This window comes from Ensifer sp. EB106-05-01-XG146 (assembly GCF_058791875.1).
Genome location: NZ_JBYTDX010000001.1, coordinates 3,037,936 through 3,095,019 on the forward strand (window position 1 = coordinate 3,037,936; position 57,084 = coordinate 3,095,019).

Genomic DNA, 57,084 nt, shown 5'->3' on the forward strand with positions numbered 1-57,084 from the left:
TCTCGGACCAGTTTGCCGACCACGGCCGCACCGGCCCGCTCGAGCGCGCCTACCGGGCGGTCGTCTGGGGGCGGCCACGGCAACTGAAGGGTACGATCGACGCGCCGCTCGGCCGCGCCGGCGACCGGACGAAGCGCGCGGTCAAGCGCGAGGGCAGCGACGACGCCCGCGAGGCGATTACCCATTACGAGGTGGTCGAGCGCTATCTCGAAAAGCCCGACGGCACCTCGCTCGCCTCGACCATCGAATGCCACCTGGAAACGGGCCGGACCCACCAGATCCGCGTGCACATGGCTCATATCGGCCACCCGCTGATCGGCGATCCCGAATACGGCGCCGCCTTCAGAACCAAGGCGAACCTTCTGCCGGAGGCCGCCAAGACCGTGGTCAATCAGTTTCACCGCCAGGCGCTGCATGCCTTCATGCTGCAGTTCGAACATCCCTCGACCGGCGAGACCATGCATTTCGAAGCACCGATGCCGGCCGACATGGCAGCGCTGATCGACGCGCTGCGCAGCGGGGAGTGACCGCCCCTTGAAATCCGGCGAAAGAATTCCGATCTAAGGCGAGCCTCTATTCGTGACATTTCCGTCGCTCCGGCGTCACATGCTTGTGAACCGGACTCCTTGAATCATGCTTTCGCCGTACTTATTTTCTACGTTCGTGGGGTCTTGACGAAGACCCACATGCCCGGCTTGCCGACCGGAGGCCGGAGACTAAAAAGGGGGGTGCTTCATATGGCCCGAAACAATTTGCCGTCCATTGCCGCTGGAGAAGGCGGCCTCAATCGTTACCTCGACGAAATTCGCAAGTTCCCGATGCTGGAGCCGCAGGAAGAGTACATGCTCGCCAAGCGGTACCAGGAACATGACGACCGCAAAGCGGCACACAAGCTCGTCACAAGCCACCTTCGCCTCGTCGCCAAGATCGCGATGGGTTATCGCGGCTACGGCCTGCCGATCGGCGAAGTCGTGTCGGAGGGCAACGTCGGCCTGATGCAGGCCGTGAAGAAGTTCGAACCCGATCGCGGCTTCCGTCTCGCCACCTACGCAATGTGGTGGATCAAGGCGGCGATCCAGGAGTACATCCTGCGCTCGTGGTCGCTGGTCAAGATGGGCACGACCGCCAACCAGAAGCGGCTGTTCTTCAACCTGCGCCGCCTCAAGGGCAAGATCCAGGCACTCGATGAGGGTGACCTGAAGCCGGAGCAGGTCAAGGAAATCGCCACCACGCTCAAGGTGAGCGAGGACGAAGTCGTGTCGATGAACCGCCGCCTGTCCGGCGACGCCTCGCTCAATGCGCCGATCAAGGCGAGCGAAGGCGATTCCGGCCAATGGCAGGACTGGCTCGTCGACGATCACGACAACCAGGAAGAAATCCTGATCGAGCAGGACGAGCTCGAAAGCCGCAGGGCGCTGCTGGCGAACGCGATGAAGGTGCTCAACGACCGTGAGCGTCGCATCTTCGAAGCACGCCGTCTGACCGAAGATCCGCTGACGCTTGAGGATCTTTCGGCCGAGTTCGACATCAGCCGCGAGCGCGTCCGACAGATCGAGGTTCGCGCCTTCGAAAAGGTTCAGGATGCCGTGCGCAAGGCAGCGCTGGAGCGCGCCAATTCCTTGCGCGTCGTCGAAGGCGCCTGAGGCGACTGCAGCACTTCAACAAAGGTTCTGCTTCAAGAGCGCGAAAACCAACAAAAAACCCGGCGGTTGCTTCCGCCGGGTTTTCTGTATCTACCGCTCTTATCGAGCTTACTGGCTGTTGCTTTCGGCAGCCGTTCCCGTCGTCGACCAGGCGCGCATCGCCTGGTTGAAGGCATCCGTACCGCTCTGCCCCTTTTCAAGCGTCAGCAGCGCGCGGCGGCCGTTGCGATAGGTGAGCGGAATATCGATCCAGCTGCGGCTACGCAGCAGTTCGGTGTTGTTGCCGATGGCGTCCGTCGCATCGTTCAGCGCGATCATGTGGAAATCGTCGGTGATCTTGGCCGGAACCGCGATCAAGGCGTCTCCCCGGTCCTGCTCGGTCCGCTTCATCGATACGCGCTGGACGCTGTCGATAGCGCCGCCTTCGAAGTTCGACGGCAGCGAGAACACGAATTCGATGACGTGACTTGCCGGCAGCGACGGATCCGCATTCCGCTTGATCGTCATCAGCGCGGTGAGGCCACGGTCGGGAACGGTGATCTGGGCCTGGATTGCCGGTTCGGGCTTGGCGTCGCCGCCAGGCGACTCCTCCTTCACCGTCCATGCCACGGTCCCCGGAACGGCCGTGGGCGAAGACTGGCCAAGGCGCTCCTCGTAGAGGAACATCTTCTCGCCGGTCGCAAGCGCGACTTCAGGCTGGTTCGGCTGGCCCGACGGCTGTCCTGTCGCCGGCGCTCCGGCCTGGCCGGTCGTGCCGCCCTGCCCGGCGGCCGCTTCGACAGGCTTGCCTGCCTCGGTCTGCGGCGCCACGGACTTGCCTTCCTGCGCCGCGCTCTCGCCGGTTGGGTTGGCCGGGCCGTCGTCGGTCTCCGATCCGTCCGCCATCAGGCGCTGCGTGAACTTGGTCGAGCTGTTGTCCGGAGCGACGGTATCGTCGTGCGCAGCCGGTTCCTGCGTGGCGGTTTCGCCAGCGGGCTGCGGCGGCGTGCTTTGTTCTGCCGGCGCTCCGCCGATGTTTGACACCACCGAGGTTATCGACGCCACCATGCCGGAGATCCAGGCATTGCCGGCTTCGCGGTTCTGCCAGTAGGCAAACCCGCCGCCGCCAAGCGCCAGCAGGGCGACGCCCGCAATTGCGAGACGCTTAATGCTGAAGCGCGACGGCTTCGGCGTGGCCCGGTAAGATGTCGGCCTCGGCGCCGCCGGGGTTGCTTCGCCAGCCCGTTCCGGCTCGCGTGCTGCGGCCGCAGCTCCGGCTCCCGCCGCAGCAGCATTGGCCGCGTCCTCGAAACCGAGCAGGTCGTCGATATGATCCCAAGCGGTACCAGCGCGTTCCTGCTGGTTCTGTGCCGCCGGTGCGGCAGTAGCCTGAACAGGCTTTTCGACCGGCCATGACCAGTCGCTGATCTCCGGTTCGGAAGTCTTCTCGGCCCGCCGCTCTTCGATCGCCGCGAAGGGGTCATTGTCGTCGAACGACCAGCCGCGCACCGGGTCCGCCTTGGGCGTCGCCTCAGGCGCATGTTGGTCCGGCTCGGCGACCGGATGCATCCCCAGGAGCTCGGGCGCGTTATCCGGTTCGTGGGCCTCGGCGGCACGCTCGTCGCTGAGGTGTTCGGCAACCGGAGCGACGGTCGAAGTCGGACCAACGGTCTCCCACTCGGGCAGGTCCCACTCCGAGAGTGCCGGCTTCTGCTCGGCGTTTGCCGCCGGCGCTTCCTCCCAGGCCGGCTCATGCGCGGCATGGTGCAGCGCCTCGACCGACGGGGAAGGCTCCGATGTGTCCTGCGTTTCTGCCACCGGCTCCGAATACTCGGGCGCTTCGTAGGCTGGCGCGTCTTCTTGCGGCTGAGCCACGACGGGACTTTCGTCCAGCGGCGCCGCAACGGCTTCGGCAGGCTCAACGACCGGTTCGTATTCTACCGGCTCGACCGGAGTTTCCTCGGCCAGTTCAGCATGAGGCTCGACGACATGCGTCGGTTCCTCATAAGCCTCGACATGGTGGTAGGGCTCGGCGGCGCTTTCCGGTTCCGCGGCCGGCTGTTCGACCTGCTCGGCAACAGCCACCGGTTCGCTTTCGGCAACCGGCGCAGACTGAGCTTCCGGTTCCGGTTCCGGTTCCGGTTCCGGTTCCGGTTCCGGTTCCGGTTCCGGTTCCGGAACGGGCTCGTCTACGGCAGCGTCCGAGGCAACCGGTTCGACGGTCTCCGCCTCGGCTACCTCCGGCTCATCGAGCGCCGGCAGGGCCTCGGCATGTTCGCTGTCGACCTCGGCGATCGCATTTTCGAGCTTCGCCAGCTGGCGATTGATCATGTCGTCCGACGGACGCGGGTTCATGTTTTCGAGTTGGCGGCGCACGGCCGCGCGCGCCTTCTCGTATACCCTGTCCCGCATTTCAGGTGTGTTTTCCGACAGGCCGTCAACGGTCCTGCGAATAACTGCAACAAAGTCCGCCATTAGTACTTTCTCATACGCCCAGGTATGTCTTTGCGATCACGACGCAATGTCAGTTCGCCGACACTAGTCCTCAAAGGGGTCCGTCACAAGTATTGTGTCGTCCCGCTCCGGGCTGGTCGAAAGAAGAGCAACCGGTGCACCGATCAGTTCTTCCACCTGGCGGACATACTTGATCGCTTGCGCCGGAAGATCTGCCCAGCTGCGCGCGCCAACCGTCGATTCTTTCCATCCTTCAAGCGTAACATACACTGGCTTTGCCGAAGCTTGCTGCGCCTGGCTTGCCGGCAGATGGTCGATCTGCTGCCCATCCAGAGTATAGCCGATGCAGATCTTCAGTTCGTCGAGACCATCGAGAACGTCGAGCTTGGTAAGCGCGATGCCGGTGATGCCGTTGGCGGCGACCGACTGGCGCACCAGAGCCGCATCGAACCAGCCGCAGCGACGCTTGCGACCCGTGACCGTGCCGAACTCATGACCTTTTTCACCGAGGAACTGGCCGATTTCATCGGTAAGCTCAGTCGGGAACGGACCTTCGCCGACGCGCGTCGTATAGGCCTTGGTGATGCCGAGGATATAGCCGAGCGAACCCGGGCCCATGCCCGAGCCGGCGGCAGCCTGGCCGGCGACCGTGTTCGACGAGGTGACGAACGGATAGGTGCCGTGGTCGATGTCGAGCAGCGTGCCCTGCGCGCCTTCGAACAGGATGCGGGCGCCCTTGCGGCGAGCCTTGTCGAGCAGCACCCAGACGGTGTCCATGAACGGCAGCACCTTGGCGGCGACCGACGAAAGCTCCTGCATGATCGCGTCATGGCTGATCTCGGCTTCGCCGAGGCCGCGGCGCAGCGCGTTGTGGTGCGTCAGCAGGCGATCGACCTTGGCCGGCAGCGTGTCAAGGTCGGCAAGATCCATGACGCGAATGGCGCGACGGCCGACCTTGTCTTCGTAAGCCGGACCGATGCCGCGGCGCGTGGTGCCGATCTTCGTACCGCTGTTGGAGGCGGCGTCCTCGCGGATGCCGTCGAGCTCGCGGTGCAGCGACAGGATCAGGGTGGCATTGTCGGCGATGCGCAGATTGTCCGGCGTGATCGCAATGCCCTGCTTGCCGAGCTTGTCGATTTCGGCGATCAGCGCGTGCGGATCGATCACGACGCCGTTGCCGATGACGGCAAGCTTGCCGGGACGCACGACGCCGGAGGGCAGGAGCGACAGCTTGTAGCTGACGCCGTCGATCACCAGGGTATGGCCGGCATTGTGACCGCCCTGAAAGCGCACGACGATATCCGCGCGCTCGGAGAGCCAATCCACAATCTTGCCTTTGCCTTCGTCACCCCATTGGGAGCCGACCACTACGACATTCGTCATAATTCTCTTCCTGTTCAGGCGCGCAACCGAGGCTGCGCTGTTCTCAAACCCGCGCATCTATACTGTGTTGTCATCTGGAAAGCGACCCCGTTATGTCGGGCGTTCCGCCCTTTTTGCATGACAAGGCCGGGATATAGAGCCTATATCTTCCGCTCTCCCGCCATCGCGACAGCCGGTCGCCATCCCCATGCAGGTCTGACCATCGTGAATTCCAGGGCCTACTTCTATCTGTGCATCACCGCTCTCTTCTGGGGCGGCAACTCCGTCGCCGGAAAGATGGCCGTTGGCCATGTGAGCCCAATGATGCTGACGACCCTGCGCTGGGTCTTCGCGCTCATCGTCATCCTGGTGCTGATGACGCCGCAGATCCGCCGCGACTGGGACAAGATCCGCAAGCACTGGCTGCAACTTCTTGCCTATGGCGCGATCGGCTTCACCACCTTCAATGCCCTGCTCTACTCGGCGCTCAAATATACGAGCGCCATCAATGCCGTCATTCTGCAGGCCGGCATCCCGATGCTGATCTTTCTCTTCAACTTCGTGCTCTTCCGCACCAAGGCGTCGATCGCCCAAGTGATCGGCTTTACCGTCACCCTCGTCGGCGTGCTGGTGACGGCGGCCCATGGCGACGTCACCAGCCTGCTGTCGCTCGAATTCAACTTCGGCGATGCGCTGATGATCGCGGCCTGCATCGTTTATGCCGGCTACACCGTGGCGCTGCGCTACAAGCCGACCATGCACTGGCAGAGCTTCATCGCCGCCCCCGCCTTCGGCGCGCTGTTGAGCGCCATCCCGCTGTTGTTCTGGGAGATCGGCACAGGCACGGCGATAGTCCCAGATACCACGGGCTGGGTCATCGTTCTCTATGCCGCGATCTTCCCGTCGCTGATGTCGCAGGTGCTTTATGTGCGCGGTGTCGAGATGATCGGCGCCAACCGCGCCGGCCTGTTCATCAACGCCATTCCCGTTTTCGGCACGCTGCTGTCGGTGATGCTGATCGGCGAGACCTTCCACCTCTTCCACCTCGTCGCCCTGCTCTTGGTGCTCGGCGGGATCGCGATCGCCGAAAAAGGTCGCCCGCGCTAGAGAAGTCTCGCGCCTGCCGGGCAAGTTTCGGGCGATGCAATCGCTAGAACTCGGGAGGCGACTTAAGGCTTGATTAGCAGATGGGTGTTTCTGTCGCCGCCAGGATTTTCCTTGGGGCTAAGGCAGTGAAAAATATTAGAATTTCGACACGTATCTACTTATTGACGGCGATGGCGCTGGTCTTCATGGCAGCCGCCATGGCCTACAAGACTCAAGTCGCCAACTCGGAAGTCAGCGACGAGCGCCGGCAGATGCTGCGCAACGTCACCGAAGCGGCGATCTCGACGATCGCAAGCTTCGAGGAGCAGGAGCGCAATGGCACGCTCTCGCATGAGGAAGCCCAGAGCCGCGCTATTTCCGCCGTTATGGCCATGCGCTTCGGCCAGGACGGCTACTTCTTCATCAACGGCTTCGACGGCATGATGATCGCCCACCCGCTCGCCAAGAAGCTCGTCGGCACCGACGTGCGCGGCCTCAAGGATACCAACGGCAAAGCCTTTAACGTCGAGCTCATCGCGTTGGCGCAGAACCCGGGCAGCGGTATCGTCAACTACTATTGGGACAAGCCCGGCCATGAGGAGCCGGTCGAGAAGTACTCCTACATTCAGGGCTTCAAGCCCTGGGGTTGGGGCGTCGGCACCGGTGTCTATGCCGACGATCTCGCCGCCAAGTACAATGCGTCTCTGCTGATGACGATCATCACCACGGCGATCGCCGCGATCGCGACGCTGGCTGCCGCCATGGCGATCGGCCGCTCGATCAGCCGGCCGATCAACCGGCTGAAAGACGTGATGCTCGAAGTATCGAACAACGACACCCGTTCGGAAGTTCCGGATACCGACCGCCGCGACGAGATCGGCCACATGGCCGATGCCCTCGTCGTGCTGCGCGCCTCGGTGATCGAGCGCAACGCGCTCGAAGTTCGCCAGCGCGAACAGCAGATGGCGCTCGACGGCGAGCGCAGCGCCAACGAGGAAATGCAGCAGGCGACCGCCCGCGTGCAAGCCCATGTCGTCAGCACGATCGGCGGTGCGCTCGAGCGGCTCGCGAGCGGCGACCTGACGACCCATGTCCCCGATCTCGGCGCCGACTACGAAAAGCTGCGCCAGGACTTCAACACCGCCGTCGCCGCACTTCGCTCGACGGTGAGCGCGATCGCCGATTCCACCTCAGTTGTCACCGGCAATGCCAATGAGATCAGCAGGGCAGCCAACGACCTGTCGCAGCGCACCGAGCAGCAGGCAGCGTCGCTCGAAGAAACCGCAGCCGCCCTCGACGAGATCACCTCAGCGGTTCAGAACTCCACCAACCGCGCCGAGGAGGCGACCCGCATGGTCGCCGAGGCCCGCAAGGGTGCGGCCACCTCGAGCGAGGTCGTTCGCGACGCAATCACCGCCATGGGCCGCATCGAAAACTCGTCTTCGAAGATCGGCGAGATCATCGGCGTCATCGACGACATCGCCTTCCAGACGAACCTCCTGGCGCTGAACGCCGGTGTCGAGGCGGCACGCGCCGGTGATGCCGGCAAGGGCTTTGCCGTCGTCGCGCAGGAGGTGCGGGAACTGGCGCAGCGTTCGGCAACGGCGGCCAAGGAGATCAAGGGGCTCATTACCGCGTCGGGCGTCGAGGTTTCGGCCGGCGTGCGTCTGGTCGAGGCGACCGGCTCGGCGCTCGGCGACATCGAGCGCCGGGTCAACGAGATCAACGACCGCATCGTCGCCATTGCGACGGCCGCCCGCGAACAGTCGGTCGGGCTGCGGGAGATCAACACTGCCGTCAACCAGATGGACCAGATGACCCAGCAGAACGCCGCCATGGTCGAGCAGACCTCGGCCGCAAGCCAGGCGCTCGCCGGCGAAAGCAACGTGCTATCCGGCCGGCTTGCCCAGTTCACGGTCGAGGAGAAAGCGTGGCGGCCCTCGACGCAGCGGGCGGCCTGATCCAGCACAAAACGAAAATGGCGCCAATCGGCGCCATTTTCATTCAGACGAGATGCCGCTCCATATAGAGCGCATCATCGCCATAACTTGAAAGCTTCTGCACCAGCCGTTCGTCCATGCGAACCTCGAAGCCCTGTCGCTCCCAGAAGCGGCGGGATCCGTTGACGGAAACGAGCGACATCGACCGGAACCCTTCCGTCCGTGCAACATCGGCAAGCATCGGCAACACGCCGCCCCCTGCCCCGGAGCCACGCATTTCGGGCAGAAGGGCGAGGTCATGGATGTACCAGGTATCGGCAGCCTCAGGGATTTCGCCAAGCATGCTGTTCAGCGACGGCGGCGCACCGCGAAGCCAGGGGTGGCTCAACACATAGCCGCGCGACAGGCCCTTTGAGTCCAGCATGAAACAACCGGCAGGGCTGAGCGCGATGCGGTCGGCGAGCACGGCGTCATCCTCGGGAAAGGCCTGGTGAACCACGAGCTGGATCTCCGATACGGATGCGAGGTCGGGCAGGCTTGCCTCACGCCAGCGGAATGTCATTTCGGTCATTTCTCGTCACATGCGTTCGAAACAGGAAAACGCACCGGCGGTCGGCCGGTGCGTCCTCGATATGTCCCGTGAGTGGGTCGGCAAAGTGGCAGACCGTGCTGCCACTTGCTGGGCTGGCATCAATCGATGTTGAAGACCAGCGGCTTTGCCTGGCGAATTGCCGGATTGGCACGCAGCTTGTCAAGCACGGCCTCGGAAACAGCGCCATCGACGTAGAGCAGCGCGATCGCGTCACCGGCTTCCTTCTCGCGGCCGAGCTGGAAGTTCGCGATGTTGACGCCCGCATCGCCGAGCGTCATGCCGATGAAGCCGATCATGCCGGGAACGTCGGTGTTGGTGATGTAGACCATATGGTTGCCGACATCCGCATCGAGGTTGATGCCCTTGATCTGGATGAAACGCGGCTTGCCGTCCGAGAACACCGTGCCGGCGACCGAACGTGTCTGGTTCGCCGTCTTCACCGTCAGCTTGATGTAGCCGTCGAAGACGCCGGTCTTGTCACGCTTGACCTCGGACAGGATGATGCCCTTTTCCTTGATCATGACCGGCGCCGAAACCATGTTGACGTCGGCGACCTGCGGCCGGATCAGACCGGCAAGCACGGCACTCGTCAGCGCCTTGGTGTTCATGCCGGCGGTCGAGCCGTCATAGAGGATCTCGATTTCCTTGATCGCGCTTTCGGTCACCTGACCGACGAAGGCGCCGAGAACATCGGCAAGCCGGATGAACGGCTTCAGGATCGGTGCTTCCTCAGCGGTGATCGACGGCATGTTGATGGCGTTGGAGACCGCACCCTTGACCAGATAGTCCGACATCTGTTCGGCCACCTGCAGCGCGACGTTCTCCTGAGCTTCCGTGGTCGAAGCGCCGAGATGCGGCGTGCAGACGACGTTCGGCAGGCCGAAGAGTGGGCTTTCGGTTGCGGGTTCGACCTCGAAAACGTCGAAACCGGCGCCGGCGACATGGCCCGACTTGATCGCTTCGGCAAGCGCCTTCTCGTCGACCAGACCACCACGGGCGCAGTTGACGATGCGCACGCCCGGCTTGGCCTTGGCAAGCGCTTCGGCGCTCAGGATGTTGCGGGTCTTGTCGGTCAGGGGCACGTGCAGGGTGATGAAGTCAGCCTGGGCGAGCAGTTCGTCGAGTTCGACCTTGGTGACGCCCATTTCTTCGGCACGCTCCTTGGAGAGGAACGGGTCGTAGGCAAGCACATGCATCTTCAGGCCGATGGCGCGCGAGCAGACGATCGAGCCGATGTTGCCGGCGCCGATGACGCCGAGCGTCTTGCCGGTGATTTCGACACCCATGAAGCGGGACTTCTCCCACTTGCCGGCCTGCGTCGAGGTGTCGGCGGCCGGAAGCTGGCGGGCAACGGCAAAGAGCAGCGCAATCGCATGTTCGGCGGTCGTGATCGAGTTGCCGAAGGGCGTGTTCATCACGATGATACCGCGGCGCGAAGCGGCCGGGATGTCGACATTGTCGACGCCGATGCCGGCGCGGCCGATGACCTTGAGGTTGGTCGCAGCGGCGATCAGCTTTTCCGTCGCCTTGGTGGCGGAACGGATGGCAAGACCGTCATAGTTACCGATGATTTCGGCGAGCTTGTCCTTGTGCTTGCCGAGCTTCGGCTGGAAATCGACTTCGACGCCGCGGTCGCGGAAGATCTGGACGGCGGTTTCCGACAGTTCGTCGGATACGAGAACACGAGGTGCCATGGGAGGCCTCCTTAAAGATCAGGTCTGAATGGGAATGCGGGTAGCCAGGCCTCGCTCCCATCGGGAGCGAAGCGGATCACTCAAATCAGTGTGAGATGCGGGCGAAGTTCATTGTCCTCACCCATTGTCCGATCAGGCCGCGGCCTGTGCCAGCGTTGCCTTCTGGCTCTCGAAAGCCCAGGTCAGCCATGGCATCAGCGCCTTCATGTCGGCGGCCTCGATCGTGGCGCCGGCCCAGATGCGAAGACCGGACGGGGCATCGCGGTAATGGCCGATGTCGAAGGCGACGCCTTCCTTTTCGAGGAGCGCAACCACGCCCTTGGCAAAGGCCGCCTGTCCGTCGGCGTCGAGCGCGAGCACGTCCTTGTCGACGATCTTCAAGCAGACCGAAGTGTTGGAGCGGGTCTCGTCCTTGACCGCCAGGTTTGCGATCCAATCGTTGGCGGCGACGAAATCGAAGATTGCCTGCGCATTGGCATCAGCCCGGGCCATCAGGCCCTTGAGCCCGCCGACCTGCTGCGCCCAAAGCAGCGCATCGATGTAATCTTCGACGCAAAGCATCGACGGCGTGTTGATGGTTTCGCCGGTAAAGATGCCTTCAATCAGCTTTCCGCCCGAGGTCATGCGGAAGATCTTCGGCAGCGGCCAGGCCGGCACGTAGGTCAGCAGCCGTTCGACGGCGCGCGGCGACAGGATGATGACGCCATGGGCGCCCTCGCCGCCAAGAACCTTCTGCCAGGAGAAAGTGACGACGTCGAGCTTGGCGAAATCGAGGTTCTGCGCAAACGCGGCAGAGGTCGCATCGCAGATCGTCAGGCCCTTGCGGTCAGCCGGGATGAAGTCGCCGTTGGGCACACGCACGCCCGAGGTCGTGCCGTTCCAGGTGAAGACCACGTCGCGGTCGAAATCGACCTTCGAAAGGTCGGGAAGTTCGCCGTAACCGGCTTCGAACTTGCGTACGTCGGCGAGCTTCAGCTGCTTGACCACGTCGGTCACCCAGCCGGCGCCAAAGCTTTCCCAGGCGACCATGTCGACGCCGCGCGGACCGAGCAGCGACCAGAGCGCCATTTCGACGGCGCCGGTGTCGGAAGCGGGCACGATACCGATACGGTAGTCGGCCGGCACTTCAAGAATGTCACGGGTAAGATCGATGGCCTGCTTCAGCTTCGTCTTGCCGATCTTGGCGCGGTGCGAACGACCGAGCGGAGCATCGGAGAGAGCGTCGAGCGTCCAACCGGGGCGCTTCGAGCAAGGGCCAGAAGAGAAATGGGTATTGTTCGGACGGAGGTCCGGCTGTGCAGGCTTTGCCATGTGCTATCCTTCCAGATAGATAGCCCTTCGTTGGGGAAGGGTGTCCCGCCGTCGTCGATATTGGCGGCGGGATCGGAAGTCAAGCGCTTTGTCGCAATCGACAAAATTAATGGCGTCGCGGGCAACATATGAAAAGACAGGCGGCCACCGCCGAACGATTGTTGCCAGACAACGCCTTCATGTGAGCAACAGGTTGAATCACTTGGGGAAAGAACGCAGCGAACCTGCTCGACTTTCCCGCGGCCGATGGCGCTAGAACGAGAAGCGCAGGCCCGCTCGGATTTCGTGACGGGAAAGACCATCGTCAAAGCCGTTGCCGCCACGTGCGCCCGCAAGCGCCTCAGTGCCGAAGCCGAACATCTCGCCGTCGGCGATATGGGAGTAGCGGTAGCCGACATCGAGCTTCAGCTGATCGCTGAGGTCGTAGGAAACGCCGGCCATCAGCGCATAGGTGAACCGCCAACTGTCGCGCCCCTCGTAAGAGGTGGAGCCGGCCGCTCCGGCGCAGGCGCCGCCACCGGCAACGCAGGTCGCCTTTTCAACCGCCGTATCCCAATTGAGACGCGTCGCGCCGAGACCGGCGCCAACGTAGGGGGTAAAGCCGGCGAGCGTGCCGAAGTCGACATAGGCGTTCGCCATCAGGCCGAGAGCGGAATAGTCGGCCCCGGTCGAAAACGCGCAGGATGTTCCCGCCCCTTGCCCCGCGCACGGGCTTGCCGATGAGGATGAACCGTTGAACCGGCCCTCGAAATACTCCGCCGTCAGGTCAGCGCGGAACGTGTCGGTAAACTGGTAGCCGACGCCAAGCGACCCGGAAAACGGCTTGTCGAAACGGGCGTTGTCGAAGGTGGTGCTGTCGTAGGTCGACGTGCCCGCATCGAAGGTCCGGTAATAGGGATCGCCTTCGCTACGCCAAGGCGCATAGCCGATATCGCCGCGCAGATAGATCGCACTCGCGCCAGCCGATTCTTTTTCGATGGTGATCTCCGGCGCATTCAGGAGATCCTCATCGGCAGCGAATGCCGCGCCGGAAAGGAGCAGGCCGGCACCAAAAGCGGCCCCGCAGAACCCGTTTCGCCAATCCATGCCCATGCCCTTTCACCACTGCTATCGGTGCGGGATGGCGCACTGCCGTCACCGCTTCGTTCAGCGTTAACTATTGGCAGCGACTGGTTAACCCCCGGTTAACCATGCCTGTTAGGAAACAAGCAAAGAATGGCGGCAACGAAAAAGGCCACCCGAAGGTGGCCTTTTGTATCATCTGGTCTGGCCGATCACTTGTAGACGATCGGCTCCGGCTCGTAGGGCACTTCGCAGACACTGCCGAACGAGTAGCGCAGACCAGCGCGCGCCTCGTGGATGTAGAAGCCCTCGTCGGAGCCCGGACCGCCACCGTTGGCGTAGCCGAACATGTCGCCATCGTCGACCTGGCGGAAGCGGTAGCCGACGTCGGCCTTGAGATTGCAGGTGAGGTCGATGGCAGTACCGGCCATCAGCGCGTAGGTAAAGCGCCACTTGCTCTCACCGTCATGGCTCGTCGTCGGGTCGCAATTGCCGGGGTTGCCGATTTCGCAACTGGTGTTGCGCAGCTTGTCCCACTTGACGTGCGTCGCACCGATACCGGCACCGACGTAAGGCGTGAAGGCGCCGTAGGTGCCGATATCGACATAGGCGTTGGCCATCAGGCTCCAGGCGGAAACCGATGTGACGTCGCGCGACCGGCACGGGCCCGGGAAGTTGCCGCAGCCACCCACGGTCGAGCCGTTGAAATCGGCGCTGCCCCAATAGTCGGCCGTGACGTCGGCACGGAAGTAGTTGTTGAACTGATAACCGACACCGACGCCGGCGACCCAGGAGTCATCGATATCGGCGGTTTCGAAATTGGCGATGGAGCCGCCCGGCCCACCCTGGTAGAAATTCGCGCCGCGCAGGTTGTTCCAGGCGTAACCGACATCGCCGCGCAGGTACCAGCCGCTGGTCTGGATGACTTCGACCGGCTGTTCCGGCACCGGCTCGATAGGCGGTTGATAGACATCCGCAGCAAGAGCTGCCGTGCCGCTGAGCAAGATCGCAACAACGCCACTCAAAATTCTCTTCATGGCCCACTCCAATAGATTCCGTTGCTTGGATCACCGTGAAAGCGGTGCCCAAATCCCGTTGTTGTTGTGGATAATGAGGAGCAAAGGTTAAGTTCCGATTAACTACAAACGTTTACCGCGTTTGTTAAGGAATCGGCATATTCTTGTAGTTGTCGTGCAGTTTACTGCCTGCTGCCCGAGATCACATAAGGTAGAGCTAAATAGAACGGCAGAACAACACTCTCTTTTGTCGTGATGGTTGCAGGTTCTGTTCCCCAGCGGAGTTCTAACGGGAAAATGGCCCGGACCGCGGCGACACTACCGGGCAAAAGCAACAGGCAACGGGAAAAAAAGAGGCCGGCGCTTCGCACCGGCCCTGGAGGGAAGTCGATTGGTACCGGCTTAGGCGGCGTTGCGCACGCTGCCGATGACATTGACCAGTTCGTCGACGATGCGCTCGACCTGGCCGCGATCGTCGCCTTCCGCCATCACGCGGATAAGCGGCTCCGTGCCGGACGGGCGGATCAGCAGACGACCGGATTTCGCAAGCTCCGCTTCCGCGTCCGCAATCGCCTGGCGCACGGTCGCGTCTTCAAGCGGCTTGCCGGCCGAAATGCGCACGTTCTTCAGCACCTGCGGCACTGGCTCGAAGCGGTGGCAGACCTCGCTCACCGTCTTGCCCTGACGCTTGATCACCGCAAGGATCTGCAAGGCCGCAACAAGACCGTCGCCGGTGGTGCCGAAATCGGAAAGCACGATATGGCCCGACTGTTCGCCGCCGACGTTCAGCCCGTCCTGGCGCATCTGCTCGACGACATAGCGGTCGCCGACCTTGGTGCGGCGCAGGTCGATGCCGCGCCCTTTAAGGTAACGCTCGAGACCGAGATTGGACATCACGGTCGCCGCAACGGCACCGCCGCGCAGCATGCCGTCCTCGGCCCAGCTGTCGGCAATGACGGCCATCAGTTGATCGCCATCGATGACGGTACCGTTCTCGTCGACGATCAGCACGCGGTCGGCGTCGCCGTCGAGCGCGATGCCGATATCGGCGCGCACTTCATGGACCTTCTTGGACAGAGCAGCCGGATGCGTCGAGCCGCAGTCGAGGTTGATGTTGAGGCCGTTCGGCTCCGTACCGATGGTAACGACTTCGGCACCCAGTTCCCAAAGGGCGGTCGGCGCCACCTTGTAGGCCGCGCCATTGGCGCAATCGACGGCGATCCTCAGGCCCTGCAGCGTGACATCGCGCGGCAGCGTGCGCTTGGCATGTTCGAGATAGCGATAGATGTCGCCATCGACGCGCTTCGCGCGGCCGATGTCTTCCGACTTCGCCAGCTGGCCCGAGAGATCCTGGTCGAGCAACGCCTCGATCTTCTGTTCGATGTCGTCGGAGAGCTTGTAGCCATCGGGGCCGAACAGCTTGATGCCGTTGTCCTGGAAGGGATTGTGGGACGCCGAAATCATCACGCCGATATCGGCGCGCAGCGAGCGGGTGAGCATGGCCACACCCGGCGTCGGGATCGGCCCGAGCAGGAAGACGTCGAGACCGGCCGCGGTGAAGCCTGCCACCATCGCGTTTTCGAGCATGTAGCCGGAAAGACGCGTGTCCTTGCCGATCACCACCCGGTGGCGATGGGCGCCATTGCGAAAGATCGTACCGACGGCGATGCCGACCCGCATCGCCAGATCCGGTGTCATCGGAAACATATTGGACTGGCCGCGAATACCGTCGGTGCCGAAATACTTGCGCTTCATAAGAGCTCCATCGTTCTGCCGGGTCAGCGCTGGCTTTGCCAGTTTCGCCTGTCTGCGGGGTGCGCGACTGGGTTTCATTGACCGGACCTCATTTCATATCGGCGGTTGCCGTACGCCTCCGATCGTCGTGCCCACCAATGGCCATGCGATCGCGACACATGAGTCTTCTTTGACACAAAAGTGCAGCAAACGGCAGCGAGCCTAGCATCAGAAATCATTACATCCCGTTACCAAATGCCAGGTGCAAAATCGCCAACGAAAAACCGCCGCTCCACTCAAGGAACGGCGGCTTCAATACATGGCCGACAGGTGTCGGTTATTGCGGCTGCGGCTCGAACCCGCCTTCGGACTCTTCGCCCTTGCCCGCCGAGCCTTCCTTCTTGGCACCGGCCGAGGGAACGGCCGAGCCACGATGCGGCGGCGTGTCGTCGCCGAGATCACGTGCCGGCTTCTCCCCGCGGATCAGCGCCTTGATTTCTTCGCCAGTCAGCGTTTCGTATTCGAGCAACCCTTCGGCAAGCGCCACGAACTCGTGGTTCTTCTCCGTCAGGATTTTGCGGGCGGTCTCGTAGGCCTCATCGATCAGACGACGGATTTCGTTGTCGATCTTCTGGGCGGTCGCTTCCGACACGTTCTTCTGCTGAGCAACGGAGTGGCCGAGGAAGACTTCCTGCTGGTTCTCGCCATAGGAAACCTGGCCGAGCTGGTCGGAGAAGCCCCATTGCGTCACCATCGCACGGGCAAGCTTGGTGGCCTGCTCGATATCCGAGGATGCGCCCGAAGTGATGTTCTCTTTGCCGAAGGTCAGTTCTTCGGCGACGCGTCCACCCATCATGATGGCAAGACGCGAGACCATCCACTTGTAGCTCATCGAGTAGCGGTCGCCTTCCGGCAGCTGCATGACCATGCCGAGCGCGCGACCGCGCGGGATGATCGTCGCCTTGTGCAGCGGATCGGCCGAGGGAACGTTGAGCGCGAGGATCGCGTGACCGGCTTCGTGATAGGCGGTCAGCTTCTTCTCGGCCTCGGTCATCGCCGACGAACGACGCTCCGCGCCCATCATGATCTTGTCCTTGGCATCCTCGAACTCGAGCATGGTGACAAGACGCTTGTTGCGACGGGCGGCCATCAGGGCGGCCTCGTTGACGAGGTTCATGAGGTCGGCACCGGAGAAGCCGGGCGTACCACGTGCGAGCACCTTGAGGTCGACGTTCGGCGCCAGCGGCACGTTGCGCACATGAACCTTGAGGATGCGTTCGCGGCCGTTGATATCCGGGTTCGGCACGACGACCTGGCGGTCGAAGCGGCCCGGGCGCAGAAGGGCCGGGTCGAGAACGTCAGGACGGTTGGTCGCGGCGATCAGGATGATGCCTTCGTTGGCTTCAAAGCCGTCCATCTCGACCAGCAGCTGGTTGAGCGTCTGTTCGCGCTCGTCGTTGCCGCCGCCGAGACCGGCGCCGCGATGACGACCGACAGCGTCGATTTCGTCGATGAAGATGATGCAGGGCGCATTCTTCTTGGCCTGTTCGAACATGTCGCGCACACGGCTGGCGCCGACGCCGACGAACATTTCAACGAAGTCCGAACCGGAGATCGTGAAGAACGGCACGTTGGCTTCGCCGGCAACCGAGCGGGCTAGCAGCGTCTTACCGGTACCGGGAGGACCGACGAGCAGCACGCCGCGCGGAATGCGACCGCCGAGGCGCTGGAACTTCTGCGGGTCGCGCAGGAATTCGACGATTTCTTCCAGGTCCTGCTTGGCTTCGTCGACGCCGGCGACGTCGTCAAAGGTAACACGGCCATGCGCTTCGGTCAGAAGCTTGGCCTTGGACTTGCCAAAACCCATCGCTCCACGCGAGCCGCCCTGCATCTGGCGCATGAAGAACAGCCAGACGCCGAGGATCAGAAGCATCGGAAGCAGGGTACCGATATAGCTGAGGAACCCGGACGAACCGTCGGTTTCCGGGCGAACCGTGACCGTCACGTCCTTGGCTTCGAGGCGCTCGGTCAGCGCCGTATCGACCGAAGGCGCGTAGGTCTGGAAGGTTGCGCCGCTTTCGGAATAGCTGCCGATCACTTTCGAGCCGGTGATCACGACTTCCTTGACGCGGCTCGCATCCACGTCCTTGAGGAATTGCGAGAACGGAATCTCGCGCGAGCCGGTGCGCTCCGTCGGCTGTTGGAACATGCTGAACAGCGCGATCAGCAGAAGCGCTATGATTGCCCAAAGGGCAAGATTACGAAAATTAGGGTTCATCGAACTCCCCGGAACCTGTCACGACCCGCGCATTTCGCGAGCCGCTGTCTTGCTCCCTAACATAGGGTTCTGGTGACGTATTGCCAAGGCAAACCGCCGGCTACCGTTCCATTTCTGTCAATAGATCGTGAACCGGCGGCGGAGGATAAGGCTCTCGTCCGAACAATCCGGCGATCCGATCGGCCATGATCCGGTCGAAACCCGGCAAAAAGGTGTCGTAGAGCCCGATCCGCGGCTCGATTGTGATGGATGCGACACTTTCGCCGTTCTCAGACCGGACCCTCGGCGCCGTAAGCGTTGCACGACCGGCAACGCCCGGTGGCAAGCCTGCGGCAATAAGTCTCTGCTGTTGTGGCCCGCCTCGGCCCTCTGCCGCGACGGAGATGGGCGCGCTTCCGCCATTTCGCACATGGAAGCGGCCATCCCATGTTGCGGTCTCGCCGCCTGCAAGCGTCAAAGTCGTCAGGCCCCGCGCCTCGCGATAGAGGTAAAGCCCGCTTGCGCGGCGGTCGAACACGCATCTTCCGGCCGTCATCCTACCGAGCGTTGTCTCTCGCAGAAACGCCGCCACCCGCTTCACCGTATCTGCGGCGGGGATATGCGCGCGGCCGCCGACCACGGCCACCAGCGCGAGCAGCGCCCGCTGCCAATCGACGTTGTCCCGATGGTCGCCGAGAGCAAGCGGGATCTCCACCACCAGGCCTGCATGCACGCGCACATGGCGGGTGATGAAGGCGGCAGCCCTTGCCGACGACCGGGCCCTGGCTCCAGCATCCCATACCCCCTCTTCCGCCCGCGGTGATTGCGCCAGTTCGGCCCGGACGCGGACCCGCTCGAAGGTCGGGTTGGCGTTGCTCGGATCATCGAACCAGGTCACGTCGCGCGTCGCGAGATAGGCGCGGATCGACGCTCGGTCTAGGTCGAGGAACGGCCGCAGCACCCAGATCCGGCGGTCGTAAAGGGTGGCACTCGCCATGCCGGAAGCGCCCGGCCCCTGCGCCCTTTGCATCCGCATCAGGATCGTTTCGCGCTGGTCGTCGCTGGTGTGGCCGGTGACGATACAGCCGGCCCCAAGCCGCTCGGCGGCATCCGCCAGTAGCCGATAGCGCGCCTCGCGCGCCGCCGCCTGAATGCCGGTCAGCGGTTTGGGGCCATTCCAACGCTTGATGAGGTGCGGAACGCCGATGCTTGCGCAGAAGGCGGCAACGCCTTTCGCTTCCGCAGCCGATTCCGGCCGCAGGGCGTGATCGACCGTACATGCGGCCAGGGAAAATCTGTTGGGGTCGCTTGCCTCGATCGCCTCGTTCAGGGCGAGAAGCAAACCCTTGGAATCGCTCCCGCCGGAGACGGCAACGAGGATACGCATCGGGCGAAGAAAGGAGGCGAGAAATCGTTTTGCCGTTTCGACAACGGCTGTCGGCGCTGGAGCCTCAGCAGCCAAAGCGGCTCTGCTCGCTCGTCACCTTCGCCTTCACCGCAGGCGAGGCCTTGGGATAGCGCTTGTTGACCTCGCCCAGCGTCGCGCAGGCGGTTTCCTTGTTGTCGAGCGCACCGAGCGACATGCCGAGCTTCAAGAGCATTTCGGGCGCCTTCGGCGATTTGCCGTGGGCCTGATGCGCGTTCAGGAAGGTCTTGGCGGCGTCGCTGTATTTGCCTTGCGAATATTGGGCTTCACCCAGCCAGAAGCTGGCATCGGCTGCCTTGTCGCCCTTCGGAAACGCGGCCAGGTAGTCGCCGAATTCCTGCTCGGCAGTGCTGTAGTCGCCCGAAAGGACATGACCGTAGGCCGACTGGTAGAGGTCGCCGGGATTGTCGAGCGATGCAGTCTGCTGGCTGCCGGGATTGCTGTTCAAGCCGCCGTCGGCCGGTGCGCCGGAATCGACGCCGGGAAGCGTGGCGTTTGCGCCCGGCCGCCCATCCGTCGTCGCTGCGACCGGATTGCCGTTCTCGTCGAACACGATCTGTCCGAGTGTCGACGGCGGGGCCGCGCCGTTGCCGCCCTGGCTTGCTCCGGGCGAAACGCCCGAAGACGCCATGTCGTTGCCGCCGGCTGCGGGCGCCATGGTCTGGCTATCCGTCACCCCCGGGGTGACGGACGCCTGATCGCTGGTTTTCGGCGTCTGCAGAGCGCCGCTCTTCTTGGGGGAGGCCTTGCCGCTTTCCAGATCCTGGAAGCGGAACTCGTTGTCCTCCTGGAACTTCCGGATCTGCTCCTGCATCTGCAAGAGCTGGAAGCTCATTTCCTCGATACGCCCGTTAAGCGAGCGGATCTGTTCTTCGAGCTGGCCAATCCGTGCGGTTTCGGCCGACTGCACCTTTACGACGGGCAGGTTCTGCGCGCCGCTGTTGGTCTCAGTCGTTCGGGCCAGCAGCCCTGAAAGAGGCATGGCGTTCGCCGTCTGGCCGAGACCCGCAAGGGTCGCAAGACCGATCAGGCCCGCCACGACAAATTTCTTCATTTCATTTGTCCTGTTCGAATACCGGTTGTCCCACCCTTGACCAGGGGCCCGCAATACATCTCGCCGAGTCATCTGGGTGATTGCCGCACAGTTTTCCAATTGCCCTGAAAAAGCAACGGAGTTCGGCCAAAGTGTGGTAAAAAAGCAAAGGGCGGCCAAGGGCCGCCCTTTTAATTTAGCGATCTGTGATCTCCGGAACACGCAACGCCTCCTGAGATCAAGTCGTGATTCCGGGCCACGCGATGCGCGCGGCCGCGGCATCATTACATGCCGGCGCCACCGAGAACGGTAACGGCGCGGCGGTTCTGCGACCAGCAGGAAATGTCGTCGCAAACGGCGACCGGCTTTTCCTTGCCGTAGGAGATCGTCTTCATGCGGTTCGACGGAACGCCCTGGCTGATCAGGTAGTCGCGGGTCGAGGCCGCACGGCGGGCGCCGAGCGCCAGGTTGTACTCGCGCGTGCCGCGTTCGTCGGCATGGCCTTCGATGGTGATCGCGTAGTTCGGGTACTTGGCAAGCCACTGGGCCTGACGAGCGAGCGTCTGCTGCGCGTCGGCGCGGATCGAGGTGGAGTCGGTGTCAAAGAAGATGCGGTCGCCGACATTGACGGTGAAGTCCTGCTGCGAGCCCGGCGTTGCCGAACCGGCGCCACCGAGACCGAGTTCGCCAGCGCTGCCCGGCAGGTTCTTCTTCGATGCACAGCCAGCCAGGGCAAGCGTCATGACCAGGGCGATCATGACCGGGTTGCGAGCGATGGTCTGCATGCGGCCTGCGGCCGGGGTGTCAATTCGGCTCATACGCCGGTCTCCTTGAGAAGTGTCTGAATTCACGGTTGCCAGACTGTAACCGGAAGCGGTTAATCGCTATTCAACAGTTATGGTTAACAAATCGATAATTTCGGCTCGGGCCCTGCTAGACCAGCACTTTGCGGCGAGAAAGCGGCATCATTGCCACATTTTCCCGCCGCAAATCGGATCAGCCTGCAGCGGGATCAGGAAAAAAGGAGGCGGCTTTCCGCCGGCCTCCCGCCCTTAAGCGGACGAGAGGGCGATCACGTTACTGGCTTTGGATCGGGCGACCCAAAGCCACGTGAACTACTCGAGCAGCGGCGACCAGGCCGGGTCGGATGCGAAGCCCTGCGTCTGGATCAGTTGCTCGTTGTAACCCGACAGATCGATCGAATAGAGCTGCGGTCCGCCGGAACCGGCACCCTGGCGGAAGAACATCAGGACACGGCCGTTCGGCGCCCAGGTCGGGCCTTCGTTGTGGAAGCCGGTGGTCAGGATACGTTCGCCCGAACCGTCGGTCTTCATCACGCCGATCGAGAACTTGCCGCCCGACTGCTTGGTGAAGGCGATGAGGTCGCCACGCGGAGACCAGACCGGCGTCGAATAGGAGCCGTCGCCGAAGGAGATGCGGCGCTGGCCGGAGCCGTCGGCACCCATGACGTAGATCTGCTGGCGGCCACCGCGGTCGCTTTCAAAGGCGATCTGGCTGCCATCCGGCGAATAGGACGGGGCGGTATCGATCGCGGCGGTGTTGGTCAGGCGCGTCGTGGTCCGCGAGCGCAGGTCCATTGTGTAGATGTTGGCGTTGCCGTCCTGCTGCAGGCTCATGATGACCCGCTGGCCATCCGGCGAGAAGCGCGGCGAGAAGGTCATCCCGGGGAAGTTGCCGACGACCTCGCGCTGTCCGGTTTCCAGCTGCAGCAGGTAGACGCGCGGCTGTTGGTTTTCGAACGACATGTAGGTGACTTCCTGGCGGTTCGGCGAGAAGCGCGGCGTCAGAACGATGTCGTTGGAATTGGTGAGCGCACGGGCGTTGAAGCCGTCCTGGTCCATGATGGCGAGCTGACGCTTGCGTGCCGTCTTCGGGCCGCTTTCGGCGACATAGACGATGCGGGTGTCGAAGTAGCCCTTTTCACCGGTGACGCTCTGATAGATGGCGTCGGCGATGATGTGGGCCACGCGGCGCCAGTTTTCCGGCTGGGTGAAGAACTGCTGGCCGGTCATCTGCTTGTTACCGAACGTATCCCACAGGCGGAACTCGGCCTTCAGCCTGCCGTCGCCTTCCTGCGTCACGCGGCCGGTGACGAGCGCCTGCGCGTTGATGACCTTCCAGTCCTCGAAACGCGGCGTCGCATCCGGATTGCTGATCTTCTCGATGAACGCGCCCTTGTTGATCGGCGCGAACAGGCCCGAACGCTTCAGGTCCGCCGCAACCACGTCCGAAATCTTCTGGCCGAGTTCGCCCTGGAGAAAGTCCGTGACAGCGATCGGCAGCGGTTCGACGTTGCCCTTGTTGATGTTGATTTCAACTTCAGCATTTGCCGGTGTCACCGCCGCCACGACGGCGGCTAACATGCCCGCGGCCACCATCAGGGCGCGGAAAAGAGAGACCTTGATCATAGGGACAAGCCTTTCAGCTTCGTACGAAGGGTTTGCAGGGGTGGTTTGCTATCCGGCATGGGTTCCAATCCCGGCAGCTCTAGAGTGCGAATTCCGAGGGGTCGAAATTCAGCACGAGGGTATTCCATCCTTTTTCGCCCTCATATTTTTCAGGCGGGAGGTTCTGTAGCGGGGCCGAACGGCGGATCGCGCGCAAGGTGCTGCTTTCAACGGCACGGCGCGTACCTTCCGGACCGCCGGTTGCGGTAACCTCGGGTGTGCCGACGATATTGCCGGCGGGATCCAGCTGCACGCGCACCGTGACACGCACTTCCTCGACGCCGGTCAGGCCTGGCGTCAGTGACCAGTTGCCCTGGATCTGGCCCTTGACGCCATCGATCTCGTTGGCGCTCAAGCCCACACCAATGGTTTTCTTGCCGCCGAGCGCCGCTTCCTGTGTCGAGCGCTTGGCACCACCGGCGGAGGGATCCTGCCGGTTGAGAAGGGCGGCGATCTCGTCGGCGTTGAACTTGCTTTCCTCGGTGGAGGCAGCTTTCTTCTGTTCCTTCGGCGTTGCCTCGTTCTTGCGGTCAGGCGTCTTGGCGCTCTGGGCGGGCTTTTCGACCTTCGGCTTTGCCGCCGGCGTCGGCACCTTCTCAGGCAGCGCTTCGGCTTCCGGGTTCTCGGCCGGCTTTTCCTCGGCGGGTGCCGGCTCCGGCTTCGTCTCCGGCTTCACTTCCTGCTTCGGTTCGGGCAGAGCGGCAACTTCGGTCGCAGGTTCGGAGGCGGGCTTGGATTCCTCGACCTTCTTGATCTCTTGCTCGACCGGATCGGGCGTCGGCTCGGGCTTCTCGTTCTTTTCCGGAGAGGCCGTGGCTTCGCTCTTCGACGGCTTGGCGTTCGGCGTCGGCGGCGTCTTCAGGTCGGTATCGTTGTCGCCGATGTTTTCGGCAGGCTGGTTGGTCTCCGGCCGCTTGGTCGGAACCGGCGACGAGGTCTCCTTCTTCGGCGCCTTCTTGTCGCCCTGCTGAACCTGCGTCATCTCCGAATAGGGAACGATGTCGACAGGCAAAGCCTCGACGTCGGCGACCTGGAAGTCAGCCGGGCTGCCAAGCGACACCAGCGCCCAGGTCAAGACCATGGCGTGGAGGACAGCAGATGTAGCGAGACTGCCCTTCATCGTGGACGATCACTTTTCCTGTTCTTGCAGCGTGACAAGGCCGAGGTTCTTGAAACCGGCGGCCGAGATGCGGGCCATGACCTTCATGACCGTGCCGTAGTCGGCATTGGTGTCACCGCGCACATAGATGCGCTCGTTGTAGCCGGTGGTGGCGATCGCCTCGAGCTTCGGCACCACTTCGTCGATGGCGATCGCGGTTTCCTGCAGGTAGATCTCGCCTGCCGGGTTGACCGAGACAGTGATCGGCTGCGTATCGGAATTGAGCGCCTTTGCCTGCGTTTCCGGCAGATCGATCGGCACGCCGACCGTCATCATCGGTGCTGCCACCATGAAGATGATCAGGAGCACGAGCATGACGTCGACGAACGGCGTCACGTTGATCTCGCTCATCATGGCTTTCTTGCCGCCGCGGCGACGACGTCCGCCACCCGAACCCTTGGCTCCGCCAACCGACATACCCATCAGCGTGGTCTCCGTACTCTCTGGCGATTACTGCGCGGCCTGGCGCGGGTTCTGCAGCTTCTCGTCGATCTGCCGCGACAGGATGGCGGAGAATTCGTCGGCGAAAGCTTCCATGCGTGCCGACAGCTTGCCGGCGTCGGCCGAGAACTTGTTGTAGGCGATAACCGCGGGGATAGCGGCGAGCAGGCCGATCGCGGTGGCGAGCAGTGCTTCGGCGATACCGGGCGCCACGACCGCAAGGTTGGTCGACTTCGAACCGGCGATCGCCTGGAACGAGGTCATGATACCGACGACCGTACCGAAAAGGCCGATGAACGGGGCGGCCGAACCGATGGTCGCGAGCGAGCCGAGACGGGCCTCCAGCGATTCCGATTCCCGGGCGAGCGTCACGTCCATAGCGCGGTCGATACGCATCTGCAGGCCGATCGGCGAACGGGCGCCGCGCTCGAAGCTCTTCTTCCATTCGCGCATGGCGGACACGAAGATCGCACCCATGCCGGCCGTCTGGCGGTCGGCGAGCGTGCGGTAGAGTTCTTCCAGCGACTGGCCGGACCAGAACACCTGCTCGAAGCTGTCGAGCTGGCGGCGGACGCGGCCGTAGTTCAGCGTCTTGTCGACGACGATCGCCCAGGTCCAGACGGAGGCTGCGACGAGCCCCAGCATGACCAGCTTCACGACGAAGCCCGCTTGCATGAATAGCGACCAAAGGCTCACATCGTGTGTTGCCGCGGCCAATCCAACCTGTTCCATCGTCTTCAGTCCCCGAATCCAAACACCCGGCAAGAGCGGTTCATGCTCGTGACCGGGTAGCCCAAACGTCCTGTTTGCAAGAGTGCCCGGCACCGCCGCAGATCGCACCATCGCGACCTTAATTAGCTTTAGGTTGCCTTCTTGCCGTCAATTTTGGTCAAAGGATGACGTGCACTGCACAAATCCTGATGCGATGATTAAGACACCATTATGGTTAAGAGACCGTTACCGTCGTGTGTCTTTGCAGTATCACCCGGCAGTCGGAACTTAGCGTTGCCGAGTACGTTCCTAGGGATGGCCCAACGAACGACAGGACAACGAAGCGAAGGAAAGTCCTCACCGGACTTTGATCCCCGGGACCGATTGATCCTCGCCCTTTACGCCGAGCTCAAGGCCGAGCGGGAAACCCGCGCCGCCCTGGAGGACGCACTCGCCCACGGCGTCGTATCGCTGGAAATCCTCCAGGCCATCATCTCCGATCCGGTTCCCGTGGTGACCGAGGAGGACATTGTTCGCATCGAACGGGTCCTCGCCCTCGATGCGGCCCGGTCCGCAATTCTGGCTAAGGACGCGCCGACCCTCCGGGGTCTCCGTGGAGGCGGGTGATGGCGTCCCTTCGCAGCCCGCTTGCCGAATACAACAAACGCCGCAACTTCGGCGAGACGCGCGAACCAAAGGGCAAGCTTGGTCGCGGCCGGTCCGGCCGCATGCGCTTTCTCGTGCAGAAGCATGACGCCACCCGGCTCCACTACGACTTGCGGCTGGAATGGGACGGTGTCTTGAAGAGCTGGGCGGTCACCCGCGGACCAAGCCTCAATCCGGAAGACAGACGACTTGCCGTGAGAACCGAGGATCATCCGCTGGCCTATGGCGATTTCGAAGGCACAATCCCCGAAAAGCAATATGGCGGCGGCACCGTCATGTTATGGGACAGCGGCTGGTGGGAGCCGGAAAACGATCCGGACGAGGGCTTGCGCAACGGCAAGCTGACATTCCATCTTCACGGTCAGCGGATGCAAGGCGGGTGGGCATTGGTGCGGATGCGGTCACGCCCCGGCGAAAAGCGCGAGAACTGGCTGCTGATCAAGGAGGGTGACGAAATTGCCGCCGAGGATGGCGACGTTCTGCTGGAGGACCATCTGACGAGCGTCAGCACCGGCCGCACCATGGCCGAGATTGCCGATGGGAAGGGCGAACGCAAGAAGCATGTCTGGACCTCCAAGGGGGAGGACAAGGAGGCGAAGGCCGTGACAGTCAAAACATCCAAAACCGCAACGAAGCCCAAGGACAAAGCAGCAAAGCCGGCAAAGGCGAAGCAAGCCATATCGGACGAAACCGTGCTTGGGGTGCGCATCACCCATCCGGATCGCGTCCTGTTTGCCGACCAGGGCATCAGCAAGCTCGATCTCGCCCGCTACTACGCCGTCGTCGCCGATCGCATATTGCCCCATGCGGCCGAGCGTCTCCTCTCGCTCGTGCGTGCGCCGCAGGGCGTGAAGGGTCCGCGCTTCTACCAGAAACATGCGAGCGACGGTTTTCCCGACGAGATCAAGGAAGTCCCCGTCGAGGAAAGCTCCGGCGAAACGGAAAACTACATGTATGTGCGCGACGCCAAGGGGCTGGTCGCTGCGGTCCAGATGGGCACGCTGGAGTTCCATATCTGGGGATCGCATGTCGACAAGCTGGAGATCCCCGATCGACTGGTCTTCGACCTTGATCCTGACGAGGGTCTCGACTTCGAGATGGTCAAAGGTGCGGCCGTGGCCTTGCGCGATGCGCTCGACGAGATCGGGCTGAAATCGGCTCCGATGGTCACGGGGGGCAAGGGCGTCCATGTCATCGTGCCGCTGACGGCCCGCGCCAGCTGGCCGGAAGCCAAGGCCTTCGCCAAGACCTTTGCTCAAGGTTTCGCCGATCGCGAACCGGACCGGTTCATCGCCACCATGTCGAAGGAAAAGCGCAAAGGACGCATCTTCATCGACTGGCTGAGGAATGAGCGCGGCGCGACCGCCATTGCCCCCTACTCGACCCGGGCGCGCGCTGACGGACCGGTGGCGACGCCCATCAACTGGGATGAACTGGACGATCTCAAGTCGGCCAACAGCTTCCACATCCCGGACATCCTCGAGCGGATCGAAAATGGCGCAGACCCCTGGCAGGATGTGGCCAAGATCAGGCAATCCCTGACCAAGACGATCCTGGGCAAGATCGGCGTGAACGAGGCGGACTAGGCCGCCGACGCCCCGCGCAATCCCTCGATCCACGAGCGCAATGCCGTCCCGATCGCGTGCGGATGATCCTCCTGCAGGTAGTGCGCGCCCGCGCCGAGTTTCACCAGGCGGCAATTCGCAAGCTCGTCGGCATAAGCTTCCGCCTCCGCCGGCGAGATGAGCGCACCAGGGTCGCCCGAGAACAACAGCTTGGGATATCCTGAGGCGCGAAGCGTGGCGTGATCTGCCGTACTGATAGCGTAGAACTCAGAAGGCGCGCCCTCGATCGGCAGTTCACGCGGCAGGCGCAGCACGGGGCGGCGGGAAGATGGATTCGGAAACGGTGCCCGATAAGCAGTCATTTCCTCGTCGTTCAATTGACGCAGGATCGCGTTCGGTACGACCCGTTCGATGAAGACGTTTTCCTCCAGGATCAGCCGCTCGCCGACGCCTTCAGTTCGGAACGCCCTGAACAGTTCGCGGGCCTGCGGCTTTTGATGAAACGCCTCATAAGTTTCAGCCGGACGGATATATTCCATGAAGGCGAGGCCGAGCACCTTCTCCCGATTGAGTGCGGCAAAGTGGAAGGCAAGCGCTGTTCCCCAATCCTGCGCGACCAGGAAAAGTGGACCGGGGACCACCTTTTCGATGAAGGCTTCGAGATAGCGGAACTGGTCGAGGAAGGTGTAGTCGATGTCGGGCTTGTCGGATTGGCCATAGCCGATCAGATCCGGTGCAACGCAGCGCCCGACCGGTGTCACATGCGGCAAGATGTTCCGCCAGATATAGGACGACGTCGGGTTGCCGTGGAGAAACAGGACCGTCGGTCCCGTGCCTTTTTCGATATAGGCCATCGACGATCCGAAAATGTCGACGAATGACTTGCCCGCTGCGAATGCCTCTTCACGCATGCTTCCCTCCATCAAACACGGTTGAAAAAACGATCGTCCTGAACGTTGCAAGCGGCGCCGGGCTGCGATCGACCTTCATGCGCAGCATGGCCCCCTGCCAGGCGCTGAGCAGGAAGTCGGCAAGCTCGGCCGCCGAGCCGAGCGGAGCGATTTCGCCCTTCTCCAGCCCTTCGGCGATGCAGGCCTCGAAGGGACCGCGCCACGTCGCAAAGAGTTTCGACAGATGCGCCCTGAGCCGTTCATTGTCGAAGGAGGCTTCGAGGCTGAGATTGCCGATCATGCAGCCGCGGCTGTAGTCGGCGTCAGCCAGCTTGCCGGTGATGAGGTCGATGTAGCGACGCAACCGGTCGACGGGGCGCACGCTTCTGTCGCCAAGCGCCTCTTCCACGAGGCCCGAGACATAGGCGAAGTAGCGATCGAGCACCTCGATGACGAAGTCTTCCTTGGACGTGAAGTGATTGGTGAAGGACCCAGGACGGGCGCCCGCAGCCTCGACGATGTCGCGTACGCCGGTCCCGGCGTAGCCTGTGTTCCATACGAGCTGATCGCCCGCCTTCAGAAGATTTTCACGTATCGATTTTCTGGACATGGCGAAATAATACGTACGTACGTATTATTGTCAATGCACTGAATCGAATGCAGTGAAAGCGCGCGTCCACCAACGAAAAACGCCCCTGGAAGGGGCGCCGTGTCTCCGTTCGACCGAAGGAGAGCCCTAGCTCGCGCTCTCCTTCGCATGATGGAATCTGTAGGCGAGCGCCTCGGGCAGCCGCCGTGGCCGACCCTGGCCGTTGATCACGGCGATGATCACCTTGGCGGCGATCAGCAACTGCTCGCCGCGGCGGATCTCCTGCTGCAGCACCATCTTGGCGCCGCCGGCCTTCTCGGTGACGGTGGTAATCGTCAGGATGTCATCCATGCGCGCCGGCAGCTTGAAATCGATCTCCATGCGATGGACGACAAAGACGAGGCCTTCGCTGTCGCCCTCGATCGCCAGCGTTGCCTGCTCGACGCCGAGCAGCCGCAGGAAATCGGTGCGGGCGCGCTCCATGAAATGCAGGTAGCGGGCGTGATAGACGACGCCGGAAAAGTCGGTGTCTTCGTAATAGACGCGCTGGATCAGCTGATGGCCGTTTTCGGTCAGTTCGCCTGCGAGCGAAATCAGGGACATACTTTTCTCCGAAAGAATTTCCCGTTTCCTGTGCAGGAACAAAAAGCCGTTTGCAAGCATTGCAGCCTTGTCACAATCCTATCCTATCACGTGACGGACTTCCTTTGCGATCAGGAGAACGTGCATGAAGATTGCGATTCTCGGCGGCGACGGTTTCGTCGGTTGGCCCACGGCCCTTCATTTGTCCGATGCCGGTCACGACGTTCATATCCTCGACAATCTCTCCCGCCGCTGGATCGACACGGAACTGGGCGTACAATCGCTGACGCCGATGGATTCGATCCAGGAACGCACGCGTATCTGGCATGCCGAAACCGGCCGGCGCATCCATTTCAACCTGATCGATCTCGCCCGCGACTACGAACTCCTGAAGAACTGGCTCGCCGACCATCGCCCTGACGCCATCGTGCATTTTGCCGAACAGCGTGCCGCGCCCTATTCGATGAAGAGCGACCGCCACAAGAACTACACGGTCAACAACAACGTCAACGCCACGCACAATCTTCTGAACGCGCTGGTCGAACTCAGCCTCGACGCCCACCTCGTGCATCTCGGCACCATGGGCGTCTACGGCTACTCCACCATCGGCGCGGCGATCCCCGAGGGCTATCTGCCTGTCGGCATCGAAACGATGGGCGGCGAGACCGTCAGCCAGGAGATCCTCTACCCCTCCAATCCCGGCTCGATCTACCACATGACCAAGTGCCTGGATCAGTTGCTCTTCCAGTTCTATGCCAAGAACGACGGGCTTCGGATCACCGACCTGCACCAGGGCATCGTCTGGGGTACGCATACCGAGCAGACGCGCCGCCACGCCCAGCTCATCAACCGCTTCGACTATGACGGCGACTATGGCACCGTGCTCAATCGTTTCCTCATCCAGGCGGCAATCGGTTATCCGCTGACCGTGCACGGCACCGGCGGCCAGACCCGCGCCTTCATTCACATCCAGGATTCGGTGCGATGCATCGAGCTGGCGCTCACGAACCCACCGGCGCGCGGCAGCCGTGTCGAGATCTTCAACCAGATGACCGAGACCCACCGGGTGCGCGATCTCGCCGAAATGATCGCCTCGATATCGGGGGCTGAGATCGCCCGGTTGCCGAACCCGCGCAAGGAAGCTGCCGAGAACGAACTCGTCGTGCACAACGAGAAATTCCTGAGCCTCGGTCTCAACCCGACGCGGCTGCAGGACGGATTGCTTTCGGAAATCGTCGATGTCGCCAAGAAATTCGCCTATCGTGTCGACAGAACGCGCGTGCCCGCCGTCTCCGCCTGGACCAAGGACATCGCGCCGCTGATCAACCACGACCCAGAGGGCAAGCGGCTGAAATCCGTTTCATGACATCGAACGATCCTTCGGAGGGGCTCCGCCCCTCCTCGCCTCCCCAAGCCGACCATGCCTATGTGACGCTCGTCACCAATGCCGATTATGCGCTTGGCGCCCGCGCACTGGCGCGCTCCATAACACGGACGGGCACGAGGGCCGATATCGTCGTGCTGCACACGGGCGGCGTTTCTGTCGATGTACTGGCGCCGCTTGCCGAATTCGGCTGCCGGCTGGTGGAGACCGACCTTCTGCCGCTTTCCGACGCCTTCAACGCGCGCCACCAGCGCCGGAACGTGCATGATAAGGCGCCCTTCACGAAAGGCCGAAAGCCCGACTTCCACTCGCCGCTCGACAACTTCTGCAAGCTCCGGCTCTGGCAGCTTACCGAATATCGGCGCTGCGTCTTCATCGACGCCGATGCGGTCGTGCTCCGGAACATCGACCGGCTGTTTGCCTATCCGGAATTCTCCGCTGCCCCCAATGTCTACGAAAGCCTTGCGGACTTTCATCGGCTGAATTCCGGCGTCTTCGTCGCCGAACCGTCAATGGCGACCTTCGACAGGATGATCACCCAGCTTGATGCGCCGGACGCCTTCTGGCCGCGCACCGACCAGACCTTCCTGCAAGCCTTCTTCCCGGACTGGCACGGTCTGCCAGTGACGATGAACATGCTGCAATATGTCTGGTTCAACCTGCCCGAACTCTGGGACTGGGGCTCAATCGGCGTGCTGCATTACCAGTATGAAAAGCCCTGGGAGACGGATCATCCGCGCCGGGAGACCCTGCAGCCGCTTATCGATCTCTGGCATGGCTACCTGACAGGAGACGATATTCCGGACATCGCATCGCTCACCAACCCGGTCCGCCGATGACCCGCGCGCTTGTCTCCGGCGGCACGGGCTTCGTCGGCCGCTTCATCGTCGAGCATCTGCTTCTGGCGGGGTACGAGGTTGTGATCGGCGGTCGCACGCGGGCCCCAAACACCTTCTTCAGCGGGCCTGTTGGTTTCGTGCCCCTGTCGCTCGATCCGACGATCGATCACAGCGCGGCCTTCGGCAATGTCCAGTGTTTCGTCCATGCCGCCTTCCAGCACATCCCTGGCCGATATCGAGGCGGCGAAGGCGATGATCCCGAGAGCTTCCGCCGCGCCAATCTCGATGGTTCGGTCCGGCTTTTCGAAACGGCACGCGAACAGGGCGTAGGTCGCTGCATCTTCCTGTCGAGCCGCGCGGTCTACGGAACGCACCCAGCAGGCGCCGTGCTGTCGGAGGGATCGACCTGCCATCCCGAGAGCCTCTATGGCGCGCTCAAGCTTGCGGCGGAGCGGCAATTAGAACTGCTGGGCACGGACGACTTCAGGACAGCAAGCCTACGCGTCACCGGCGTCTACGGAGCACCGGGCAACGGGGCGTCGCACAAATGGCAGGCCCTGTTCGACGACTATCTGCAGGGCCGCCCGGTTGCACCGCGGGCCGGCACGGAAGTGCATGGCGACGATGTCGCAGCCGCCGTGCGCCTCGTGCTCGAAGCGGAAACGCGCCGCTCACCGGTTTCGGTCTTCAACGTCTCCGATATCCTCGTCGACAACAGCATCATTCTGGAAATCGTTCGCCAAATCACCGGTTGTATGAACGACCTGCCCGAACCGGCCGCATTGACCGAATTCAACGCGATGGACTGTGGCCGTCTGCACGCGCTCGGCTGGACGCCGGGCGGGCTCCCGCGGCTGCACGAGACGATCGAAAAGCTGCTCGGCTGAGACGCTGCGTAGAGCCGTTCTGTGTCGATCAAGGACTCCTTTAAGGAGTATTAATTTACAATTTAATACCCAAGGTTGCCGCCGAAATTCCGAGCTATGTTGGCTGCGCGGAACGGTTCCGGTCCGTGCAAAAAGCTCAACCCTCCCGTCGATCGACGGCGCTTCGAAGGAAATCAATCATGCCTATCGAGACGTTGAATCCTGAAGTCTGGAAGCTTGTCGGCACTTTGAACGGTGAATGGAAAACGAATGGCGGCAAGGATTTCGGCTGGGGCACGGTCAAGACCTCATCGCAAACCTTGACTGCAAACGCCTTGCTTTCGGTCTACAAACTGATGCGCGGCAACCAGAATCTGACGCGCGACTACTACCTCGTCGTCGGGGATGTCTATCACGGCATCCAGGGTTCGCCATCCACTCCGTCGTCCAACTGGGTATCGGTCGGCTTTTACGCCAATCACATGAAGCTGCGCCTCGAGACGAACTCGCAGCAGGCGCGGCTCGTAACGTTCGGGCCGAACAGCACCGTCGAGCAAGCGACGATCAGTTTCTCGATCGGCGGCGAGCTCAGCGCCGAATACAGCAAGGAAGGCCCGAAGGGCGGCGCCTCGCTCAGCGCCAATGTCGGTGTCAGCTTCACGGCCTCCGAGGTTTCGTTTGCGGCACGCCCCGCAACGCAATCGATCGAGTGGCAGGCGAGATTGCCCCATGTCGGCTGGGTTTCGGCGGGAGTGCCGGCAAATCCCGGTCGCCCGTCCTATGCCGGTTACATCTGGAATGCGGCCGCGATCATCGAGGTCCCGCAAGGCGCGACGCCCAACTTCAAAGGGCGCTTCGAAGTGGACTTCGAGTTCAATTGGACCCGCGGCATTCGCAAGCGGTCGTTCACGCCCGAGATCGATCTCGTCTACCAGTCCCTTACCAGGACGGGCACCAGCGACATCGAGGTTATTCCGCCGCTGCCGACGATACTGGAGACATTGCGCTCCCTCGCCTCTTCGACCGGTCGGGACGGCAAGACCGACACCTTCCTGGCAGCGCTGGAAAACTCTCGTGTGATCGATGCGCTCGGCGACAGCAATCTTGACCAGATCGTCATCGCGCCAACCAACCTGGCCGTCCAGACCTACTTCGACCAGCACCCGCAAATCGCGCTCGAGGCCGTTTCGCCGGCAAACCAGGCCTGGCTCGATAGCTGGGTCGCCGAACGGATCATCAGCACACCGCCCGGCTCTGTTGAACTGGCAACACTCAGTGCGTCGATAAAGAGCATGAGCGAGGGGGAATGGTACCAGTGCGCGGACGGCCTGCTACTGGTCACCGGCACCTATGAGGTGGCGTCCGGCCTGCGGGGCGCAGTGCGAAGCGGAGCCATCAGGGCCGCCTGACGCACCGTGACAAACGGGCGCTGCTCGGCTCAACAGAGCGGGCGGGCGGAAGCAAACAGGCCTGGCGTCGTCTCGATGCCAGGCTCTTTCAGCGCAAGACCGGACGAACCCGGAATTTGTCGCTCAGCCGAGATCGATCACCACGATCTCCGGCGGCATGCCGAAGCGAACCGGCGCAAGCGAGCAGCCGAGACCGCCGGAAACGATCAGATTGCAATCGTTCTCGGTCACATGGCCGTAGGCGTAACGCTCGCCGAAACGCGAGGGCACGACCGGCGCATAGCCGAGAAACCGCACCTGGCCGCCATGGGTATGGCCCGACAGTGTCAGCGCGACACGCGACGGAACACGCGGGAACACATCCGGCTCATGCGCCATGAGGATGACCGGATCAGTATCGCTCACCTGGGCGAGCGTACCGTCGAGATCGTCGAGACCGCTCATGCGCTTGCGTTGCCACTTCTTGCCGGGCACCAAGGCAAGCTGATCTTCGAGGCCAGCGATCCAGAAGCCCTGCCCCTCCTTCTCCAGTCTCACCGCCCGGTTGCTATAGACGTTGATGCCGACGTCCTGCAGCGCCTTATGCCCGAAGGTCGGCCCGCCGCCGTTCTTCTGCGCGGTCCGGTCTTCCCACCAGTCATGATTGCCCATGACCGCGTGGACGCCGAGCGGCGCCTCGAGTGTGGCCAGCGCCTTCGACCATTCGCTGGAATGCACATAGCTGGTGACGAGGTTCATGCCGGCCACATAGTCGCCGAGCAGCAGCGTGATATCGCCGCCAAGGCTGTTGGCCTGCCGGCAGATCGAAGCGATACGGCTTGCCGGCATCCAGGGCTCGCACGCGTGGATGTCGGTGAGCACGACGGCGCGCAGCTTGAGGCCCGGTGTCCAATTGGGTGGCGTCAATTTGTATCGGGTGACGTTCAGCCGGGCCAGAGGTTCGACGGCAAAGGCGTAGCCGCCCAGTGCCGCCATGCTGACGATACCGCCGCCGATCAGTTTCAACAATCCGCGGCGGCTGATCATCTAGTCGTCGTCCTCTAATGTCAGGCGAAACTGGGTCGCCTCCATCTCCTTGGGGGGATTAAGGCCGATATGTTTCCAGGCATTGGCGGTCAAAATACGGCCGCGCGGCGTGCGTTGGATGAAGCCCTGCTGGATCAGATAAGGCTCGATGATGTCTTCAATCGCATCACGCGGCTCCGAAAGGCCCGCAGCTATGGTTTCGATGCCGACGGGACCGCCGCCGAAGTTCTGCGCGATCATGAAGAGGTAGCGCCGGTCGAGCTGGTCGAGGCCCATATTGTCGACGAGCAGCCGCGTCAGCGCCTCGTCCGCGAGCTCCTTGGTCACGGCTTCGGCACGCGCCACTTCGGCGAAGTCGCGCACCCGGCGCAACAGCCGGCCGGCGATGCGCGGCGTACCGCGGGCGCGGCGGGCGATCTCGCGGGCGCCGTCGTCGGTCATGCCGAGGCCCATCAGCCGGGCGCCACGCCGGACGATCGATTCCAGCTCTTCGACCGTGTAGAAATTGAGCCGCACCGGAATGCCGAAACGGTCGCGAAGCGGCGTCGTCAGAAGCCCGAGGCGGGTGGTTGCCGCCACCAGCGTGAACTTCGACAGGTCGATCTTCACCGACCGCGCCGCCGGGCCTTCGCCGATGATGAGGTCGAGCTGGAAGTCCTCCATCGCAGGATAGAGGATTTCCTCGACGGCCGGATTGAGCCGGTGGATTTCGTCGATGAAGAGCACGTCGCGCTCTTCGAGATTGGTGAGCAGGGCCGCGAGATCGCCGGCCTTGGCGATCACAGGGCCGGAGGTCGAGCGGAAATTGACGCCGAGCTCCTTGGCCATGATCTGCGCCAGCGTCGTCTTGCCGAGCCCGGGAGGGCCGACGAAGAGCACGTGGTCCAGCGCCTCGCCGCGATTTTTTGCCGCCTCGATGAAGATCTTCAGGTTGGCGCGCGCTTCCGCCTGGCCGGTGAAGTCATCCAGCGTCTGCGGGCGCATGGTCGCATCGAGGTCTTCACCGCGCTTTTCCGGCGTTATCAGGCGTGCGGCGTCAGTCATGCGTTCGTTCCATTCGGTCGGGCAGCTGAGCGCTGCAACCCGTCATCATGCCGGGCACGATGCGTTCTGCCTTCTGTGCCCAGCCAAGGCAAGCGTTCATCGCGCCAGTTCTTTCAGGCCAAGGCGAATGAGCTTGGCGCTGTCGCCGCCTTCGCCGCCGTTCTTCAAGGCCGCCGCAACGGCATTGGCCGCCTGGTCGCGCGAGTAGCCGAGATTGGTGAGCGCCGAAACCGCATCGGAAACCGGCGCGGAGGCGACGCCTTCGCCAAGCTCCTGCTTGAGGCCGATCGAGGCCGACATCTCGCCGGCGAAGGACGGCGCCTTGTTCTTCAGTTCCGTGACGATGCGCACCGCCACCTTGGGCCCGACACCGGGCGCACGGGAGACGGAGGTCTTGTCCTGCAGCGCGATCGCATTGGCCAATTCCCCCGGCGTCAGGGTGGAAAGCACGGCCAGCGCCACTTTCGAGCCGACCCCCTGCACGCTCTGCAACAGCCGGAACCATTCCCGCTCCAGCGCCGTCAGGAAGCCGAACAGCTTCAACTGGTCTTCGCGCACATACGTCTCGATGAAGAGCACCGCCGCCTCGCCCGCCGATCCGAGCCTGGACAGCGTGCGCGCCGAACAAAAGGCAACGTAGCCGACGCCATGCACATCGAGCACGACGTGATCCTCGGCGATCTCGTCGATGGTACCCTTCAATTTGCCGATCATGTGGCGTCTCTCGCGGTGGGTTCTGGATGGTCATCGGACCATCGGAAATTATCGTGTCGGGCGCAACTACGCCATCAATGCGGCAAGCCGGCTCGTCACCGATTGCCGGTTGTGGGCATGGCAGATAGCGATCGCCAGTGCGTCCGCCGCATCGTTGCCCTTGAACTCGGCCTTCGGCATCAGAACCTTCAGCATCATGTGGATCTGCTGCTTCTCGCCATGGCCGACACCGATCACCGCCTTCTTGACCGCGTTCGGCGCATATTCGGCGACCCTGAGGCCTGCGCGTGCCGGTACCAGCATGGCGATGCCGCGCGCCTGGCCGAGTTTCAGCGTCGCTGTCGCGTCCTTGTTGACGAAGGTCTGCTCCACCGCCGCCTCGTGTGGCTGATAGCTGTGCACCACCTCGGCAAGGCCGTCATGCAGCTGGCAAAGTCTGGAGGCGAGGTCCATGTCGCCATCCGACGTCACCGTGCCCGAGGCGACGAAACGCAACGAATTGCCGAGCGTCTCGATGATGCCCCAGCCGGTACGACGGAGCCCCGGATCGATGCCGATGATGCGAATCGTGGTCTGCATGAATTTCACCCTATGATGTCAGTCCGGACGCTGCCAGCAAAAAGTGAACAAAACAAAAACATACGCACAGTTGAGGCGCGGCCTCAGGTTTTCTTCGGCACCGCCCTTGGATTGAGGAAAATTGAGCTTACATAGCCTTGCATCAATTTCTCTCAATAAAGGCCTTTACCATGGCGACTTTCTCCGTCCTCGATCTTTCCCCGATCACTGAAGGCGGCAGCGTCGCCCAATCGCTGGAGAATTCGCGCCGTCTGGCCCAGGCGGCCGAGGAGAACGGCTACACCCGCTTCTGGCTGGCCGAACATCACGGCATGAAGGGCATCGCCAGTGCGGCGACCTCGATCGTGATCTCGCACGTGGCGGCAGCGACGAAGACGATCCGTGTCGGCTCCGGCGGCATCATGCTGCCGAACCACTCGCCGCTTGTCATCGCCGAACAGTTCGGAACGCTCGCCGCCCTCTACCCCGGCCGCATCGACCTCGGCCTCGGCCGTGCGCCCGGAACCGACATGCGCACCGCCCAGGCCCTCCGACGCAACATGGAGGCGAGCGGCAACAACTTCCCGAACGACGTCGTCGAACTGCAGGCACTGCTCGGCCCCGTCGCCGAGGACCAGAAGATCATCGCCGTGCCCGGCGCCGACACCAATGTGCCGATCTGGCTGCTCGGCTCAAGCCATTTCAGCGCCCATCTCGCCGGCATGCTCGGCCTGCCCTTCGCCTTCGCCTCGCATTTCGCGCCGGACATGCTGCTCTCGGCGCTGGAGATCTACCGCGAGCGCTTTACCCCCTCCGAGACCCTTGCCAAGCCGCAGGTGATGGTCGGCGTCATGGGGGTTGCCGCCGATACGGACGAGGAGGCGAACTACCTCTTCACCTCCATGCAGCAATCCTTCGTGGCCCTGCGCCGCAACGCGCGCGGGCAGTTTCCGCCGCCGGTCCAGTCGATGGATGGGCTTTGGAGCTATGACGAGAAGATCTTCGTCGACCATTCGATGATGTATGCGGTGGTCGGAGGGCCAGAGACGATCCGGCGCAAGATCGGGGCGTTCCTCGAGCAGACAAAGGCCGACGAACTGATCATCTCCATGCCGATCTTCGACATGCAGGCGCGGCTGAATTCGCTTCGCCTCTTCGCCGACGCCCAGCGCGATCTCGCCAAGGCGGCGTAAAGCCGGCCGATCAGATCGCCCCGAAAGCGGGTGCGATCTCTTCCAGATTGGCAAAGAACCGATCCGGCCCGAGCCCTTGCAGGAAGACCGGGTCGGCATAGCCCCAGGCAACCGCACCGGCCGCCACGCCCGCCTTTCGCGCCGCATCGATATCGCGCGCCTCGTCGCCGATCGCCAGGATGCGAGCCGCATCGAGGCCGGAGTGCCGGATCGCACGCTTGAAGTGCTGTGCCTTGCCGAAAAGCGCGGCACCGCATTCGAAGAGATCAATCGTCGCTGCCGCTTCGCCGAGTGCGGCGCGAATACCCTGCTCCGCGTTCGAACTCACGATCGCAATGCCGATGCCCGCCGCCTTCAATTTCCAGAGAAGCTCAGCGGCGCCCGGAAACAGCCGGACGCTTGCCGCTTCAGTCGCCATAGCACGGCGCATGAAGGTGGCGATCTGCGGCAGTTTCCAAACGGGCACGCCGAGATGCGCGATGATCTCGCGGCTGCCCATGGTGCGCAACGACTGGAACTCCTCGACCGAGAGTTCGCGGAAGCCGTAGCGCCGTGCAGCCGCGTTGCACGCCGTCATGAAACTCGCCGCCGTATCGGCAAGCGTGCCGTCGAAATCGAAGATCGCGAATTCATAGGTCATCGAGCCATCCAAAGAAAAACCCGCGGCCTTTCGGACGCGGGTGAAAATTCTGCGAGCGACGGTCGTCCCAATCAGGCCGACAGCTTCGCCAGGATCTCGTCCGAGACTTCGAAGTTCGAATAGACGTTCTGGACGTCGTCGTCGTCTTCAAGGATGTCGATGAGCTTCATCAGCGACTGCGCCTTTTCTTCATCGACCGGAACGGTGTTCTGTGCCTTCCAGATCGCCTTGACCGTTTCGGCTTCGCCGAGCGTGTCTTCGAGCGCCTTGGACACTTCGCCGATCGCTTCGAAACCGCAGATGATCGTGTGGCCGTCCTCGTCGGTGGTGACGTCGTCGGCACCCGCTTCGATCGCCGCATCCATCACCTTGTCGGCGTCACCGACGGAGAGCTTGTAGGTGATCTCGCCGACGCGATCGAAGGAGAAGGAAACCGAGCCGGTTTCGCCGAGCGCGCCGCCGGCCTTGGTGAAGGTCGAGCGCACGTTCGAGGCGGTGCGGTTGCGGTTGTCGGTCAAGGCTTCGACGATGACGGCAACGCCGCCCGGGCCATAACCCTCGTAGCGGACTTCTTCGTAGTTCTCCGCGTCGCCGCCAGAGGCCTTCTTGATCGCCCGTTCGATGTTGTCCTTCGGCATCGACTGCGCCTTGGCGTTCTGGATCGCCAGGCGCAGGCGCGCGTTCATCGCGGGATCGGGCATGCCCGACTTGGCGGCAACCGTGATTTCGCGCGCGAGCTTGGAAAACATTTTCGAGCGCACCGCATCCTGACGGCCCTTGCGGTGCATGATGTTCTTGAACTGTGAATGGCCAGCCATGGCACCCTCTGCATGCATTAATTTGAATGGAATGGGGCGCCTTATAGTTTTATTGCCGCTTTCCGTCCAGCCGGGGGGCGGTTTTTCAGTTGGCCGAGACCTGCGCGCGGCTCAAGAGGAAGCTGTGTCCGTCGTCACGGCGGCAGGAAAGGCCAGTGCGTTCCGACACGCAGGAGAACGGCCCTCGCGACCAGCTTTGCCCATAGTCGAGCACAGTCCCAGTCGAACAGCAGCTGGGATCGCCGACGGCGTGATTGAGCGTGGCGGCTCCCGCCCGGCCAAGGGTCGCCCTGACATAACGCGGCGCGACGATATCGCAGGCCAGCTCCGGACCGCCATCGGCGGGCTGATAGACGGACGTGCCGCCAGCCGGCGTGTAGATACAGCCGATATTGCCCGAGGGCATCGCGAAGATCTCCGGCTCACCCGCCGGTCGGACCGTGGTCTCCGGCTGGCTTTGCGGCTGTTGCCCCTCGGGAGACGGCATGCGCGGCGGCGGCGCGCCACCGGCCTCGGCAAGAGTCGAGAAGGAGAGAAAGAACGATACGCCAACCACGAGCAACTTCATCGGGCGATCCCAGGATGTTCAAACGCCCTTGAGGATATAAATCAGTGGTTTGCTTGGCAAGGAACGCAGGGATACTTTGATACTGGCGCTGTCGGCGTAACGCTTGTCGTAGTCGTCGCCGAACATGTCCAGAAAGGCGTCGATCGGCGGGCCACGGCGGTGCATCGGCAGGATCAGCGAGGCGCGCAGCCGGCTGACCACCCGGCTCATGCTCTCGGCACCCATGGTCAGGCCGCCATCGACAGGCACCATGAGCACGTCCAGCCGGCCAATCTGGCTGTAGTGGCTGTCGTCGAGTTCATGGTGCAGATGGCCCAGATGGCCGATGCAGAGATCCGCCACCTCGAAGATGAAGATCGAGTTCCCGTCGTGCTCCATGGCGCCGCCGCCGGCGCGGATGTCGGTCGTCACGTTGCGGATGTGGGCGTCGCCGACCACGAGATCGTGGCGCGCCGGTTGGCCGCTATCGCTCCAGCCATGCAGCACGGTCTTGATCGCCGGATCCGGCGTCAGCGTGTAGTGGCTCGAATGCGCCTTGTTCATGGTCGCGACCATCGGCGGCATCGACGGTGCATACCAGCCGCTATAGTCGGTTGCGATCGAGACGCCGCCGGGCGTCTCGATCAGGAAGGTGGAATGGCCGAGATAGCTGATCGTCACCTCGCCGGCCGTCGTCTGCCCCTTGGTGGCAGCCGCGGGCGTGAAACTGGCAAAGGTCGCCTGGGGGAGCGTTTCGGCGATCGCCTGGCATTGGCTGACAGGGCGCGGCTGTTGCTGCGCATGGGCGACCGATGGCCAGAACGCGTGGATGAACCATATGGCGGCGAATGTGTAGACAAAGTACCGGAGCATCAGCCTTCACCTCTCTCACTTGCCGCCTGACCTCGGGCCTTGGGGGCACGCGGCAGGCAGGTATTGAACAGCGAATGGAAGCCTTTGCCTTCGCTCGACCGAACGGTGGCGTCACGGGGCGCGGAAAGAATTGTTCAAGGGCCCGGCCACGTCCAGTTACAAAGGGCAGGCGGTGCTCACGTTTACGTCACCGACCCTGAGGCCGATAAGGTAACGATAGCCTCGTCAAAGCCGAATGCCCCGGCATTGCTGCCGGGGCATTCGTCAGATTATCGTCGGGCCTGCCCTATTCGGCCGGGTGCGGCGCCGGTTCGCTCACCGCCGCCTTGCGTCGCCGGAACGACCGGAGCGCGACGTAGAACACCGGCGTCAGGAACAGGCCGAGGAATGTTACCCCGAGCATGCCCGAAAACACCGCCGTGCCGAGCGACTGGCGCATTTCGGCACCCGGGCCGGTCGCGATCATCAGCGGCACCACGCCGAGGATGAAGGCAAAGGCGGTCATCAGGATCGGGCGCAGGCGCAGCTGGCTCGCTTCCACCGCCGCCTCGATCGGCGTCTTGCCCTCGTCTTCGCCCTGCCGAGCGAACTCGACGATCAGGATCGCGTTCTTGGCTGCAAGACCGATCAGAACGATGAGCCCGATCTGGGTCAGCACGTTGTTGTCGAGCCCGCGGATGAACACGCCGACCAATGCGGCCAGCACGCCGAGCGGCACGATCAGGATGATCGCCAGCGGCAGAACCCAGCTTTCGTACTGGGCCGACAGCGCCAGGAACACGAAGACGACCGACAGTGCGAAGATGAACACCGCGGTGTTGCCTGTCTGGCGCTCCTGGTAGGCGAGTTCCGTCCACTCGAAGGTCGTGCCCTGCGGCAGGATCTGGGCGGCGAGCGCCTCCATCTTGTCGAGAGCCGTACCGGTCGAGACACCGACCGCAGGGTTACCCTGGATCGGCACCGAGACGTACATGTTGTAGCGCTGCACCAGCGTCGGACCGGCCGTATCCTGGATCTCGACAAGCGTACCCATCGGCACCAGCGCACCGGTTGCCGAGCGCACCTTCAGCGCCAGGATGTTGTCGCGCTCGACGCGGTACTGCTGGTCGGCCTGCGCCCGCACCTGGTAGACGCGGCCAAAGGCGTTGAAGTCGTTGACGTAGGACGTACCGAGGTTGATCGACAGCGCCTCGAAGATGTTGGGGATCGGCACGTTGAGTGTGCGCGCCTTGTCGCGGTCGATCGCCAGGAAGTATTGCGGACTGGAGGCCGAGAAGGTGGTGAAGACCCCGGTCAACCCTTCCGTCTGGTTGGCAGCGCCCATCATCTGGTAGGCAAGCCCGAGCGCGCGGCGCATGTCGGAGCTCTGCCGGTCCATGATCTGCATCTTGAAGCCGCCGGAGTTACCGATGCCGCGCACCGAGGGCGGCGGCACGGCGATGATGAAGGCTTCCTGGATGCTCTGCAGGCTGCCATAGAGCTGGCCGATGATCTGGTTGGCCCCCTGCCCGTTCTTCAGCCGCTCTTCGAAGCTTTCGAAGGAGGCGAAGACCACGCCCGAATTGGACGCGTTGGTAAAGGTCGCACCGTTGAAGCCGGCAAAGGCGACAGCACTTTTCACGCCCGGCACGTCCTGGATGATCTTCGAGGCCCGCTTGACGACGGCGTCCGTCCGGTCGAGCGAGGCGCCGTCCGGCAGCTGGATGACGACGATCGCATAGCCCTGGTCCATGGTCGGCACGAAGCCGCGCGGCACGATCTGCGCCATGTACCAGGTGGCCCCCAGCAGCCCGACGAAGACGAGAAGGGCCGCGGCCAGCGCCACCTTCGTCGAGACGAGCTTGCGCACGACCCATGCATAGCCCGACGCCATCCGGTCGAAACCGTTGTTGAAGCCGTTCGCCAAGGCCTTGCCGAAGCGCGTCAGCGGATTGCGGCTTTCATGATGGCCGTTCTCGTGCGGCTTCAACAGGATAGCCGCCAGCGCCGGTGACAGTGTCAGCGAGTTGAAGGCGGAAATCACCGTTGCGACCGAGATCGTCACGGCGAACTGCAGGTAGAACTGGCCGGCGATACCGGGGATGAAGGCCGTCGGCACGAACACCGCGGTCAACACCAGCGAGATCGCGATGACGGCCGCCCCCACCTCGTCCATGGTCACATGCGACGCCTCGCGCGGGGTCATCCCTCGCGCGAGATTTCGCTCGACATTCTCGACCACCACGATCGCATCGTCGACGACGATACCGATCGCCAGCACCAGGCCGAACAGCGTCAGCATGTTCAGTGAGAAACCGAAGGCATAGAGGAAGGCGAAGGTGCCGACGAGTGACACGGGGATTGCGACGATCGGGATGATCGCCGTGCGCCACGATTGCAGGAAGACGAGAACGACGATGGCAACGAGAATGGCCGCCTCGGCGATCGTCTTGTAGACCTCGTTGATCGATTCCGAGATGAACTCTGTCGGGTTGTAGACGATGCGGTATTCGAGCCCGTCAGGGAAGTCCTTGGAAACGTCGGTCATCACCTTCTGGATCTGCTCGGCGGCGTCGAGCGCATTGGTGCCCGGCCGCGAGAAGATGCCGAGCGCCACCGCCGGGCTGCCGTCGAGATAGCTGTTGTTGACGTATTCGCGAGCACCGAGCTCGACACGCGCGACGTCCTGCAGCTGCACGAGGCGACCGCTTTCCGTCGCCTTGACGATGACATAGCGGAACTGCCGCGCGTCGCTGAAGCGGCCGTCCGTCGTGACCGTGTACTGGAACGCGCTGTCGCCCGGCGCCGGCGGACCACCGATCGAACCGCCGGAGACCTGCACGTTCTGCTCGCGCAAAGCCTGCACCACGTCACCGGCCGTCATGCCATAGGCCGACAGCTTCTCCGGATCGAGCCAGACACGCAGCGCATATTCGCGCTCGCCGAACAGGATGACGTCGCCGACGCCATCGAGCCGGACAAGCAGGTCGCGGATACGAGTGCGCGCATAGTTCGAGACGTAGAGTTGGTCATAGCGTTCGGTCGGCGACAGGAGATGCACGACCATCATCAGGTCGGGCGAACTCTTGGCCGTGGTGATGCCGATACGCCGGACTTCTTCCGGCAGCCGGGGCTCCGCGATCGACACGCGGTTCTGTACCAGCACTTGTGCCTGGTCGAGGTCGATGCCGAGCTTGAAGGTGATCGTCAGCGCCATCGAGCCGTCGGCGGTCGAATAGGAGGACATATAGAGCATGTTCTCGACGCCGTTGATTTCCTGTTCGAGCGGCGTCGCGACGGTGTTGGCAACGGTATCGGCGTCAGCACCCGGATAGGCGGCGCGAACGACGATGGTCGGCGGGGCGATTTCCGGGTACTGCGCCACGGGAAGCTGAAAATAGGCGATACTGCCGACGATCAGCAGCACGATCGACAGCACCGACGCGAAGATCGGCCGGTCGACGAAGAAGTGAGCAAACCTCATTGCGCCGCCCCCGCTGCTTGCGCTTCAGGAGGAAGCTGGACCGTCTCAGGCTTCACCTTGGTGCCGGGCCGCGCCCGCATCAGACCGTTGACGACAATGGTCTCGTCGCCGGTCATGCCGGAGCGGATGACACGGTAGCCATGGAGCTTCGGGCCGAGACGCACGGGCTTGGTCACCACGGTTCCGTCGGCAGTCACCTCGTAGACGATGCGCTCGTTCTGGTCGGCGCCGATCGCTTCGTCCGGAATGAGGACGGCCTTGTAGGTGTTCGAGCCTTCGATCTGCACACGGCCGAAGAGACCGGGCTGCAGCACGAGGCTTGGGTTATCGAGACGGGCGCGGACGCGCATCGTACCGCTCTGCGGATCGACGCGGTTTTCGGCGAAGTCGAGCTTGCCCTTGAACGGCTCCTCTTGCGAGTCGGCGATGGTGACCAGCACTTCGAGCGAGCCGCCGCCTTCCTGCAGCGCACTGCCGCGCTCGCGTGCGACCCGTGCATAGGAAAGCAGCCGCCGTTCGTCGACATCGAAGTAGAAATCGATCGGGTCGAGCGACACGATCGTCGTCAGCACCGTCTGGTCAGCCTGGACGAGATTGCCCGTCGACAGCAGGCGCCGGTCGACGCGGCCGCTGAGCGGCGCGGTGATGGTGGTGTAGTCAAGGTCGAGCTTGGCACGCTCGACCGCCGCTTCCGCGCCGCGCACCAGCGCCTGCGCCGACAGGAGTTCGCGGCGATGATCGTCGAGCGTCGAGACCGAAAGCGTGCCGGTGCCCGTCAGCGATTGCGTCCGCTTGAACTGGGCCTCGGCGAATTCCAGCGACGAGCGCGCCGATTCCAGCGTCGATTCGGCCTGGGAGAGAGCCGTACGATAGGGCCGCTGGTCGATGACGAAGAGCTTGTCGCCCTTCTTCACCAGGGCGCCATCGGTGAAATTGACCTCGTCGAGATAGCCGCCGATGCGGGCGCGAACCTGCACCTCGTCGACGGGCTCGAAACGGCCGATGAACTCGTCGCTGTCGATGACGTCCCGCACGACCGGCTTGGCGACGGTCACCACGGGCAGTTGCGCGTCCTGCGCCTGGGCACCGATTGCGGATAGAAGGGAAAGAGAAGCGCCGACGAACATCGGCAAATGCCACTGAGACAACATGCATGCCCTCCGAATGCACTTGGATCACGAGGGGCAGCCAATCGACCAGACCACCGCGATCGCTTTGAATATTTCAGAGCGGGGCCTGTGCGCAAAACAGCCGCATTACCCGTCCCGCTCCGCACAAATCCTCGGATCGGCAGCGATCCGAGAGGCAAAGTCACACAAGCAATCAAATGATACAGCGGCCTTGCGCCCTTCGGCCCGCGAACGCTGTCAGGTCAAATTCGCTGGGCAGCGAGCAATTGCCCGTGGCGCAGCGACAACAGCACATGCCCGCAATCCAGGACTGCGCACACCATTCATTCTGCAAAAACCCACGAATACATCACGCCCCGGCCCGGCGTGATTTCGCGATAACCTGCCATCATTTGATGGGGTTGTCACCTTGAAAAAAATCAATTCCAATAAGGCGATACGGGACAACCAAAGGTGCCCGCGCGCAGCTTCGCGCTGCGTTCAGAATGCCGCCTGACTTGGCCTTAAGACCAGAAATCCGGGATCGTTTCCGCCAGTCTCGGCCCAAGTCGCAGCGGCGCGATCTTCTCGGCGAGCCCGGTGCGATCGGAGATCTCGACCCCGAGACCGCAGATGGTGGCCGGACCCGAGGCCGCCTCGAAGCGCCCCTTCGGCATCTTCGAGATGAAGCGGTTGAGCGGCTCCTCCTTGTCCATGCCGAGCGAGGAATCGTAGTCGCCGCACATGCCGGCATCGCTCATATAGGCGGTGCCGCCGTTGAGGATCTGGTGGTCGGCGGTCGGCACGTGCGTATGCGTTCCGACGACGAGGCTGGCGCGACCGTCGACGAAATGGCCGAAGCACTGCTTCTCGCTGGTCGCCTCCGCATGGAAGTCGAACACGATCGCATCCGCCTGCTCGCCGAGCGGGCAGGCATCGAGGATGGCCTCGGCCGACTTGAAGGGGTCGTCGAGTTCGGGATGCATGAAGACGCGGCCCATGACGTTGGCGACCAGCACGCGCGCGCCATTGCGGGCAAAGAACAGGTTGGATCCGCGGCCGGGCGTGCCGGCCGGATAGTTGGCCGGGCGCAGGAACTGGTCGTGCCGCTCGCAGAAGACCACCGCTTCCTTCTGGTCCCAGACGTGGTTGCCGGTGGTCACCACGTCGGCGCCGGCGTTGATCGTCTCGAGGAAGATGTCTTCGGTGATCCCGAAGCCGCCCGCGGCGTTCTCGCCGTTGACGATGACGAAATCGAGCTTAAGGTCGCCGATCAGTCCCGGAAGCCGCTCCCAGACCGCCGTGCGGCCCGTCTTGCCCACCATATCTCCCAGAAACAGAAGCCTCATGCTCGCTCAAATCCCACCAGGGCAGTTCCGGCGGAAGCGCGTCAGCGGTTGTGGCGGCCGGACCTGCGTAAAACAAAGAGGTAGAGCGTCTACACGATCCTGGGCCGACAGGAAACGCCCAAGATCGATTCCGCGTGGGATCGCGAACCAATCTTCCGCCTCGGCCCGCGCGATTTCAACGCGCCGGGCCGTCGCTCGGCTTCGTCAATGACCTAGAAATGCCGGAATCCGCTCTCGGTGAGAACGGCATCCAGCGCCACATCGTGCGGTTCGGCCGGCACGGCAGCCACCTCCTGGCAGTCGAACGCGATGCCGATCAGTTTCGGCAGATGCCCCTTGTTGCGCAACCGGTCGATGGCCCGGTCGTAATAACCGGCACCGTAGCCGATCCGGTGACCGGTCGCGTCAAAGGCAGAAAGCGGCACGAGCATGATATCCGGGTCGAGCACCGGAGCATCCGGGCCAGGCCCCGTCGTGCCGAAGCCGGTTGAGATGATGTCGACGCCATCGAGCAGTTCGCGAAAGACGATCGTCTTCTTGTCCATGATCACAGGCAGGCAGAGCCGGGCGCCGCGACTCTTCAGCCGCGCCATCAGCGGCCGGATATCGACCTCGGAGCGGATGGGCCAGAAGCCGGAAACGATGTGGCCCGGATCGAGCGCAATGACGTCGCCGGCATGGTCGGCCATGGTCAGGCTCGCCTCGATCCGTATCTCCGCGGGCATCGCATCGCGCAATGCCAGCCGCTCGTTGCGCAGCGCCGCCTTCAGGTCTTTCGGTGACATCGTGCCCTCTCCTGCCTCATGCCATCGTCGCGGACGAATTCTCCTCCCGAAATGGCACAACCCGTCACTTTCTCGCCGATTCCCGGCTCAATCACCAGCCTATATACCCGATGTCGCCCGTGCACATTCACCCGCATCGCCGCTTTTGCCGCGGTTTGCGACAGCACTGCCAGCGCCTTCCCGGTTCGGCACAGCATTAGCGTTCCGTTCATCATGGACGACGGTTCCGCTTTCGCGCATTGGCGAGCGCATGCAAATAAAGACGCGATTTCAAATAATTAGCAGGAACTAATGCCCGTGTTCGATGTATGGACGCGCTCCTGCAGGCAGCAGTGGAAAAGCCGACGTCCATGAAGGACCAAATGAAAGAACTCGAACCGTTGGAACTGCGTTGCCTGACGCTTGCAGCCCGCGGCCGCACGCGCCAGGACATGATGCGCGAAACCGACATTCCGCTCGACCGGATCGACCGCGCGCTGGAAGACGCCATGCGCAAGCTGCAGGCCGGCAATCTGGCCGAAGCCGTCTTTCGTGCCGCAAGGCTCGATCTCATCTCGTAAGGATTGGCGCGGGGACGGGCTAGAGCATCCAGTGCGACCGATAGACCGCCTGCCCCAAGATCCGCTCCCGCTGCCGAAGGTCGGGGTCGCCTGCCGAGATCCCGACGTCACGCAGCAGCAACGGCTTGTCTGCCGGCACCTCGACGGGCGCCTCGACAAACAGCAAATCGACAGTCCATTGCCTTGCCCTGCGTCGGGCGGTAACGAACGTTTCAGAAAAGGCGAGAACGGCAAGCACGCTCATGGCAAGGACTCGGGCGCAAGATGATCTGACGGGACGATCTTCGTCCTCGCATTGACATCTGACAAACGAATTGCAAGCATGACTGTCATCAGAAAATCTGATGGTTGAAGCCATGCCCCTTCCCCTCGATAGCGATCTGCTCAGAACCTTTCTTGCGGTTGTCGATACCAGCAGCGTCACGCGCGCCGCAGACATCGTCGGGCGCACCCAGTCGGCGGTCAGCATGCAGATCAGGAAGCTCGAGGATGTGCTCGGCGACGCCCTGTTCGAGCGCCATTCGCGCGGTGTGGTGCTGACGCCGCAGGGACTGCGGCTCGTCGACAATGCCAGGCGCATCGTTACCCTGCTCGACGACACGGCCGCCGCGCTCCGCCAACCCGCGCTCGACGGCGCGGTCCGGATCGGATTGCCGGAGGAATACATCAACTCGACCTTGCCGAAGGCGCTTGGCAGTTTCGCCGCCATCCACCCGGGCGTCGAAGTGACCGTGCAGCAGGGCGCGTCGATGACCAATGTCGCAGCGCTGGAAGCGGGCGAGATCGACCTTGCCGTCGTCTTCGAGCCCGGCGGAAAGACGAGAAACGAAGTGCTGATGATGGATCCGACCGTCTGGGTGACGTCGGAGCAGCACCGGACCGACGAGCGCCGCCCGGTACCGATCGCGACCTATACCTATCTCGAAGGCGGTTGGTGCGACGACCTCGCTCAGCGCAACTTGAGGAAATGCCGCATCGACAACCGCGTCGCCTATGTCAGCCGCACCAGCGGCGGCCTGATGGCGGCGGTGGTATCCGGCCTCGCCATCGCGCCGCTTGCCCGCAGCAGCATTCCGGCCGGCTGCCGCGAACTGACCGCCGATGACGGCTACACCGTGATCGATCACTCGAATGTCGTGCTGCGGATTTCAAAGGCCGGAAACGGCAAGGACCGGATCGTCGAGGCCATGGCCGACGCCATCCGCCGGGCCTTTGCCGGGGAGTGAATGAGCAACGGAAAGAGGGAGAAGTGCGATCCACACAACCGATGGATATTTTACGATCCCGGGTGCCTACAAAGTAGGTGGGCGCCATGTGTCCGAACCCACGGGTCCGGACAGGGACAGCTCCCTTAGGATCGAGTATGGCCCCGGGGATTGTGGTTCCTGTCGGGGAGCGCAGACCGCATTCGATATATAAAGTGTCTCGGTGCTTCGCGCCAGTGGCTCGCCGACGAAACCTTGTCAGCTCGACGGCGTCGTGGGGCGGCCGTTCAGCTTGGCGGCGATACCGTGGATCTGCTGGGTCACTTCGCTGAGTGCCGAGGCCAGCGCCTCCTCGTTCTTCAGCTGATCCGAAAGCGCGGCGTCGCGCCCGTTGGTCAGGTTGCCGACCTCGGCTTCGAGGTTCTTCAGCCGGCGATTGACCTCGCTGAGCTCGTCCATGACCATGATGCCGGCCATGACGGTCAGGCGCAGATCGCCGATCTCGCCAAACTGGGTCTTGAGGTGTCCGACATACTGATCGAAATTGGTGGCAAGCTCGATCAGATGATCTTCCTGCCCTTCCTCGCAGGCCATGCGATAGGCCTTGCCATCGATCGAAACTGTCACCTGCGCCATGTCGCTTGTTCCTAGCGGTCGAGCACCGCCCGAATGGTTTCCATCGCCGTCACGAGGCGACGGGAAACCTCACGGTTGACCTCCTCGAGCCGGTTTGCCCGGAACTGCGACTGATCGAGTTCCTGCGCCAGCCGCGACCGGTCGGTGTTGACGCGTCGCACCTCGCCCTCGAACTCGCTGAAGTCCCGCTCCCTGTCAAACCGACCGTCGATCGCATTCTCCAGGGATTGCACTGCGTTTCGCAGTTCGTCGATCGCCGCTTTGACAGTCTTTGCCGGCATGTGTTCCGAATACCTCGCCCATGAGGCCGAATCGCCCGAATCCCGTCCGCCGCTTCGGCTCGATCTTTTTTAAACCTATTACGTAAGTCTCAACAATGCCAAGTACAGCAAACAACAGCGGAAGCTGTGGATGGATTGCGTAGCCGGCTTTCTTCAACGGCAGTGCAGCAGGCTTATTGCATTGCGGAACAAGCACTCGGGCAGGGACCGAAGCAAGCTGCCGTCAAATGGCCGCGGAAGCCCCGTATTTATTGACTCGCACGGCGCACCTGCTATGTGTCAGCCGCTTCTTGCGCGGTCTTTGGAGGATAGAGACCGTTCCCTGACCACCGAACGCAAACGGAACAGTCATGATCTCTCGCGAAAAACACGACCGGATGGCAAATGCGATCCGTTTCCTCTCCATGGATGCCGTCGAGAAGGCAAATTCCGGCCACCCTGGCCTGCCCATGGGTGCAGCCGACATAGCGACAGTCCTCTTCACGCGCTATCTGAGCTTTGACCCCAAGAACCCCTCCTGGCCGAACCGCGACCGCTTCGTGCTGTCGGCCGGCCACGGCTCGATGCTGCTCTACTCGCTGCTCTATTTGACGGGCTACGAAGACATCTCCATCGACGAGATCAAGAACTTCCGCCAGCTCGGCGCCCGCACCGCCGGCCACCCGGAATACGGCCACGCCGCCGGCATCGAGACGACCACCGGTCCGCTCGGCCAGGGCATTGCCAATGCCGTCGGCATGGCGATCGCCGAGCGCAAGCTGCGCGACGAATTCGGCTCCGACCTGATGGAGCACTACACCTACGTGCTCGCCGGTGACGGCTGCCTCATGGAAGGCATCAGCCAGGAAGCGATTTCGCTCGCCGGCCACCTGAAGCTCAACAAGCTGGTCGTCTTCTGGGACGACAACAACATCTCGATCGACGGCCCGATCTCGATCGCCGACTCGACCGACCAGCACGCCCGCTTCCGCGCCTCCAACTGGAACACCATTGCCGTCGACGGCCATGATCCGGAAGCGATCGCCGCCGCGATCGACCAGGCGCAGAAGTCCGACAAGCCGACGATGATCGCCTGCAAGACGACGATCGGTTTCGGCGCACCGAACAAGGCCGGCACCCACAAGGTTCACGGCTCGCCGCTCGGCGCCGAGGAAATCGCCGCCACCCGCAAGGCACTCGGCTGGGAAGCCGAAGCTTTCGTCGTTCCCTCGGACGTTCTCGACGCCTGGCGTCTGGCCGGCCTGCGCTCGACCAAGGCGCGCAAGGAGTGGGAAGACCGTCTTGAAAAGAGCGAGGCCGAGAAGAAGGCCCAGTTCGTTCGCCGCTTCTCCGGCGAGCTCGAAGGCCGTCTGTCCTCCGCCATCGACGACTACAAGAAGAAGCTCGCCGAAACCAAGCCGTCACCGGCAACCCGCAAGGCTTCCGAAGACGCGCTCGAAGTCATCAACGGCGTTCTGGCCGAAACCATCGGCGGCTCGGCCGACCTGACCGGCTCGAACAACACCAAGACGAGCCAGACCAAGTCGATCACCCCTGACGACTTCTCCGGCCGCTACATCCATTGGGGCGTTCGCGAGCACGGCATGGCCGCTGCCATGAACGGCATGGCGCTGCATGGCGGCGTCATCCCCTATTCCGGCGGCTTCCTGATCTTCTCGGACTATTGCCGTCCGTCGATCCGCCTTGCCGCTCTGATGGGCATCCGCGTCATCCACGTGCTGACGCACGATTCCATCGGCCTTGGCGAAGACGGCCCGACGCACCAGCCGGTCGAGCATATGGCAGCCCTGCGCGCCATCCCGAACCTCCTGATGTTCCGCCCGGCCGACGCCACGGAAACGGCCGAGTGCTGGCAGCTGGCGCTCGAAAGCCACAACCGTCCGTCCGGCATCGCGCTGACGCGCCAGAACCTGATGGCCGTTCGCACCGAGTATGAGGAAGAAAACCTCTGCGCCCGCGGCGCCTATGACCTGATCTCGGCCGCCGACGCCAAGGTCACGATCTTCGCCACCGGCTCGGAAGTCGAAATCGCCGTCAAGGCCTGCCAGACGCTGACCGCCAAGGGCATCTCGACCCGTGTCGTCTCCGTTCCCTGCTTCGAGCTTTTCGCCGAGCAGAGCGAAGACTACCAGCAGGCGATCATCGGCAACTCGCCGGTCAAGATCGCCGTCGAAGCCGGCATCCGTCAGGGCTGGGATCACTTCATCGGCAGCGATGGCACCTTCATCGGCATGTCGAGCTTCGGCGCTTCCGGCCCCTACAAGGAGCTTTACAAGCACTTCGGCATCACGCCCGAGGCGGTGGTCGCCGCCGCGGAAACGAAGCTCGCCTGATCAATCTGCGGGGCGCGCCGAAAGGTGCGCCCCGCTTTTTTTCGTACCACGTCAGTCAGACAGGGAGAGACCCATGACAGTGAAAGTCGCCATCAACGGTTTTGGCCGCATCGGCCGCAACGTGCTCCGCGCGATCGTCGAATCCGGCCGCACCGACATCGAAGTCGTTGCGATCAACGACCTTGGCCCCGTTGAGACCAACGCTCACCTGCTGCGCTATGACTCGATCCACGGTCGTTTCCCGGCCGAGGTCAAGGTCGAAGGCGACACGATCACCATCAACGGCGGCAAGCCGATCAAGGTGACCGCGATCAAGGATCCGGCAACGCTGCCGCACAAGGAACTCGGTATCGACATCGCGATGGAGTGCACCGGCATCTTCACCGCCCGCGACAAGGCTGCAGCCCACCTGACTGCCGGCGCCAAGCGCGTCATCGTCTCGGCTCCGGCCGACGGCGCCGACCTGACGGTCGTCTACGGCGTCAACCACGACCAGCTGACCAAGGACCACCTGGTCATCTCCAACGCATCCTGCACGACGAACTGCCTGGTTCCGGTCGTCAAGGTCCTGAACGATACCATCGGCATCAGCCACGGCTTCATGACCACGATCCACTCCTACACCAACGACCAGCCGTCGCTCGACCAGATGCACAAGGATCTGTACCGTGCCCGCGCTGCCGCTCTGTCGATGATCCCGACCTCGACCGGTGCCGCCAAGGCCGTTGGCCTGGTTCTGCCGGAACTGAAGGGCAAGCTCGACGGCACGTCGATCCGCGTCCCGACCCCGAACGTCTCCGTCGTCGACTTCAAGTTCGTCGCCAAGCGCAACACCTCGGTCGAGGAAATCACCAACGCCATCAAGGCCGCCTCCAATGGCGCGCTCAAGGGCGTTCTCGGCTACACGGAAGAGCCGCTCGTTTCGCGCGACTTCAACCATGACAGCCACTCCTCGATCTTCGCGATCGACCAGACCAAGGTCGTCGAAGGCAACTTCGTGCGTATCCTCACCTGGTACGACAACGAGTGGGGCTTCTCGAACCGCATGGCCGACACGGCGGTCGCGTTCGCCAAGCTCATCTAAGACAGATGTTTCGCGCCCTCTCCTCAACGACGGTCCGCTGGCGTCCGCTGGAAGGGGAAGGGCTCGAACACCTGACGCTGACAAAAATCGACACCACCGACGGCGCGGTCATCCGCGCCGTCGGCGTTCTGATCGGCAGCCGCGGCGGCACGCCCTATGGCGCGCGCTACCGGATCGACTGCGACGACAGCTGGCACGTTCGCAAATTGATGGTCGACACCACCGATGGCCGCAGCCTGCATCTCCGCTCGGACGTTCCGGGCGAATGGGCGACGGCACGCGGCACGCCCCTCCCCGAATTCGACGGCTGTATCGATATCGACCTCGCGGGAACGCCCTTCACCAACACGCTGCCGATCCGCCGCCTCGGCCTTGTGAGCCAGTCCGGCACCGCCAGACTGAAGATGCTCTATGTGCCGTTCGACACGTTTCAGCCTGTTGTGGACGGCCAGCACTACACCTGCCTCGATGATTTCAGGCTCTATCGCTACGAGGCCGAGGACCGCAGTTTTGCCGCGGAACTGCCCGTAGACGAGGACGGCCTCGTCATCGACTACCCCACCCTTTTCCAAAGACTATCACCGGAGACTATCTGATGACTTTCAAGACCCTCGACGATCTGACCGACATCGCCGGCAAGCGCGTTCTGGTGCGCGTCGATCTCAACGTGCCGGTCAAGGACGGCGTGGTCACCGACGCGACCCGCATCGAGCGCGTCGCGCCGACCATCCGCGAATTGTCCGAGAAGGGCGCCAAGGTCATCCTGCTCGCCCATTTCGGCCGTCCGAAGGGTGAGCCGGTCGCCGACATGTCGCTGAAGACGATCGCTCCGGCCGTCGAAGACGTGCTCGACCAGCGCGTTCATTTCGGCGCCGACTGCATCGGCGACAAGGCCAAGAACGCGATCGCCGAAATGAGCGACGGCGACGTGCTGCTCTTGGAAAACACCCGCTTCCACAAGGGCGAGGAAAAGAACGAGGCCGAATTCGTCAAGGCGCTCGCCGCCAATGGCGACATCTACGTCAACGACGCCTTCTCGGCAGCGCACCGCGCCCATGCTTCGACGGAAGGCCTTGCCCATCACCTGCCGGCCTATGCTGGCCGCACCATGCAGGCCGAACTCGAAGCGCTCGAAAAGGGTCTCGGCCAGCCGAAGCGCCCGGTCGTCGCCATCGTCGGCGGCGCCAAGGTCTCGACCAAGATCGACCTGTTGCAGAACCTCGTGACCAAGGTCGATGCGCTCGTTATCGGCGGCGGCATGGCCAACACCTTCATCGCTGCCAAGGGCATCAATGTCGGCAAGTCGCTGTGCGAGCATGACCTCGCCGACACCGCCAAGGCGATCATCGCCGCTGCCGACAAAGCCGGCTGCGCCATCGTGCTGCCGGAAGACGGCGTGATCGCCCGTGAGTTCAAGGCCGGCGCCGACAACGAAGTCGTCGACATCAACGCCATTCCCGCCGATGCCATGGTTCTCGACGTCGGCCCGAAGTCGATCGCGGCCGTCAATGACTGGATCTCCAAGGCCGAAACGCTGGTCTGGAACGGTCCGCTCGGCGCCTTCGAAATCGCGCCTTTCGACAAGGCCACCGTTGCCGTTGCCAAGCATGCGGCTGCCCGCACCCGTCAGGGCTCGCTGGTCTCGGTTGCCGGCGGTGGTGATACCGTCGCGGCGCTGAACCATGCCGAAGTCGCCGACGATTTCAGCTACGTCTCGACCGCCGGCGGCGCATTCCTGGAGTGGATGGAAGGCAAGCCGCTTCCGGGCGTCGACATCCTGAAGCAGAAGTAAGTCATACAACCGGCGCGTGGGAAGCACTCTCACGCGCCGGCCATCAAGAAAAAACATCATTTATTCAAACGATTAAAAAATTTTAAATCGTTTCAGTCGATTTTCCCGCCATTTTCCTGGACAATTTCACCTGTTACTCGCGCTCCTGTTGGGAGCGTGGCGGTTGCCCCGTGCACCGTCGGCCCTGCAACTGTTTCAGTGTTCGCCTGATCCTGATGATCGGCGCTGTCTAGGGAGAGAAAAAGCATGACGGAAAAACTGGAAGACATCGCCGTCGCCATGGTCGCCAATGGCCGCGGACTGCTTGCCGCTGACGAGTCCACGGCAACGATCAAGAAGCGCTTCGATACGATCGGTCTCGAATCCACCGAAACCTCCAGGCGCGATTACCGCGAGATGCTGCTGCGCGCCGAAAAGGCGATGCGCAAATACATCTCCGGCGTCATCCTCTACGAAGAAACCCTGTTCCAGCATGCGGTCGACGGCACCCAGCTCGTCGACATCATCCGGGCGGCCGGCTCGATCCCCGGCATCAAGGTCGATGCGGGCGCCAAGCCGATGACGAACTTCCCGGCCGAGACAATCACCGAAGGCCTCGACGGCCTTGCCCAGCGGCTGGCGAGATATCACGAGGCCGGCGCACGCTTTGCCAAGTGGCGCGGCGTGATCTCCATCTCCGATACGCTGCCCACCGCCGGTGCGGTTCGCGCCAATGCCCATGCGCTCGCCCGCTACGCCGCCCTGTGCCAGGACGCCGGCATCGTCCCGATCGTCGAGCCGGAAGTGCTGATGGACGGCGCGCCGGGCGATCACTCGATCGATCGCTCCGAACAGGTGACCGAGTGGACGCTGCGGACAACCTTCGAAGAATTGGCGGCCATGCGCGTCAAGCTCGAAGGCATGATCCTGAAACCGA

Annotated in this window: 52 protein-coding genes and 1 other RNA gene (2 of these 53 cut by a window edge); 18 read left to right on the top strand and 35 right to left on the bottom strand. The window is 62.8% G+C overall.

What is annotated here, in order from left to right:
* On the top strand, positions 1-527 hold the 3' portion of the coding sequence (locus AC3WVQ_RS15205; protein ID WP_090299766.1) for an RluA family pseudouridine synthase. Its footprint begins 502 nt before the window's first position; only the last 527 of its 1,029 coding nucleotides appear in the window; the start codon falls outside the window, past its left edge; it ends in the stop codon at positions 525-527.
* Positions 528-737: 210 nt separating this feature from the next.
* On the top strand, positions 738-1,643 hold the full coding sequence (rpoH, locus tag AC3WVQ_RS15210) for an RNA polymerase sigma factor RpoH (protein WP_034806441.1): 906 nt from the start codon (positions 738-740) through the stop codon (positions 1,641-1,643).
* 108 nt (positions 1,644-1,751) lie between these two features.
* Here rpoH and AC3WVQ_RS15215 read toward each other — a convergent pair whose 3' ends face one another.
* Together AC3WVQ_RS15215 and AC3WVQ_RS15220 are read right to left on the bottom strand one after the other, a co-directional pair.
* Complete coding sequence (locus AC3WVQ_RS15215; protein WP_492382862.1) at positions 1,752-4,097, bottom strand: hypothetical protein; 2,346 nt, start codon at positions 4,095-4,097, stop codon at positions 1,752-1,754.
* A gap of 63 nt (positions 4,098-4,160) precedes the next feature.
* The gene (locus AC3WVQ_RS15220; protein WP_034806437.1) at positions 4,161-5,459 is read right to left on the bottom strand and encodes an adenylosuccinate synthase; all 1,299 of its coding nucleotides are present in this window, start codon (positions 5,457-5,459) and stop codon (positions 4,161-4,163) included.
* A gap of 204 nt (positions 5,460-5,663) precedes the next feature.
* Here AC3WVQ_RS15220 and AC3WVQ_RS15225 point away from each other — a divergent pair, with 204 nt between their 5' ends.
* On the top strand, positions 5,664-6,545 hold the full coding sequence (locus AC3WVQ_RS15225) for a DMT family transporter (protein ID WP_034806435.1): 882 nt from the start codon (positions 5,664-5,666) through the stop codon (positions 6,543-6,545).
* A 125-nt stretch (positions 6,546-6,670) separates the two neighbouring features.
* A complete protein-coding gene (locus AC3WVQ_RS15230) occupies positions 6,671-8,485 on the top strand; it encodes a methyl-accepting chemotaxis protein (RefSeq protein WP_090299762.1) in 1,815 nt (604 codons plus the stop codon).
* Positions 8,486-8,528: 43 nt separating this feature from the next.
* Here the strand turns inward: AC3WVQ_RS15230 and AC3WVQ_RS15235 are convergent, their stop codons facing one another.
* From AC3WVQ_RS15235 to tolQ, 14 genes are all read right to left on the bottom strand, one after another.
* On the bottom strand, positions 8,529-9,035 hold the full coding sequence (locus AC3WVQ_RS15235) for a GNAT family N-acetyltransferase (RefSeq protein WP_060518566.1): 507 nt from the start codon (positions 9,033-9,035) through the stop codon (positions 8,529-8,531).
* A gap of 119 nt (positions 9,036-9,154) precedes the next feature.
* Positions 9,155-10,750 carry a phosphoglycerate dehydrogenase gene (gene serA / locus AC3WVQ_RS15240; RefSeq protein ID WP_110819211.1) on the bottom strand — a complete coding sequence of 532 codons (1,596 nt, stop codon included), beginning with the start codon at positions 10,748-10,750 and terminating at the stop codon, positions 9,155-9,157.
* Between the two features lie 132 nt (positions 10,751-10,882).
* The gene (locus AC3WVQ_RS15245; RefSeq protein ID WP_090299760.1) at positions 10,883-12,061 is read right to left on the bottom strand and encodes a phosphoserine transaminase; all 1,179 of its coding nucleotides are present in this window, start codon (positions 12,059-12,061) and stop codon (positions 10,883-10,885) included.
* 252 nt (positions 12,062-12,313) lie between these two features.
* Entirely contained in the window at positions 12,314-13,147 is an 834-nt protein-coding gene (locus AC3WVQ_RS15250) for an outer membrane protein (RefSeq protein WP_090299778.1), read from the bottom strand.
* Positions 13,148-13,335: 188 nt separating this feature from the next.
* Entirely contained in the window at positions 13,336-14,160 is an 825-nt protein-coding gene (locus AC3WVQ_RS15255) for an outer membrane protein (RefSeq protein WP_060518574.1), read from the bottom strand.
* Between the two features lie 381 nt (positions 14,161-14,541).
* Positions 14,542-15,894: a phosphoglucosamine mutase gene (gene glmM, locus AC3WVQ_RS15260; RefSeq protein WP_060518576.1), complete on the bottom strand. Its 1,353-nt coding sequence runs from the start codon at positions 15,892-15,894 to the stop codon at positions 14,542-14,544.
* Positions 15,895-16,210: 316 nt separating this feature from the next.
* Entirely contained in the window at positions 16,211-18,151 is a 1,941-nt protein-coding gene (gene ftsH, locus AC3WVQ_RS15265) for an ATP-dependent zinc metalloprotease FtsH (RefSeq protein WP_034806263.1), read from the bottom strand.
* A 100-nt stretch (positions 18,152-18,251) separates the two neighbouring features.
* Positions 18,252-19,592 (bottom strand): tRNA lysidine(34) synthetase TilS, encoded by a 1,341-nt coding sequence (gene tilS / locus AC3WVQ_RS15270; protein WP_492382863.1) that lies wholly within the window; start codon positions 19,590-19,592, stop codon positions 18,252-18,254.
* Positions 19,582-20,610 carry a tol-pal system protein YbgF gene (gene ybgF / locus AC3WVQ_RS15275; protein WP_034806258.1) on the bottom strand — a complete coding sequence of 343 codons (1,029 nt, stop codon included), beginning with the start codon at positions 20,608-20,610 and terminating at the stop codon, positions 19,582-19,584. Before ybgF ends, tilS begins: the two co-directional genes overlap by 11 nt.
* 263 nt (positions 20,611-20,873) lie before the next feature.
* Positions 20,874-21,407: a peptidoglycan-associated lipoprotein Pal gene (gene pal, locus AC3WVQ_RS15280; protein WP_034806256.1), complete on the bottom strand. Its 534-nt coding sequence runs from the start codon at positions 21,405-21,407 to the stop codon at positions 20,874-20,876.
* A 297-nt stretch (positions 21,408-21,704) separates the two neighbouring features.
* The gene (gene tolB / locus AC3WVQ_RS15285; RefSeq protein WP_034806253.1) at positions 21,705-23,018 is read right to left on the bottom strand and encodes a Tol-Pal system beta propeller repeat protein TolB; all 1,314 of its coding nucleotides are present in this window, start codon (positions 23,016-23,018) and stop codon (positions 21,705-21,707) included.
* Between the two features lie 79 nt (positions 23,019-23,097).
* Complete coding sequence (locus AC3WVQ_RS15290; RefSeq protein ID WP_034806249.1) at positions 23,098-24,177, bottom strand: hypothetical protein; 1,080 nt, start codon at positions 24,175-24,177, stop codon at positions 23,098-23,100.
* A gap of 9 nt (positions 24,178-24,186) precedes the next feature.
* Positions 24,187-24,639, bottom strand: a complete 453-nt coding sequence (gene tolR / locus AC3WVQ_RS15295) for a protein TolR (protein WP_034806246.1) — start codon at positions 24,637-24,639, stop codon at positions 24,187-24,189.
* Positions 24,640-24,666: 27 nt separating this feature from the next.
* Positions 24,667-25,389: a protein TolQ gene (gene tolQ / locus AC3WVQ_RS15300; RefSeq protein WP_034806243.1), complete on the bottom strand. Its 723-nt coding sequence runs from the start codon at positions 25,387-25,389 to the stop codon at positions 24,667-24,669.
* A gap of 294 nt (positions 25,390-25,683) precedes the next feature.
* Between tolQ and AC3WVQ_RS15305 the strand changes: the two genes are divergently transcribed.
* Both AC3WVQ_RS15305 and ligD read left to right on the top strand, forming a co-directional pair.
* Positions 25,684-25,995: a hypothetical protein gene (locus AC3WVQ_RS15305; RefSeq protein WP_090299759.1), complete on the top strand. Its 312-nt coding sequence runs from the start codon at positions 25,684-25,686 to the stop codon at positions 25,993-25,995.
* Positions 25,995-27,620 (top strand): non-homologous end-joining DNA ligase, encoded by a 1,626-nt coding sequence (gene ligD, locus AC3WVQ_RS15310; RefSeq protein WP_090299757.1) that lies wholly within the window; start codon positions 25,995-25,997, stop codon positions 27,618-27,620. The genes AC3WVQ_RS15305 and ligD overlap by 1 nt, the downstream gene beginning before the upstream one ends.
* On the opposite strand, the gene AC3WVQ_RS15315 is transcribed toward ligD, so the two are convergent.
* From AC3WVQ_RS15315 to ybgC, 3 genes are all read right to left on the bottom strand, one after another.
* Positions 27,617-28,510, bottom strand: a complete 894-nt coding sequence (locus tag AC3WVQ_RS15315; protein WP_090299755.1) for a haloalkane dehalogenase — start codon at positions 28,508-28,510, stop codon at positions 27,617-27,619. The two genes, ligD and AC3WVQ_RS15315, sit on opposite strands and share 4 nt — an antisense overlap.
* Positions 28,503-29,099 carry a TetR/AcrR family transcriptional regulator gene (locus tag AC3WVQ_RS15320; RefSeq protein ID WP_090299753.1) on the bottom strand — a complete coding sequence of 199 codons (597 nt, stop codon included), beginning with the start codon at positions 29,097-29,099 and terminating at the stop codon, positions 28,503-28,505. The genes AC3WVQ_RS15315 and AC3WVQ_RS15320 overlap by 8 nt, the downstream gene beginning before the upstream one ends.
* A gap of 126 nt (positions 29,100-29,225) precedes the next feature.
* Positions 29,226-29,681, bottom strand: a complete 456-nt coding sequence (ybgC, locus tag AC3WVQ_RS15325; protein ID WP_089044521.1) for a tol-pal system-associated acyl-CoA thioesterase — start codon at positions 29,679-29,681, stop codon at positions 29,226-29,228.
* Between the two features lie 124 nt (positions 29,682-29,805).
* Here ybgC and AC3WVQ_RS15330 point away from each other — a divergent pair, with 124 nt between their 5' ends.
* The 4 genes from AC3WVQ_RS15330 (at position 29,806) to AC3WVQ_RS15345 (ending at position 34,158) form a co-directional block, all read left to right on the top strand.
* Positions 29,806-31,026 carry an NAD-dependent epimerase/dehydratase family protein gene (locus tag AC3WVQ_RS15330; protein ID WP_034806229.1) on the top strand — a complete coding sequence of 407 codons (1,221 nt, stop codon included), beginning with the start codon at positions 29,806-29,808 and terminating at the stop codon, positions 31,024-31,026.
* On the top strand, positions 31,023-31,883 hold the full coding sequence (locus AC3WVQ_RS15335) for a glycosyltransferase (RefSeq protein WP_090299751.1): 861 nt from the start codon (positions 31,023-31,025) through the stop codon (positions 31,881-31,883). Before AC3WVQ_RS15330 ends, AC3WVQ_RS15335 begins: the two co-directional genes overlap by 4 nt.
* Positions 31,880-32,770 carry an NAD-dependent epimerase/dehydratase family protein gene (locus tag AC3WVQ_RS15340; protein WP_492382864.1) on the top strand — a complete coding sequence of 297 codons (891 nt, stop codon included), beginning with the start codon at positions 31,880-31,882 and terminating at the stop codon, positions 32,768-32,770. Before AC3WVQ_RS15335 ends, AC3WVQ_RS15340 begins: the two co-directional genes overlap by 4 nt.
* A gap of 179 nt (positions 32,771-32,949) precedes the next feature.
* Entirely contained in the window at positions 32,950-34,158 is a 1,209-nt protein-coding gene (locus tag AC3WVQ_RS15345) for a hypothetical protein (RefSeq protein WP_110819208.1), read from the top strand.
* Between the two features lie 123 nt (positions 34,159-34,281).
* Here AC3WVQ_RS15345 and AC3WVQ_RS15350 read toward each other — a convergent pair whose 3' ends face one another.
* The 4 genes from AC3WVQ_RS15350 to ruvC all read right to left on the bottom strand — a co-directional run bounded on the left by AC3WVQ_RS15350 (position 34,282) and on the right by ruvC (position 37,521).
* The gene (locus tag AC3WVQ_RS15350; protein WP_034806217.1) at positions 34,282-35,184 is read right to left on the bottom strand and encodes a metallophosphoesterase; all 903 of its coding nucleotides are present in this window, start codon (positions 35,182-35,184) and stop codon (positions 34,282-34,284) included.
* Entirely contained in the window at positions 35,185-36,228 is a 1,044-nt protein-coding gene (gene ruvB / locus AC3WVQ_RS15355; RefSeq protein WP_034806214.1) for a Holliday junction branch migration DNA helicase RuvB, read from the bottom strand. It lies immediately after the preceding gene.
* A 96-nt stretch (positions 36,229-36,324) separates the two neighbouring features.
* Positions 36,325-36,942: a Holliday junction branch migration protein RuvA gene (gene ruvA / locus AC3WVQ_RS15360; RefSeq protein WP_034806211.1), complete on the bottom strand. Its 618-nt coding sequence runs from the start codon at positions 36,940-36,942 to the stop codon at positions 36,325-36,327.
* A 66-nt stretch (positions 36,943-37,008) separates the two neighbouring features.
* On the bottom strand, positions 37,009-37,521 hold the full coding sequence (gene ruvC / locus AC3WVQ_RS15365; RefSeq protein WP_034806209.1) for a crossover junction endodeoxyribonuclease RuvC: 513 nt from the start codon (positions 37,519-37,521) through the stop codon (positions 37,009-37,011).
* A gap of 170 nt (positions 37,522-37,691) precedes the next feature.
* Here ruvC and AC3WVQ_RS15370 point away from each other — a divergent pair, with 170 nt between their 5' ends.
* Positions 37,692-38,693: an LLM class flavin-dependent oxidoreductase gene (locus AC3WVQ_RS15370; RefSeq protein WP_060518594.1), complete on the top strand. Its 1,002-nt coding sequence runs from the start codon at positions 37,692-37,694 to the stop codon at positions 38,691-38,693.
* A 10-nt stretch (positions 38,694-38,703) separates the two neighbouring features.
* Here AC3WVQ_RS15370 and AC3WVQ_RS15375 read toward each other — a convergent pair whose 3' ends face one another.
* From AC3WVQ_RS15375 to AC3WVQ_RS15410, 8 genes are all read right to left on the bottom strand, one after another.
* Positions 38,704-39,333 carry an HAD hydrolase-like protein gene (locus tag AC3WVQ_RS15375; protein ID WP_034806206.1) on the bottom strand — a complete coding sequence of 210 codons (630 nt, stop codon included), beginning with the start codon at positions 39,331-39,333 and terminating at the stop codon, positions 38,704-38,706.
* A gap of 71 nt (positions 39,334-39,404) precedes the next feature.
* Positions 39,405-40,151: a YebC/PmpR family DNA-binding transcriptional regulator gene (locus AC3WVQ_RS15380; protein WP_043625539.1), complete on the bottom strand. Its 747-nt coding sequence runs from the start codon at positions 40,149-40,151 to the stop codon at positions 39,405-39,407.
* An 85-nt stretch (positions 40,152-40,236) separates the two neighbouring features.
* Positions 40,237-40,719, bottom strand: coding sequence for a YML083C domain-containing protein (locus AC3WVQ_RS15385; RefSeq protein ID WP_090299744.1), 483 nt, complete (start codon positions 40,717-40,719; stop codon positions 40,237-40,239).
* Between the two features lie 18 nt (positions 40,720-40,737).
* The gene (locus AC3WVQ_RS15390; RefSeq protein WP_090299742.1) at positions 40,738-41,574 is read right to left on the bottom strand and encodes an MBL fold metallo-hydrolase; all 837 of its coding nucleotides are present in this window, start codon (positions 41,572-41,574) and stop codon (positions 40,738-40,740) included.
* Between the two features lie 283 nt (positions 41,575-41,857).
* Entirely contained in the window at positions 41,858-45,034 is a 3,177-nt protein-coding gene (locus AC3WVQ_RS15395; protein ID WP_090299740.1) for an efflux RND transporter permease subunit, read from the bottom strand.
* A complete protein-coding gene (locus AC3WVQ_RS15400) occupies positions 45,031-46,185 on the bottom strand; it encodes an efflux RND transporter periplasmic adaptor subunit (protein WP_090299738.1) in 1,155 nt (384 codons plus the stop codon). Before AC3WVQ_RS15400 ends, AC3WVQ_RS15395 begins: the two co-directional genes overlap by 4 nt.
* 482 nt (positions 46,186-46,667) lie before the next feature.
* On the bottom strand, positions 46,668-47,492 hold the full coding sequence (locus AC3WVQ_RS15405) for a TIGR00282 family metallophosphoesterase (protein WP_034806196.1): 825 nt from the start codon (positions 47,490-47,492) through the stop codon (positions 46,668-46,670).
* Between the two features lie 212 nt (positions 47,493-47,704).
* Positions 47,705-48,277 (bottom strand): 5-formyltetrahydrofolate cyclo-ligase, encoded by a 573-nt coding sequence (locus tag AC3WVQ_RS15410; RefSeq protein ID WP_034806194.1) that lies wholly within the window; start codon positions 48,275-48,277, stop codon positions 47,705-47,707.
* Positions 48,278-48,639: 362 nt separating this feature from the next.
* Between AC3WVQ_RS15410 and AC3WVQ_RS15415 the strand changes: the two genes are divergently transcribed.
* Positions 48,640-48,837: a helix-turn-helix domain-containing protein gene (locus AC3WVQ_RS15415; RefSeq protein ID WP_234798710.1), complete on the top strand. Its 198-nt coding sequence runs from the start codon at positions 48,640-48,642 to the stop codon at positions 48,835-48,837.
* 19 nt (positions 48,838-48,856) lie between these two features.
* Here the strand turns inward: AC3WVQ_RS15415 and AC3WVQ_RS15420 are convergent, their stop codons facing one another.
* Positions 48,857-49,081: a hypothetical protein gene (locus AC3WVQ_RS15420; protein WP_034806191.1), complete on the bottom strand. Its 225-nt coding sequence runs from the start codon at positions 49,079-49,081 to the stop codon at positions 48,857-48,859.
* Between the two features lie 100 nt (positions 49,082-49,181).
* Here AC3WVQ_RS15420 and AC3WVQ_RS15425 point away from each other — a divergent pair, with 100 nt between their 5' ends.
* Positions 49,182-50,063: a LysR family transcriptional regulator gene (locus AC3WVQ_RS15425; RefSeq protein WP_234798711.1), complete on the top strand. Its 882-nt coding sequence runs from the start codon at positions 49,182-49,184 to the stop codon at positions 50,061-50,063.
* 23 nt (positions 50,064-50,086) lie between these two features.
* On the opposite strand, the gene ssrS is transcribed toward AC3WVQ_RS15425, so the two are convergent.
* From ssrS to AC3WVQ_RS15440, 3 genes are all read right to left on the bottom strand, one after another.
* Positions 50,087-50,244, bottom strand: a non-coding RNA gene (gene ssrS / locus AC3WVQ_RS15430) — 6S RNA.
* 56 nt (positions 50,245-50,300) lie between these two features.
* A complete protein-coding gene (locus AC3WVQ_RS15435) occupies positions 50,301-50,678 on the bottom strand; it encodes a cell division protein ZapA (protein WP_034806187.1) in 378 nt (125 codons plus the stop codon).
* Positions 50,679-50,689: 11 nt separating this feature from the next.
* A complete protein-coding gene (locus AC3WVQ_RS15440) occupies positions 50,690-50,959 on the bottom strand; it encodes a DUF4164 domain-containing protein (RefSeq protein WP_034806184.1) in 270 nt (89 codons plus the stop codon).
* A 350-nt stretch (positions 50,960-51,309) separates the two neighbouring features.
* Here AC3WVQ_RS15440 and tkt point away from each other — a divergent pair, with 350 nt between their 5' ends.
* The 5 genes from tkt to AC3WVQ_RS15465 all read left to right on the top strand — a co-directional run.
* A complete protein-coding gene (tkt, locus tag AC3WVQ_RS15445) occupies positions 51,310-53,292 on the top strand; it encodes a transketolase (protein WP_110819206.1) in 1,983 nt (660 codons plus the stop codon).
* A gap of 73 nt (positions 53,293-53,365) precedes the next feature.
* Entirely contained in the window at positions 53,366-54,376 is a 1,011-nt protein-coding gene (gene gap, locus AC3WVQ_RS15450) for a type I glyceraldehyde-3-phosphate dehydrogenase (RefSeq protein WP_034806178.1), read from the top strand.
* Positions 54,377-54,381: 5 nt separating this feature from the next.
* On the top strand, positions 54,382-54,972 hold the full coding sequence (locus tag AC3WVQ_RS15455) for a putative glycolipid-binding domain-containing protein (RefSeq protein ID WP_060605923.1): 591 nt from the start codon (positions 54,382-54,384) through the stop codon (positions 54,970-54,972).
* Positions 54,972-56,168: a phosphoglycerate kinase gene (locus AC3WVQ_RS15460; protein ID WP_034806155.1), complete on the top strand. Its 1,197-nt coding sequence runs from the start codon at positions 54,972-54,974 to the stop codon at positions 56,166-56,168. Before AC3WVQ_RS15455 ends, AC3WVQ_RS15460 begins: the two co-directional genes overlap by 1 nt.
* A 246-nt stretch (positions 56,169-56,414) precedes the next feature.
* Positions 56,415-57,084, top strand: the 5' portion of a protein-coding gene (locus tag AC3WVQ_RS15465; protein ID WP_034806152.1) for a class I fructose-bisphosphate aldolase. 356 nt of this gene lie beyond the right edge of the window; the window shows 670 of its 1,026 coding nt (coding positions 1-670); its start codon is at positions 56,415-56,417; the stop codon falls past the right edge of the window.

Coding starts and splice junctions, on each gene's coding strand:
- AC3WVQ_RS15415 (WP_234798710.1), top strand. CDS start 48,640: ATGAAAGAACTCGAACCGTTGGAACTGCGTTGCCTGACGCTTGCAGCC.
- AC3WVQ_RS15335 (WP_090299751.1), top strand. CDS start 31,023: ATGACATCGAACGATCCTTCGGAGGGGCTCCGCCCCTCCTCGCCTCCC.
- AC3WVQ_RS15315 (WP_090299755.1), bottom strand. CDS start 28,510: ATGCGTGAAGAGGCATTCGCAGCGGGCAAGTCATTCGTCGACATTTTC.
- ftsH (WP_034806263.1), bottom strand. CDS start 18,151: ATGAACCCTAATTTTCGTAATCTTGCCCTTTGGGCAATCATAGCGCTT.
- AC3WVQ_RS15290 (WP_034806249.1), bottom strand. CDS start 24,177: ATGAAGGGCAGTCTCGCTACATCTGCTGTCCTCCACGCCATGGTCTTG.
- AC3WVQ_RS15435 (WP_034806187.1), bottom strand. CDS start 50,678: ATGGCGCAGGTGACAGTTTCGATCGATGGCAAGGCCTATCGCATGGCC.
- AC3WVQ_RS15250 (WP_090299778.1), bottom strand. CDS start 13,147: ATGGATTGGCGAAACGGGTTCTGCGGGGCCGCTTTTGGTGCCGGCCTG.
- pal (WP_034806256.1), bottom strand. CDS start 21,407: ATGAGCCGAATTGACACCCCGGCCGCAGGCCGCATGCAGACCATCGCT.
- AC3WVQ_RS15235 (WP_060518566.1), bottom strand. CDS start 9,035: ATGACCGAAATGACATTCCGCTGGCGTGAGGCAAGCCTGCCCGACCTC.
- AC3WVQ_RS15400 (WP_090299738.1), bottom strand. CDS start 46,185: ATGTTGTCTCAGTGGCATTTGCCGATGTTCGTCGGCGCTTCTCTTTCC.
- AC3WVQ_RS15420 (WP_034806191.1), bottom strand. CDS start 49,081: ATGAGCGTGCTTGCCGTTCTCGCCTTTTCTGAAACGTTCGTTACCGCC.
- gap (WP_034806178.1), top strand. CDS start 53,366: ATGACAGTGAAAGTCGCCATCAACGGTTTTGGCCGCATCGGCCGCAAC.
- tolB (WP_034806253.1), bottom strand. CDS start 23,018: ATGATCAAGGTCTCTCTTTTCCGCGCCCTGATGGTGGCCGCGGGCATG.
- tolR (WP_034806246.1), bottom strand. CDS start 24,639: ATGGGTATGTCGGTTGGCGGAGCCAAGGGTTCGGGTGGCGGACGTCGT.
- ruvC (WP_034806209.1), bottom strand. CDS start 37,521: ATGCAGACCACGATTCGCATCATCGGCATCGATCCGGGGCTCCGTCGT.
- tolQ (WP_034806243.1), bottom strand. CDS start 25,389: ATGGAACAGGTTGGATTGGCCGCGGCAACACACGATGTGAGCCTTTGG.
- AC3WVQ_RS15460 (WP_034806155.1), top strand. CDS start 54,972: ATGACTTTCAAGACCCTCGACGATCTGACCGACATCGCCGGCAAGCGC.
- AC3WVQ_RS15375 (WP_034806206.1), bottom strand. CDS start 39,333: ATGACCTATGAATTCGCGATCTTCGATTTCGACGGCACGCTTGCCGAT.
- AC3WVQ_RS15255 (WP_060518574.1), bottom strand. CDS start 14,160: ATGAAGAGAATTTTGAGTGGCGTTGTTGCGATCTTGCTCAGCGGCACG.
- AC3WVQ_RS15405 (WP_034806196.1), bottom strand. CDS start 47,492: ATGAGGCTTCTGTTTCTGGGAGATATGGTGGGCAAGACGGGCCGCACG.
- AC3WVQ_RS15425 (WP_234798711.1), top strand. CDS start 49,182: ATGGTTGAAGCCATGCCCCTTCCCCTCGATAGCGATCTGCTCAGAACC.
- AC3WVQ_RS15305 (WP_090299759.1), top strand. CDS start 25,684: ATGGCCCAACGAACGACAGGACAACGAAGCGAAGGAAAGTCCTCACCG.
- ybgF (WP_034806258.1), bottom strand. CDS start 20,610: ATGAAGAAATTTGTCGTGGCGGGCCTGATCGGTCTTGCGACCCTTGCG.
- AC3WVQ_RS15245 (WP_090299760.1), bottom strand. CDS start 12,061: ATGGCAAAGCCTGCACAGCCGGACCTCCGTCCGAACAATACCCATTTC.
- AC3WVQ_RS15440 (WP_034806184.1), bottom strand. CDS start 50,959: ATGCCGGCAAAGACTGTCAAAGCGGCGATCGACGAACTGCGAAACGCA.
- AC3WVQ_RS15385 (WP_090299744.1), bottom strand. CDS start 40,719: ATGAAGTTGCTCGTGGTTGGCGTATCGTTCTTTCTCTCCTTCTCGACT.
- AC3WVQ_RS15455 (WP_060605923.1), top strand. CDS start 54,382: ATGTTTCGCGCCCTCTCCTCAACGACGGTCCGCTGGCGTCCGCTGGAA.
- AC3WVQ_RS15320 (WP_090299753.1), bottom strand. CDS start 29,099: ATGTCCAGAAAATCGATACGTGAAAATCTTCTGAAGGCGGGCGATCAG.
- AC3WVQ_RS15340 (WP_492382864.1), top strand. CDS start 31,880: ATGACCCGCGCGCTTGTCTCCGGCGGCACGGGCTTCGTCGGCCGCTTC.
- serA (WP_110819211.1), bottom strand. CDS start 10,750: ATGGCACCTCGTGTTCTCGTATCCGACGAACTGTCGGAAACCGCCGTC.
- AC3WVQ_RS15220 (WP_034806437.1), bottom strand. CDS start 5,459: ATGACGAATGTCGTAGTGGTCGGCTCCCAATGGGGTGACGAAGGCAAA.
- AC3WVQ_RS15345 (WP_110819208.1), top strand. CDS start 32,950: ATGCCTATCGAGACGTTGAATCCTGAAGTCTGGAAGCTTGTCGGCACT.
- rpoH (WP_034806441.1), top strand. CDS start 738: ATGGCCCGAAACAATTTGCCGTCCATTGCCGCTGGAGAAGGCGGCCTC.
- AC3WVQ_RS15395 (WP_090299740.1), bottom strand. CDS start 45,034: ATGAGGTTTGCTCACTTCTTCGTCGACCGGCCGATCTTCGCGTCGGTG.
- AC3WVQ_RS15370 (WP_060518594.1), top strand. CDS start 37,692: ATGGCGACTTTCTCCGTCCTCGATCTTTCCCCGATCACTGAAGGCGGC.
- ruvA (WP_034806211.1), bottom strand. CDS start 36,942: ATGATCGGCAAATTGAAGGGTACCATCGACGAGATCGCCGAGGATCAC.
- AC3WVQ_RS15350 (WP_034806217.1), bottom strand. CDS start 35,184: ATGATCAGCCGCCGCGGATTGTTGAAACTGATCGGCGGCGGTATCGTC.
- AC3WVQ_RS15330 (WP_034806229.1), top strand. CDS start 29,806: ATGAAGATTGCGATTCTCGGCGGCGACGGTTTCGTCGGTTGGCCCACG.
- AC3WVQ_RS15215 (WP_492382862.1), bottom strand. CDS start 4,097: ATGGCGGACTTTGTTGCAGTTATTCGCAGGACCGTTGACGGCCTGTCG.
- tkt (WP_110819206.1), top strand. CDS start 51,310: ATGATCTCTCGCGAAAAACACGACCGGATGGCAAATGCGATCCGTTTC.
- AC3WVQ_RS15410 (WP_034806194.1), bottom strand. CDS start 48,277: ATGTCACCGAAAGACCTGAAGGCGGCGCTGCGCAACGAGCGGCTGGCA.
- ruvB (WP_034806214.1), bottom strand. CDS start 36,228: ATGACTGACGCCGCACGCCTGATAACGCCGGAAAAGCGCGGTGAAGAC.
- ybgC (WP_089044521.1), bottom strand. CDS start 29,681: ATGTCCCTGATTTCGCTCGCAGGCGAACTGACCGAAAACGGCCATCAG.
- glmM (WP_060518576.1), bottom strand. CDS start 15,894: ATGAAGCGCAAGTATTTCGGCACCGACGGTATTCGCGGCCAGTCCAAT.
- AC3WVQ_RS15380 (WP_043625539.1), bottom strand. CDS start 40,151: ATGGCTGGCCATTCACAGTTCAAGAACATCATGCACCGCAAGGGCCGT.
- ligD (WP_090299757.1), top strand. CDS start 25,995: ATGGCGTCCCTTCGCAGCCCGCTTGCCGAATACAACAAACGCCGCAAC.